Annotated in this window: 47 protein-coding genes and 2 pseudogenes; 27 read left to right on the top strand and 22 right to left on the bottom strand. The window is 62.3% G+C overall.

From position 1 onward, the window contains the following. The first annotated feature begins 240 nt into the window (after window positions 1–240). The 6 genes from J2805_RS20575 (at window position 241) to J2805_RS20600 (ending at window position 6527) form a co-directional block, all read left to right on the top strand. Complete coding sequence (locus J2805_RS20575) at window positions 241–486, top strand: IS1096 element passenger TnpR family protein (protein WP_309979602.1); 246 nt, start codon at window positions 241–243, stop codon at window positions 484–486. Between the two features lie 348 nt (window positions 487–834). Continuing rightward, the gene (locus tag J2805_RS20580; protein WP_307051471.1) at window positions 835–1041 is read left to right on the top strand and encodes a ribbon-helix-helix protein, CopG family; all 207 of its coding nucleotides are present in this window, start codon (window positions 835–837) and stop codon (window positions 1039–1041) included. Beyond that, window positions 1038–1406 carry a type II toxin-antitoxin system death-on-curing family toxin gene (locus J2805_RS20585; RefSeq protein WP_309979605.1) on the top strand — a complete coding sequence of 123 codons (369 nt, stop codon included), beginning with the start codon at window positions 1038–1040 and terminating at the stop codon, window positions 1404–1406. Before J2805_RS20580 ends, J2805_RS20585 begins: the two co-directional genes overlap by 4 nt. Before the next feature lie 1314 nt (window positions 1407–2720). Next, a complete protein-coding gene (locus J2805_RS20590) occupies window positions 2721–3941 on the top strand; it encodes a hydantoinase/oxoprolinase N-terminal domain-containing protein (protein ID WP_309979607.1) in 1221 nt (406 codons plus the stop codon). Further along, window positions 3938–5020, top strand: coding sequence for a DUF917 domain-containing protein (locus J2805_RS20595; protein ID WP_309979609.1), 1083 nt, complete (start codon window positions 3938–3940; stop codon window positions 5018–5020). Before J2805_RS20590 ends, J2805_RS20595 begins: the two co-directional genes overlap by 4 nt. Next, the gene (locus J2805_RS20600) at window positions 5013–6527 is read left to right on the top strand and encodes a helix-turn-helix domain-containing protein (protein ID WP_309979611.1); all 1515 of its coding nucleotides are present in this window, start codon (window positions 5013–5015) and stop codon (window positions 6525–6527) included. Before J2805_RS20595 ends, J2805_RS20600 begins: the two co-directional genes overlap by 8 nt. A 223-nt stretch (window positions 6528–6750) precedes the next feature. Here the strand turns inward: J2805_RS20600 and J2805_RS20605 are convergent, their stop codons facing one another. From J2805_RS20605 to J2805_RS20615, 3 genes are all read right to left on the bottom strand, one after another. Beyond that, window positions 6751–7749: a zinc-dependent alcohol dehydrogenase family protein gene (locus J2805_RS20605; protein WP_309979612.1), complete on the bottom strand. Its 999-nt coding sequence runs from the start codon at window positions 7747–7749 to the stop codon at window positions 6751–6753. A 364-nt stretch (window positions 7750–8113) separates the two neighbouring features. After that, window positions 8114–8938: an aspartate/glutamate racemase family protein gene (locus tag J2805_RS20610; RefSeq protein WP_309979614.1), complete on the bottom strand. Its 825-nt coding sequence runs from the start codon at window positions 8936–8938 to the stop codon at window positions 8114–8116. Continuing rightward, window positions 8935–10224 (bottom strand): MFS transporter, encoded by a 1290-nt coding sequence (locus tag J2805_RS20615; RefSeq protein ID WP_309979691.1) that lies wholly within the window; start codon window positions 10222–10224, stop codon window positions 8935–8937. Before J2805_RS20615 ends, J2805_RS20610 begins: the two co-directional genes overlap by 4 nt. Before the next feature lie 735 nt (window positions 10225–10959). Here J2805_RS20615 and J2805_RS20620 point away from each other — a divergent pair. From J2805_RS20620 to J2805_RS20635, 4 genes are all read left to right on the top strand, one after another. After that, window positions 10960–13011: a hydantoinase/oxoprolinase family protein gene (locus tag J2805_RS20620; RefSeq protein ID WP_309979616.1), complete on the top strand. Its 2052-nt coding sequence runs from the start codon at window positions 10960–10962 to the stop codon at window positions 13009–13011. A 10-nt stretch (window positions 13012–13021) separates the two neighbouring features. Next, window positions 13022–14695, top strand: coding sequence for a hydantoinase B/oxoprolinase family protein (locus J2805_RS20625; RefSeq protein WP_309979618.1), 1674 nt, complete (start codon window positions 13022–13024; stop codon window positions 14693–14695). 43 nt (window positions 14696–14738) lie between these two features. Further along, on the top strand, window positions 14739–15194 hold the full coding sequence (locus J2805_RS20630; RefSeq protein ID WP_309979620.1) for a GAF domain-containing protein: 456 nt from the start codon (window positions 14739–14741) through the stop codon (window positions 15192–15194). A 68-nt stretch (window positions 15195–15262) separates the two neighbouring features. Further along, on the top strand, window positions 15263–16516 hold the full coding sequence (locus J2805_RS20635; protein ID WP_309979622.1) for a metal-dependent hydrolase family protein: 1254 nt from the start codon (window positions 15263–15265) through the stop codon (window positions 16514–16516). 1140 nt (window positions 16517–17656) lie between these two features. On the opposite strand, the gene J2805_RS23995 is transcribed toward J2805_RS20635, so the two are convergent. Next, entirely contained in the window at window positions 17657–18235 is a 579-nt protein-coding gene (locus tag J2805_RS23995) for a DUF4192 family protein (RefSeq protein WP_396134447.1), read from the bottom strand. Between J2805_RS23995 and J2805_RS24000 the strand changes: the two genes are divergently transcribed. Continuing rightward, window positions 18191–18736, top strand: coding sequence for a hypothetical protein (locus J2805_RS24000; protein ID WP_396134448.1), 546 nt, complete (start codon window positions 18191–18193; stop codon window positions 18734–18736). The genes J2805_RS23995 and J2805_RS24000 overlap by 45 nt on opposite strands. Window positions 18737–19063: 327 nt before the next feature. Here the strand turns inward: J2805_RS24000 and J2805_RS20645 are convergent, their stop codons facing one another. Next, on the bottom strand, window positions 19064–20284 hold the full coding sequence (locus tag J2805_RS20645; RefSeq protein WP_309979625.1) for an MFS transporter: 1221 nt from the start codon (window positions 20282–20284) through the stop codon (window positions 19064–19066). A 102-nt stretch (window positions 20285–20386) separates the two neighbouring features. Between J2805_RS20645 and J2805_RS20650 the strand changes: the two genes are divergently transcribed. Further along, entirely contained in the window at window positions 20387–20956 is a 570-nt protein-coding gene (locus J2805_RS20650) for a TetR/AcrR family transcriptional regulator (RefSeq protein ID WP_309979628.1), read from the top strand. 325 nt (window positions 20957–21281) lie between these two features. Here J2805_RS20650 and J2805_RS20655 read toward each other — a convergent pair whose 3' ends face one another. From J2805_RS20655 to J2805_RS20685, 7 genes are read right to left on the bottom strand one after another with little or no spacing between them, the layout of a single operon-like run. Then, window positions 21282–22457 (bottom strand): ROK family transcriptional regulator, encoded by a 1176-nt coding sequence (locus J2805_RS20655; protein ID WP_309979630.1) that lies wholly within the window; start codon window positions 22455–22457, stop codon window positions 21282–21284. A 49-nt stretch (window positions 22458–22506) separates the two neighbouring features. Beyond that, complete coding sequence (locus J2805_RS20660; RefSeq protein ID WP_309979632.1) at window positions 22507–23433, bottom strand: N-acetylglucosamine kinase; 927 nt, start codon at window positions 23431–23433, stop codon at window positions 22507–22509. Next, on the bottom strand, window positions 23430–24794 hold the full coding sequence (gene ggh / locus J2805_RS20665; RefSeq protein WP_309979633.1) for a glucosylglycerate hydrolase: 1365 nt from the start codon (window positions 24792–24794) through the stop codon (window positions 23430–23432). The genes J2805_RS20660 and ggh overlap by 4 nt, the downstream gene beginning before the upstream one ends. Continuing rightward, on the bottom strand, window positions 24791–25873 hold the full coding sequence (locus J2805_RS20670; protein WP_309979635.1) for an ABC transporter ATP-binding protein: 1083 nt from the start codon (window positions 25871–25873) through the stop codon (window positions 24791–24793). Before J2805_RS20670 ends, ggh begins: the two co-directional genes overlap by 4 nt. Window positions 25874–25929: 56 nt before the next feature. Next, the gene (locus tag J2805_RS20675) at window positions 25930–26778 is read right to left on the bottom strand and encodes a carbohydrate ABC transporter permease (protein ID WP_309979636.1); all 849 of its coding nucleotides are present in this window, start codon (window positions 26776–26778) and stop codon (window positions 25930–25932) included. After that, window positions 26775–27668, bottom strand: a complete 894-nt coding sequence (locus tag J2805_RS20680; protein ID WP_309979639.1) for a carbohydrate ABC transporter permease — start codon at window positions 27666–27668, stop codon at window positions 26775–26777. The genes J2805_RS20675 and J2805_RS20680 overlap by 4 nt, the downstream gene beginning before the upstream one ends. After that, a complete protein-coding gene (locus J2805_RS20685) occupies window positions 27668–28738 on the bottom strand; it encodes an ABC transporter substrate-binding protein (RefSeq protein WP_309979641.1) in 1071 nt (356 codons plus the stop codon). Before J2805_RS20685 ends, J2805_RS20680 begins: the two co-directional genes overlap by 1 nt. Window positions 28739–30079: 1341 nt before the next feature. On the opposite strand from J2805_RS20685, the gene J2805_RS20690 reads away from it, so the two are divergent. From J2805_RS20690 to J2805_RS20700, 3 genes are all read left to right on the top strand, one after another. Next, on the top strand, window positions 30080–30208 hold the full coding sequence (locus J2805_RS20690) for a hypothetical protein (RefSeq protein ID WP_309979643.1): 129 nt from the start codon (window positions 30080–30082) through the stop codon (window positions 30206–30208). Between the two features lie 132 nt (window positions 30209–30340). Beyond that, entirely contained in the window at window positions 30341–30619 is a 279-nt protein-coding gene (locus J2805_RS20695) for a hypothetical protein (RefSeq protein ID WP_309979645.1), read from the top strand. A 495-nt stretch (window positions 30620–31114) separates the two neighbouring features. Then, window positions 31115–31369, top strand: a complete 255-nt coding sequence (locus tag J2805_RS20700) for a hypothetical protein (RefSeq protein ID WP_309979646.1) — start codon at window positions 31115–31117, stop codon at window positions 31367–31369. A gap of 543 nt (window positions 31370–31912) precedes the next feature. Here the strand turns inward: J2805_RS20700 and J2805_RS20705 are convergent. The 3 genes and pseudogenes from J2805_RS20705 to J2805_RS20710 form a co-directional block, all read right to left on the bottom strand. Beyond that, window positions 31913–32160 (bottom strand): annotated as a pseudogene (locus J2805_RS20705) (SGNH/GDSL hydrolase family protein); the annotation flags it as partial. Window positions 32161–33117: 957 nt separating this feature from the next. Next, on the bottom strand, window positions 33118–33528 hold the full coding sequence (locus J2805_RS24005) for a DoxX family protein (RefSeq protein WP_396134450.1): 411 nt from the start codon (window positions 33526–33528) through the stop codon (window positions 33118–33120). An 84-nt stretch (window positions 33529–33612) separates the two neighbouring features. Beyond that, the gene (locus J2805_RS20710; protein WP_309979648.1) at window positions 33613–34644 is read right to left on the bottom strand and encodes an Atu2307/SP_0267 family LLM class monooxygenase; all 1032 of its coding nucleotides are present in this window, start codon (window positions 34642–34644) and stop codon (window positions 33613–33615) included. A gap of 112 nt (window positions 34645–34756) precedes the next feature. Here J2805_RS20710 and J2805_RS20715 point away from each other — a divergent pair, with 112 nt between their 5' ends. From J2805_RS20715 to J2805_RS20725, 3 genes are all read left to right on the top strand, one after another. Then, entirely contained in the window at window positions 34757–35470 is a 714-nt protein-coding gene (locus J2805_RS20715) for a TetR/AcrR family transcriptional regulator (protein ID WP_309979650.1), read from the top strand. An 877-nt stretch (window positions 35471–36347) separates the two neighbouring features. Further along, window positions 36348–36545, top strand: a complete 198-nt coding sequence (locus J2805_RS20720) for a hypothetical protein (RefSeq protein ID WP_309979653.1) — start codon at window positions 36348–36350, stop codon at window positions 36543–36545. Between the two features lie 165 nt (window positions 36546–36710). Next, window positions 36711–37223: a DUF805 domain-containing protein gene (locus tag J2805_RS20725; RefSeq protein WP_309979654.1), complete on the top strand. Its 513-nt coding sequence runs from the start codon at window positions 36711–36713 to the stop codon at window positions 37221–37223. A gap of 36 nt (window positions 37224–37259) precedes the next feature. Here J2805_RS20725 and J2805_RS20730 read toward each other — a convergent pair whose 3' ends face one another. After that, window positions 37260–37580 (bottom strand): hypothetical protein, encoded by a 321-nt coding sequence (locus tag J2805_RS20730; protein WP_309979657.1) that lies wholly within the window; start codon window positions 37578–37580, stop codon window positions 37260–37262. An 839-nt stretch (window positions 37581–38419) separates the two neighbouring features. Here J2805_RS20730 and J2805_RS20735 point away from each other — a divergent pair. Next, window positions 38420–39358, top strand: coding sequence for a LysR family transcriptional regulator (locus J2805_RS20735; protein ID WP_309979658.1), 939 nt, complete (start codon window positions 38420–38422; stop codon window positions 39356–39358). 255 nt (window positions 39359–39613) lie between these two features. On the opposite strand, the gene J2805_RS20740 is transcribed toward J2805_RS20735, so the two are convergent. The 5 genes from J2805_RS20740 to J2805_RS20760 all read right to left on the bottom strand — a co-directional run bounded on the left by J2805_RS20740 (window position 39614) and on the right by J2805_RS20760 (window position 44900). After that, on the bottom strand, window positions 39614–39871 hold the full coding sequence (locus J2805_RS20740; RefSeq protein ID WP_309979660.1) for a hypothetical protein: 258 nt from the start codon (window positions 39869–39871) through the stop codon (window positions 39614–39616). A gap of 194 nt (window positions 39872–40065) precedes the next feature. Then, a complete protein-coding gene (locus tag J2805_RS20745; RefSeq protein WP_309979662.1) occupies window positions 40066–40446 on the bottom strand; it encodes a universal stress protein in 381 nt (126 codons plus the stop codon). 43 nt (window positions 40447–40489) lie between these two features. Further along, complete coding sequence (locus J2805_RS20750; RefSeq protein ID WP_309979664.1) at window positions 40490–42520, bottom strand: tripartite tricarboxylate transporter permease; 2031 nt, start codon at window positions 42518–42520, stop codon at window positions 40490–40492. 8 nt (window positions 42521–42528) lie between these two features. Next, window positions 42529–43737, bottom strand: a complete 1209-nt coding sequence (locus J2805_RS20755; protein WP_309979666.1) for a Bug family tripartite tricarboxylate transporter substrate binding protein — start codon at window positions 43735–43737, stop codon at window positions 42529–42531. Between the two features lie 83 nt (window positions 43738–43820). After that, a complete protein-coding gene (locus J2805_RS20760; RefSeq protein WP_309979668.1) occupies window positions 43821–44900 on the bottom strand; it encodes a PrpF domain-containing protein in 1080 nt (359 codons plus the stop codon). 276 nt (window positions 44901–45176) lie between these two features. On the opposite strand from J2805_RS20760, the gene J2805_RS20765 reads away from it, so the two are divergent. The 8 genes and pseudogenes from J2805_RS20765 to J2805_RS20795 all read left to right on the top strand — a co-directional run bounded on the left by J2805_RS20765 (window position 45177) and on the right by J2805_RS20795 (window position 53630). Beyond that, window positions 45177–46091: a LysR family transcriptional regulator gene (locus tag J2805_RS20765; protein WP_309979671.1), complete on the top strand. Its 915-nt coding sequence runs from the start codon at window positions 45177–45179 to the stop codon at window positions 46089–46091. 99 nt (window positions 46092–46190) lie between these two features. Beyond that, window positions 46191–47396: an MFS transporter gene (locus J2805_RS20770; RefSeq protein ID WP_309979674.1), complete on the top strand. Its 1206-nt coding sequence runs from the start codon at window positions 46191–46193 to the stop codon at window positions 47394–47396. A 379-nt stretch (window positions 47397–47775) separates the two neighbouring features. Beyond that, complete coding sequence (locus J2805_RS24010; RefSeq protein ID WP_396134449.1) at window positions 47776–48087, top strand: tetratricopeptide repeat protein; 312 nt, start codon at window positions 47776–47778, stop codon at window positions 48085–48087. Between the two features lie 943 nt (window positions 48088–49030). Then, window positions 49031–49510 carry a hypothetical protein gene (locus J2805_RS20775; RefSeq protein ID WP_309979676.1) on the top strand — a complete coding sequence of 160 codons (480 nt, stop codon included), beginning with the start codon at window positions 49031–49033 and terminating at the stop codon, window positions 49508–49510. A gap of 250 nt (window positions 49511–49760) precedes the next feature. Beyond that, window positions 49761–50830, top strand: a pseudogene (locus J2805_RS20780) (DUF6544 family protein). Window positions 50831–50856: 26 nt separating this feature from the next. Continuing rightward, window positions 50857–51204: a hypothetical protein gene (locus tag J2805_RS20785; RefSeq protein WP_309979678.1), complete on the top strand. Its 348-nt coding sequence runs from the start codon at window positions 50857–50859 to the stop codon at window positions 51202–51204. A 678-nt stretch (window positions 51205–51882) separates the two neighbouring features. Continuing rightward, window positions 51883–52434 (top strand): AMIN-like domain-containing (lipo)protein, encoded by a 552-nt coding sequence (locus J2805_RS20790; RefSeq protein WP_309979680.1) that lies wholly within the window; start codon window positions 51883–51885, stop codon window positions 52432–52434. Window positions 52435–52964: 530 nt separating this feature from the next. After that, entirely contained in the window at window positions 52965–53630 is a 666-nt protein-coding gene (locus J2805_RS20795; protein ID WP_309979682.1) for a PAS and ANTAR domain-containing protein, read from the top strand. Between the two features lie 290 nt (window positions 53631–53920). Here J2805_RS20795 and J2805_RS20800 read toward each other — a convergent pair whose 3' ends face one another. Further along, the gene (locus J2805_RS20800) at window positions 53921–55381 is read right to left on the bottom strand and encodes an aromatic amino acid lyase (RefSeq protein ID WP_309979684.1); all 1461 of its coding nucleotides are present in this window, start codon (window positions 55379–55381) and stop codon (window positions 53921–53923) included. Window positions 55382–55613 lie beyond the last annotated feature (232 nt).

Raw genomic sequence — 55613 nt, forward strand, 5'->3', positions numbered from 1 at the left:
ATCGAGTCTCTCCTTTGAGATCGGTTGCATTCGTTAGAGCAGTGAGATCGGTTGCTGAGATCGGTTGCAATAAACATAGGGCTACGCAAAGGGTCTGTCAAGGATTCCTTTTGCTCGAATCTTGCAGGTCCTGATGTGTGCTCCGATGCGGTCGGGCTCTGCATCAGTTTCTTGATTCGTTAGCGCATTGGCTGCGGCACCTTCCCTGAAATTTGGCGCGGGCTCGAGGTGCGAAACATCATGACTTTGAATCAGTTTCGGCAGGTCCTGCAGGTAGTTTGTGGCTGCGAGGACATACACCTGCACAGGTTTGCCTTGGAGGATCCCTTCGCGCCCCTGAGGCCGGTCGACGGCGAACTTCCGGAAGTCGTGCAAGTGGATTTCCCGGCAGGAGTGAAGAACGGCGGGCAGGCCCGGGAACTGGATCATCTGCTCACGCGTGGTATAGGCAAGGCGCTTTATGAATACGACTTCAACGACAGCTGACTTCACCGGCTGGAGCTGGTTTCCAACCGGCCCGCTGACGGAGACAGCCCGCCGCCCAGTTGATTGACGGCGCCAGGCGGGGCCCGCTGGAAAACTCCGGAGGATTGCCCGGATACGAGGAGTTCCTGGACGTCGCCGCCGTGAACCGGTCCTGGCGGAACGGTCCTGACTTATGGAATCGGGGAGGAAACGCCACGGGGCGATGGATCAGCCCCTTTTGAGGCCGCTCCCCGACCATTTTGAAACGCCGATAATGGACCTTTCGTCCTCTCCGTCAACCAGGGCAACCCATTGGCTCCTCCGCCGGGCCGTATGGATGCCTGGTACTGGTTTGGTACCATGTGTTTCATGGCTATGAATTTGCGTGTCCCCGAGGATTTGGATCGTCGTTTGGACCAGCTCGCGGCCGAGGAACACACTTCGAAGTCGGCGTTGCTGCTCCAGGGCGCGGAGCTGGTGTTGCAGCGACACCGGCGAAGTCGCGAGATCGGCGAGGGTCTGGATTTCGTGATGAGCCATGATGCTGAGCTTTTGACGCGCCTTGAGGATGCGTGACCGCATACCTTGAGATTGAAGACGCGTTGCAGGTCGTTGACCGGTACGGGTTCCATATTCGCGATATCGGCCTCCTGGCCTCGGCCTTGGCCCGTCCGGCAACGACAGTCATGGGTGTGGAAGCCTATCCGCAGTTAGCTACGAAGGCTGCGGCTCTGATGGAGTCGGTGGCGCGGTTCCATCCGCTGACCGACGGGAACAAGCGGACTGCATGGACGCTGATGGTGTTGATGCTCTGGATCAACGGCTGCAGGCATGACTTCAGCACCGACGGGGCGTTCGATCTCGTCGTGGGAGTGGCCGCCGGCGACATCTCGTTGGAGGACAGCGCAGCGATGATTGCCTCGCACCTCGTGAAGCGATAACCATAGGAATCCTGTCGGCAGGTGCTTGGTGATCCTGGGATCACGTACCGGCATTCCGCGCCCCGCCGCTACAGCCGACACCGGTCCTGGTGCGAAGCAGGATGCCCGCATAGCCGTTCTTGACTAGTTCCTCAGCGGGGGGCGGCTGGCGTTTGGAGTGCTCGGACGGGCGAATTTGGGGTGTGGACAATGTCCACACTTTTGCCGTCGGACTGGGCCGTACATCGGTCGGATCGGGCCGCATTCCGCACGTTTGCGCGGGATTTCCCAGTGTTCCCAAGGCCGGGAATGCGGTTCGAGTCCCACCTCGGGCACGCATAACCCCTCGTCAGAGGGGTTTTTGCTTTAATGTGTGGACATTCTGGGTGGTCAGGTCCCTCTGACAGTGCCGCAGGGTGTGCCTGGCGCCGCTGGTCGCCTGTGAAGGTGTGGAGGCGCGGGTTCAGGGTCCTGGCCTGTTGGCCGTCCGCCTGCTATATGTGTCGTCCGTTCTTGCTGTTCCGGTAGCCAGTTGTTGGCCGTCACTCATTCATGGCCCAAGAGTTGTGAGGACGACATGACGAAGACGAATTTTCTTGGGGGATCTTCCCCGGATTGCTGCTTTCTGCGGCCAGGTAGAGTGCGCTGATCGCGTGTTTGTCCGGCCAAAGCGGGTGTGGACATTGTCCACACCCTGTCCACGGCGGCTTCTTGGCCCGCATTTTAATCCCCTCCTCCTGGTTCTGCCTTCCCTACGTCATGAAGTTCTCTGTTTCAGGCGATATGACTTTGCGGCTTAGATCGTCGATGGCCTTGGACGCCGCTGTCAGCGGGAAACGTCCTTGGGGGATTGGCGTACGCGCCGTCGACCGAGCGGAGGTGTGTGGTCTGTCGGCCCCGTGGCCGGCGAGCACTGTAGATGAATTCGTTGCCGAGGTGCTTAAACAGCGGGACGACGTCCGACGCCTCAGTCACAGCGTCACAAGCATTGGCTCCAGGGCGTCGGTGCGCCCTTTGAGGGTCTCCTGCACCCGGTATCCGTGCCCGTGCTGTGGTTGCTAGCGGGCCGCGCTGGGTATCTTTGTCAACGTCTCGATAGGCCGAGGAACACGCACCGATACTCTTTCAGCGACTTGGGGAGCACTATGGGAACTAGCGGTGCACTCTATACACATGGAAGATATTCACTACTCGGCAGATACTCATCCTTGGTAGACGCCAGGCAGGAACTGAACAATGAGAGTGGGACTGCGGCTGCAGCGAACCAGCTGCCGGGCCGTTGTACTGGACGGGCGGACTGTAATTTCCGCCGCTCGGGAGGTGAACGCGGGCAGCTTGTCGGACGCATTGGAGTCGGCCCTGTCCGGGCTCCGTCGGGAGTTCGGGTCAGGCATCACGGAGATCACTGCCGACGTCGGACAGGTCTTGATGGAGCGGAAACCGGCCGACGTCGTCGCCATCCGTATTTCGCCCCGTCCCCCAGCGGACGACTTCCACATGACCGTGCTGCCCGCCCTTGTTGAGTCGGCAGTGACCCGAACCGTGCATGTCCGCGGGGGTCACGACCTGCGGGGACGGCCTCTGGCCCGGTTGGACCTGGAGGCGTTCCTGGCCGATCTCCCAGGCATCCTCGCCGGTGACGTGCGGAACGTGGCGATCACTTCCGTCGGTTCTACGGCGTCAAAGGACCATGAGACGCGCATTGCCGATGCCATCCTAAGCAACGACAGAGATATGCGGATCAGTATTTCCAGTGACTTCTATTCCAGCGTTTTCCGGGACCGCGACTACACGGCCATCCTTAACAGCGCCCTGATGGAGACGGGGGAAGAACTGGCCGCCATGCTTGAGGAAGCAGGCGGGCACCACTTCCCTGCAACCCTCTTGTCGTTTGCTAAGAACGACGGCGGCCGCGCACCTCTGTCACGGCTGGCCTTGGCGCCTGTGCACGGGTTGCGCGCTGAACCCGCGATGGGAATCCTTGGCGCGGCAACGTTGGCGGGAATCCCCGAGGGAGAAGTCATTCTCTGCACGGAGGCCGGGGTCACCGAGGGCCACACCCGTGGAGGCCTGCCTGTCGCCAGAAGCCTCATTCGCCAAGGATTTGACGCAAGCCTCGCCAGCAACGCCGCCATTCTGGAGCCGTATACCGTCCACCATCCGGTTCGCACCGACATCCCCACCGTGATTGCCGACCTCCGCGAGTGGCAGGAGAGTGCGCTGCCTTTCGGGCTGGTGCCCACTCTGCCGGCGGTGCAGGACGCCGCACTGGTAGGTTCTGCCGTGGCCCCGCTGACGGCGTGGATCGACAGGCTCGAGACTGTCAGCGGCCGGGTTGACCTGAAACGCGTGCAGAACCTCGCCGAAGAGGACGCCCACTCAGCGGCGGTCCAGTTGGGCGCCAGCCCCGGGCAGACCCGCATCATTGAATCGAACGTCTTTGCCATGCCCTACGGCAACCCCGGAATCGTTCGAATCCGGGTCCAGGCGGCGGGAGAAACGTCCGCTGACGAGGAACGCGCGCTGACCGCAGCCGCGCGGAGAACCAACCCATGAGCACCCTACTAACCACCGAGGACGTCCGGAACCTCAGAACAGGTGCCCACTTCCTGGCTTGCACCATCGACCCGACGGCCATCTACGTCTACGCAGAGATGATCCAGCGGGCGATGGAGGACCGGTCATTGGAACTCATCACCGTCGACGAGCTTGCTCCCGACGATCTGGTGGTGGCGGTCGGAATGGTCACGCAGGGCCTTTTCATCGCCGACATGCCTCCCGTGGGCGATGAGTTCCTCGGCTGTATCAGTGCCATCGAGGCCAGTCTCGGCCGGAGGGTGAGGGCGATCTATTCGCTCGCCGCCGCCAACATCAACGGAATCGTCCCCCTCATGGTTGGGCTGCAGTCCGCGCTGCCCGTCGTCGATTCCGACCCCATGGGCCGCGTTTTCCCCTTGATCAGCCAGACAACTCTGAACATTGGAAACGTGGCGATCGGCCCTATCGCGCTCATGGGGGTCACCGGGGAACGGGCGGTGGTTGAGGTCGAAAGCCCGTCGCGGGCCGAGACGCTGGTGCGTGCACTGGTGACCGAACTCGGCGGCTGGGCAGCCACCGCCATGTATCCGTGTTCCGCGCAACAGCTGAGGGAGCATGGCGTTCATGGCTCCATCAGCCGGATGATCCGGATCGGGCAAATCCTCGGCGGGGACACCTCGGTTGAGAGCAAGCTGTTGTTGCTCACCGATCTCCTCGGCACTACGCGCATCGCGCGGGCCCGCGTGAGCCACATCGAAAGCCTCTCCCGGCCCACCGACCTCGGCCTTCCGGCGCAGCCGTCCAGTGTAACGCTCGAAGACGAAACCACTGGACGCATCGTCCGTCTTGAAATCCAGAATGAGATCCTGCTGGTCCTCGTGGATGGTGCGGTAACAGCAGCGGTCCCGGACATGGTGACCCTACTCAATTCCGAGCAGGGCACAGTGGTCAACCTCGACGACGTCCAGGTGGGCGACGTGATCGACATCTTGAAGTTCACGGCAGCGGCGCAGTGGTACTCGGAGGCGGGCCTTGATCTCACCGAGCCCAAGGCCTTCGGCATTCCGATCGTGCACCCAAGGCGGCGACATGCGTAGATCGAAAAATGAAACCCGGCTCGATGTCGCCGGGCTATTGGCGCACGGTTCCCTCCGTGGCACCACGCCGCTATATCTCACTCCATCCAGCGGGTTGATAGAAAGTGTTGTTCTCGTCTCCCAGCTTGAGGCAATCCGGCAGGTGCGGCCCAATACTGTGGTGGTCCTCTCCCCAGAGATGGGATCAGGGGGGTGGCTGGTGTCCGCGGCGCTGCGCCATGCGTGGGAGCGGCGGGCCAGTGCCGTCGTCGTTGCCGGCAGCGCCTATGCAAGCGCTGCGGTCGGACTGGCGGAGCGGTTGGGCATCACGCTGCTGGCCACTGACGGGGAACCTGCAGCGCTTGCCCTGGCACTCGCGGCCGAGATCGGCGCGGCCCTGTCGGTGGTCGATGCGGAACTGGCCCGGGTCGCGCGGACAGTCGCAAAGGACACCACACTCGGTGATGTCCTCAAGACCATTTCCAGGGAACTGGACGGGGTCGGAGTTTCGCTGGAGTACGACGGCGTGGTTCTGGTCTCCGCCGGAATGCCTCCACGGGAGACTGACGAAGTCATCACCGTGGAAGTCGGCGGGGCTAATAGCGCCGTCCGCTGCACCTTCACGGCCCGCGTGCCCACTTCCGGCGTCCACAACCTGCGGCTGGTGCGCTCAATCCTTGAGGTGGCCACCCCCGCGGTGAAGGCCGCCTGGCTGTTGGAGGAGCTGCTTAGCACTGCCCGGGCCGTTCCCACAGCGGCGATCGCCGGGTTGGATCAGGACCCTGCCGCGTCGGGCGCGGAGTTCGAGGAAAAACACCGATATCTTCTGAACCAGTTGGGCTGGCGCGAAGGGGAGCCGTACGTGGCCGTTTGGTTCCGCAGCGGGCAGGTGCAAGACCATAGGCCCGAGCTGACGGCCGTGTTGCGCCTGCTCTGGCGCAAGGTCACAGTACGCAGCCCCTTGGCTGAGGTTCAAGGCGGTTGGCTGACGCTCGTACCGGCCGGGGACCAGGACGCCTCGACCCAACTCGAAACCCGAATCAGGACACGTCTGGGGCCAGCTCTTGCCGAGCTTGGCCTGGTGGCGGGACTGTCGCGGTGGCAGGAGGATGCCCCGGCGCTGGCGTTGATCGTGCGTGAGGCGCGGCTGGCTGCTGAATCTGCCCGGTCAACGGGGTCCGGCACGGTTCTGGGCTTCGCCGGCCTCGGTGTGGTCGCGGCCACGACCTTCGTCGACATGGACGCCGTCGCGCTCGTGGCAGAACTATCACTGCCGCGACTGGTGAGCTCCCCTGACCGCGACGTGATCATTACTGCAGTGGCCTCCTTCCTCGATCACCGGGGCTCAGTCAGCCTCGCTGCGAAATCCCTCAACCTGCACCGGAACACCCTGCAGGCGCGGCTTAACCGGGCACGGGAGCTCGGTGTCCCGCTGGATATCCCCTCTGAGATGCTGTCCGTCCACCTCATCGCCAAAGTGCTGCGGCGTTCTATGCCAGACAAAACGACTTCGGAAGATCCCCTCTAGAACCAGAAAGGACTCCCTGAGTTGCCAGTCTGATTCCTTCAATTATTGCGGCGAGAATTTCCGGCTTCGGCAAGCGCCTAAAACTGCCCCATCGGACGCCGGGCACGAGCACGGCGCGTCTCCATCCGTCAGCAGTCCGTAACGGTGCGGTCCATGCCTGAGCCCGACCCCGGTCCGTGCCCGCCGGACTGCTCCACGGACACGGACCCAGGCTTAGGCAGGGCTAACCCATTTCGACGACAATCTTCCCTGACTGTTCGTTTGACTCCATATAGCGGTAGGCGCCAACCACTTGGTCGAAAGGAAAGACGCGGTCGACTCTGGGCCTCAGGGCGCCGGAGCTAATCCCCTCGAGGACGAATTCGACACCTCGCCGCCGCTCATCGGCCCGTCCGACGTGGTTGAACATTGAGTACGGGTGGAAAACCGATTGAGTCCTGCACATTGCGGCCATAGGGATGACGGGTTGCAGATCGCTCAACGTTCCGTAGCCGAAAATGATGGCGCCCGGGGCGAGGTGATGGACGTAGGTGTCGAGGGACTCTCCTCCGACAGGATCGAACGCGACCCGCACGCCTTTGCCATCGGTGGCGCGGTCGATGACCTCGCCGAGATCTTCGGCTCCCACGAGGGCTACTTCGTTTGCGCCTGCCTCGAGGAGCAGCGATCGCTTTTTCTCCGAGCGCGTCGTCGCGACCACTTTCGCCCCCAGTGCGCGTGCGATCTCGATGGCGCCAAGCCCGGCTGAACTTGCGGCGGCAGTGACGAGCACTGTGTCTTCAGATCCGAGGTTGGCTACTTCTGCGAAGGCGAAGTAGGAAGTGAGATATTGCATCCACACAGAGCATGCCTGGGCATCCGAAAGTTCCGGCGGAGCAAGGGTCAGGTAGTCTGCCGGGAGGACGGCTGTTGTTGCCTGCACGCCGTCGGTTGTCGTGAAGAAAGGAATGCTCGTAACGCGGTCGCCGATGCTGAAAGCGGTGACGTTCTCGCCAATCTCGGTGACGGTTCCCACTGCCTCGGAACCAATGCGCGAGGGGAACACCGGGATCGTGTAGTGCTCTCCGTGGATGAACATTAGATCTGCCCGGTTGAGTGCAAATGCTGCGACGTTGATGCGTACGTCGTTTTCGCCGACTTGACGTGGAGAAGCAGCTTCGACGGCCAGCACTTCGGGGCCGCCCAATTTGCGAAAGACAACCGCGGATTCCGGCCTGCTCATCGCTGGACCAGGGAGAGGCTGGGCTTGAGGGGGGACAGGCGTCCGATAGGGACATGGTATGCGTGGGTCATCATGGGGTTGATACATAGGATCCGTCTTGACATTGCCGTACCTCCGTTTATGCGTGGTGCTAAATGCCACGTTTGATTTTGATTGGGTGGGCCGGCGCTGGTGCCGCCGCGATTATGGGCAGATGCGGTTAGCGGTCGCCGCATTGCTGGTGACCCGCGAGGGTTCCCTCGCCTGCCTCGATCGCGGTATGTCAGGGCAAGCGAGGGTATCGGGGTAACCTCTGGCCAAAGAGGCCCTAGGGGTGGAGGGCTCCGCGGCGCGCAAGCAGTCGGCCTGACGAGCGGGAAATGTATTACGCGGACACCGCGGTCATGGACACCAAGTGCTTTGGCTCGAGAGCCGGGAAGAACTGCTGGCGTTCCTGGGCCGTGGGCCCGTCGTAGCCCAGGCGCTTGCTGTGCGTCCAACCGAACCGACGGACCGAGTCGACGAGCTGCTCGGCGTGTTTGAGTGGGGCCACGGTCGCGTCGATCACGGGTACGCCAATTTCCTCTTGAACCGTTCGGAAGAACCCGAATTCGGCCGTGCAGCCGAGGATGATGACGTCTGCGCCGTCCTGCTCCACGGCCTTGCGGGCCTCGGTCATGATCCGCTCTTCGGTGAGTGCCGGGTCCTGCTGGAAGTCATCGACGCCCATCTCGAGCACGCGCCATGAGGCAAGGCGGTCCGACGCGCCGCAACGATGGACGTTCTCGGCCATCTCGGGAATCCACTTTTTCCGTCCGACGAGGATGGAGAACCGCTCACCCAGACTGCCTGCGATACTCAGCGCCGAATGCGCCGGGCCTACGACCACCATGCGATCGGTGATTTCGCGTGCCGCCCGCAGCGCAGGGTCGTAAAAACAACCGATGACGGCGGCGTCATAGCCTTCTTCTTCCGCCCACCGCACCGTGCGCAACAGCTGTGGAAGCATGAGTGCCTCGAAAGCGTTGTATTCAACGTGGGAGGGGCCCTCTCCGTCAAGGGAAACGACGTCAACTTCGGTGCCTGGACGGACTATCTGGCGGAAGGAGTCCGCCATCGCTCGGTTGTACACATCGGTGTAGAGCGGGTTGATCCACAGGATTCGGGCGTTCTCCGAGAGATCGTAGAGATTGTCGGTGGGGGTGATCATTCCAATTCACTTCCTTCAGTTTCGGGCAAGAACAGGCCGAGGATGACCGTGACAAACAAGAACATGTTGATAAACAGAATTGTCGAGGTGGCTCCGGTGGCGGAGGCGAGGAGGAAGCCGACGAGGCTCGGCGCAATAGTGTTCGCAACCCGCTGGCCGAAGATCCCGAGGCCGAAGCCCGAGCCACGCATGGCGGAGGGGTACAGCTCGCCCATCCACGTGTCCCAGACGCCCCAGGCTCCCATAGCAAAGAAGGCCAAGGAGAACATGCCGCCATACATCTCGGTTTCAGTTGAGGCCGTCGCGAAGAAGAAGCCGCCGCCGGCTGCCGCGAGAACGTAGCCGGTAAAGATCCACTTGCGGCCGAAACGTCCGGTCAGGTAGGAGGCTGTCATATAGCCGGGGATCATGAGGATCGCGCTCAGGGCGATGAAGGAAAGGCTTGATGAGGCGCTCAATCCTCGCCCTTCAAGCAACGTTGGCATCCACGACTGAAGTCCCCAGTAGCCCCAGGAGAAGGTGAAGTTGATGAGGACTTGAATGACAGTGATCCGACCCATCTTGCCCCTGAAGAGGCTCCAGATGGTCTGCCTCTTGTCCACCGAGACCGTGAGAATGGTGCTACGGGAAATGTCTTGTGCGCCCAGACGTTCGAGGACATCGTGCGCGTCTTCGTTCCGGCCCCGCCTCGCAAGCCAGTACGGGGATTCCGGAACGACCTTGTACACAACGATGCCCCATAGGCTGGCGAGTGCGCTGACAGCAACGACCCAACGCCAACCGTGCCCTCCAATCAGGGCGGTAGTTCCGAGGGCGGCAAGGATGCCAATCGGCCACCCCGCAGCGAGATAGACCGCGGCCTTTCCGCGGACCTTGACCGGGAGGAGTTCTTCAAAGTACGGGAAGGTCACAGTGAAGACGCCGGAGAACAAAAGCCCGGAGAGGAAGCGGGCTATCGCGAGCGTCTCGAAGTTCGGCGCGAAGCAACTCAGGAGTGTGATGACGCCGTAGCCGGCGAAACTCCACGCGCACGTCGCTTTCCGGCCAATCCGGTCGGAGATGGGGCCCCATATAAGAGATCCGGGGATCATGCCGAGGAAGAGTGCCGAGATGGCGATCCCCACCTGGGTCGCACCGACCTGCAGGCTGGTCGCCAGATCACTGGCGACGTAGGTGAGGATGAGCATTTCCCACGCTTCGATTGCGAAAGCGAAGAAGAGGACGGCACCGATTTTGAAGTGGACGGACCCGAATGGCATGTCGCGGAACGCGTGCCCGACGGCCATGGAGCGAGGTGGGCTCGCCGTCCCGGGCGCTTGCCCTGAAATGAGTGGGTCGATAGTGGACATGTCTTGACCTCCGATATTTTGGACAGGATAAGAAGTTCACGCAGGGTTTCTGCACGGAGAACAGTCCCGATATCAGGGAATTCACCTCGGAGCAGCTCACCAAGCCTCCACTCGGAGCAGCTCGTTCTAGCCTCCCGCCGAGTGATTGCACTCACACTACAAACGAGGAGTGCTCAGGCAGTGTTCACTTTGCACTTTCCGGATTCTCCCATTTGGGCGTAAAGCACTGCTCGTCGAAACGCGCACTCTCTGCGCAGGTCAAAAGGACTTTGTTTTTTGGGGCCATTGGGCAGGCTCTATCCGCCGTTGTTTGCCGGGCCTTTCGGACTGGGCCAGGCGTCCAGGAGGGATCGCCAAAGGGGCACAGCCACGGTTCGTTTCGTTTCCAGCACTTGTGCCTGCCCAGGCCGGAATGGCTCGTGCCACTACATCCCACCCGGAAGCGTCTTCGTTGTCGCCCTAAGGAGTGGCAAGCGCCAATTCAGTAAACCTCACGCCGATGGCGCCGAGCCCGCCGGCCTCAACAGTTCTGGTGCCCGCACGCCACTGTTATGCACTCTGCCCGTCCAGCTGTAGCCGAATCATGCAGTATGCCCACCATCTTGCTCGGCCCCGAATGTACCGTGATCTCTCACACACAAAGTTCCATTCCAAGACCATGAGGAGATACACATGCCGAACTACAGGGTGTCGATGGATATCGGCGGAACCTTTACTGACATTGTGGCGTACGACCAGGACGCCGGAACCTACGCGGCTACGAAAGCGTCCACCACGCCGGGGAACCTGAGTGCCGGAGTCATTGCAGGCCTCGAATCGATAGTTGATGATCTATCGGACATCGATTTCCTGGTCCACGGCACCACCCAGGGCCTGAATGCGTTCCTGGAACGTCGTGGGGTTCCCGTGCTACTGCTGGCAACGGCCGGCATCGAAGATACCTATCACATCGCCCGCGGCCCGCGTCTTGAGCTCTACAATGCTCAGTACCGCAAGCCTGCCCCGCTGGTCGAGCGCAAGGACGTCATCGGCGTCGGTGGCAGGCTGGACAGTCAAGGCCAGGAACTCGTGCCCTTGGACGAACTGGCAGTCCGCCAAGCAGCGCGCCGGGCAGTGGAGGAGGGCTACGGCGCCGTCGCCGTTGCGTTCCTGTTCAGCTACAAGAACCCCTCGCACGAACTCAGGGCCCGCGAAATCCTGCTCGAGGAACTCGGGGAAGAGTTCACAGTCTCCCTTTCGCACGAAGCAGCCAAGGAATGGCGCGAATACGAACGCACGTCCTCCGCCGTCGTCGAAGCCTACACGGGGCCGGTAGTACGCAACTACCTCCTGGACTTGGAAGAGAAACTCGCTGACCGGGGAGTGGAAGCCCCGCTGCACATTATGCAGTCCTCCGGCGGAGTGCTTACCGCCGAGTCCGCCCGTAAGCGCCCGCTGCAGACACTGCTTTCCGGCCCCGTCGGCGGTGCCATGGGCGATGTCGAACTGGCCGGAGTCTCGGGAAACCGCAACCTCATCGGTGTGGACATGGGCGGCACATCCTTTGATGTTTCCTTGGTGGTCGACGGCAAGCCGGATGTCTCCACGGAGGCCCATCTTGAAGGTCTGCCGATGCTCATGAGCGTCGTGAACATCCACACCGTCGGCGCTGGCGGCGGCTCCGTCGCTTGGCTCGAAGCCGGCGGCCTGCGGGTGGGACCGCGTTCCGCAGGAGCCAACCCCGGACCGGCCTGCTACGGCCGCGGCGGGACGGAACCCACCGTTACCGACGCCAACCTGGTGCTCGGACGAGTCGACCCCGACTGGTTCGCCGGCGGACAGGTCGCCTTGAACCGTGAAACCGCGATAACAGCCCTGAAAACAGTAGGTGACCAGCTCGGCCTGGACCCCATCGCCATGGCCGAAGGCATCTGCGACGTCGCCAACTCGCAGATGGCCCAGGCCATCCGGACCATCACCATCTCCCGCGGCATCGAACCCCGCGACTTCGCCCTCGTGGCCTTCGGCGGAGCCGGACCCATGCACGCCGTCTTCCTCGCCAAGGAACTTGGCATCCCGGAAACGGTCGTACCCCGATTCCCCGGCGCTTTCTCGGCCTGGGGCATGCTGCAGACCAACATCCGTAAGGACTTTTCCGAACCCTACTTCTACCTCGACGAAGACATCGATGTGGCAGATATGGCCGGCATCCTGCGCTCGATGGAAGTCGAAGGCCTGTCGTCACTGGTGTCGGAAGGGGTCCCGGAGGAAAGCCGCGCCACGACGGCGTCCGTGGACGTCCGTTATCAATCGCAGGAGTTCTCCCTGAACGTTCCCCTGACCTCCGCTGACGAACCCGAGTCTCCCGACTTCGTCGCCAACCTAGCTGTCCGCTTCTCCGCGATGTACCACGAGCGCTACGGCCACTCCAACCTCGGCGCCCCGATCGAAATCGTCACGCTGCGCACGCAGGCCGTCGGCGACCTGGGACGGCTGGAAGCTCCCAGTTACGTAACCGCAAGGGGCCCGGAGTTCAAGCACGAAATCCGCCGGGTGGTCTTTGACCACGTCGAGCAGGACACCATCGTGGTCCGCCGGGACGACCTCGGTGCCGGCCACACATTCGAAGGACCCGCCATCATCGTGGAGCAGACCGCCACCACCGTGGTTCCCCCCGGGTTCAACGTCAAGGTCGACGAGTTCGGCTCACTGGTCATCCGCTCTGAAGACATCGAAGGAAACTGAGGTACCAAAAATGACAATTGCAGCAGTCAAAACCCTGGATCCCGTCACCGTGGAAATCATCCGCAACGCGCTCACCAGCGCCGCGGACGACATGAACGCCACTCTGATCCGTTCCGCTTACTCACCCATCCTCTACGAGGGCGGGGACTGCGTCGTGGCCCTGCTGGACACCGAACACCGCGTGCTCGGACAGTCCGCCGGCCTGCCGCTCTTTCTAGGCAACCTGGAAACCTGTTCCATCGCCGTGGAGGAGATGTACGGCCGCTCGGTCTGGCAGGAAGGGGACATCTGGATTCTCAACGACTCATACCTGGGCGGCACCCACCTGAACGATGTGACCATTTTTGCTCCGATCTTCGACGATGGCGCGGTGGTCGGATTCGCGGCCACCCGTGCTCACTGGATGGACATGGGGTCCAAGGATGTCGGCGGTTCGATGGACTCGACGGACATTTTTCAAGAGGGCTTCAGGATGGGGCCGGTCAAGCTGGTCGAGGCCGGAGTTGAGACTTCTGTTGTGGACCTGATCCGGACCAACGTGCGCTTCCCTTACCAGACCATTGGTGACATGCACGCGATGATCGCCGCCCTCCGGATGGGGACTACCCGTATGAAGGAGCTCGTGGGCCGGTACGGGATGGAGCAGCTGGATGCCGCCCGGGATGAGATCTTCCGCCAAACGGAGGAAATCGAGCGTGCGACCGTACGCAACATCCCGGACGGGGTCTACGAAGCCGAGGGCTTCCTGGACAACGATGGCATCAATCTGGACACTCCCATTCCGATCAAGCTGAGGATCACCGTAGCCGGCGACACCGTTGACTTCGACGTCACCGGCTCGGCGGACCAGACCATGGGTCCGGTCAACTGCGGCGCCGCCCAGGCCGTCTCGGCACTGCGCGTGGGCTACAAACTCCTTGTCAGCCCGGAGTCCAACTCCAACGGCGGATCCTTCCGGCCAATGACCACTCAGGTACGGTCCGGCTCAGTGCTCGGGGCCGTAACGCCAGCCCCGTGCCAGTGGTACTTCTCCCACCTTGGGCTGCTGATCGACCTCGTCTCCAAGGCAATGGCCCCGGCCATGCCCGAACGCGTCGCCAGCGCCAGCCACGGTGACTCAATGATCATCACCGCCGCCGGTTTCGACACCCGCTTCGGCCGGAACTTCGTCACCATGGAAGCCACTCTGGGCGGCTGGGGTGCCTGGCAGGGCACGGATGGTGAATCCGCCATGATCAACAACGTCAACGGCTCACTCAAGGACCTGCCCATCGAGATGCTGGAGACCCGCTACCCGTTCCGGATCAACGAGTACTCCATCCGCCCCAACTCCGGCGGCCCCGGGCAGTACCGCGGCGGCAACGGCGTGGTGCGCGAATACGAATTCCTGGCCGACTGCGTGGTCGGGCTCTGGTTCGAACGGTCAAAGACCCCCGCCTGGGGGCTCTTCGGCGGCTCGGACGCCCAGGGCCCCGAAGTTGTGATCAACCCCGGGCGGCGTGATGAGGTCCGCACCCTGAAGGCGAACGCCCGCAAGGTCAAGGCCGGCGACGTCGTCCGCCTCGCCGTGGGAGGCGGCGGCGGCTTCGGAGAGGTCTCCAAGCGCTCCCGCGAGGACATCACATACGACATAGTCAACGGTTTCATCACCGAGGACTTCGCCAAGACGCACTACGGCTACTAGCAACGCCAGCGGATGGGCTCCCATCAAGAAAAGAAAGGACTCTATGAGTTCCCAATTTGAATGCTTTGACGACGTGTACGCTCACGCCCAGGAAGCAGTCGGTGTCACGCTCTTTACCGCCTCCGTCATTGCCGATAATGGCGCCAGTATGGCCCGCGTCTACACTACCCATCCCGATGTCTATCCGGTGGGCGGGAAGAAGACCCTCGCCGGGGACACGAACCGGGTGTGGCTGGAGCAGGTGCTCATTGGACAGCAGCCGTTCCTGGGGGCGGATAAGGAAGCGGTCCGCGCGTTCTTCTTTGATTCGGCAACCATCGAGTCACTGGGCTGCGGGGCTATTGTCAACGTTCCGGTCGTGAGCAACGGCCAGACCATCGGATCCATGAACTTCCTCGCACCTGAGGGCAGCTACGACCAGAGTTCGGTGGACACGGCCGTGGACGTCGCACGGCGGTCCGTCCATCTGCTCGAAGAAGCCCTTACCACCGCCAACTAGTTCCTTCGCGGGCGGGCACCAATTGGGGGGCCCGCCCGCGGGGGACAACAAACAGGAAGGAACCGCACGTGACCACTCCGGAAAGCCTGACAATACGGAACGCCCTAATCTTCGACGGTGAATCACCCGAACTGATTGAGGGCTCCATCAGCATCCGCGATGGCCGGATCACCGCCGTAGGGCGGGAGGTGGAAGAGACCGGCGACGTCCTTGACGCCGGCGGCCGAACCGTGATTCCAGGTCTTATCGATGCGCACTTCCACGCCTATGCGCTCAGCCTGACCTCGGCCCTGAACGAAACCGGACCCTTGAGCTACTCCGCCCTGGCCGGGGCCCGCAGACTCGAGGCTGCACTCGGCCGGGGCTTCACCTCTGTCCGGGACGTGGCCGGGGGTGACGTAGGCCTTGCAACTGCCATCGAGGAAGGACTGCACCCCGGTCCCCGCTACTTCTTTACCGGTCCCGCGCTGAGCCAGACCGGCGGCCACGGCGATATCCGCGCTGCAAACGATGGCAGTTGCTTCCATGGCGGCCACATGTGCGAGGTAGTGGATGGCGCAGAGGACTTGCTGCGGGCGGTGCGCCACAGGTTCCGGACCGGTGCCACCGCCATCAAGATCATGACCTCGGGAGGTGTGATTTCCCCGGTCGATCCGATCCGTGTCCCGCAGTACAGTGCCGCAGAGATACGCGTGGTCACAGAGGAGGCAGCCCGGCGGGGCAGTTACGCCACCGCGCACGCTTACTCACCCGAAGCCATCAGCCATTCGGTGCTCAACGGGGTTCGCTGCATCGAACACGGCAACCTGCTGGATGCTGAAACCGCCCGCCTCATGGCGGAGTACGAAGTCTATCTCGTGCCCACCTTGGTGACGTACGATGCGATGGGCCGCCGCGGAGCGGAAATCGGGCTTACCGAAGTGGGTGCGGCCAAGAACCAGGAAGTACTGACCGCGGGCAAGAACGCCGTGACACTGGCCCGGGAAGCAGGGGTTCGGATTGGCTTCGGCACCGACCTCATGGGTGAACTGGAGGATGAGCAACTGGCCGGACTCCGCCTGCAGTGTGAGGTGCTTGGCGTGTACGGCGCCCTCCGGTCGGCAACATCAACCAACGCGGCACTCCTCCGGCGCGAAGACCTGGGACGCATCGCGAGGGGGGCCTGCGCGGACTTGGTGGTGCTAGACGGGAATCCCTTCCATGAACCCTCGATCCTCTGGGACGAAAGCAAGACGCGTACCGTCATCAAGGACGGGCAGATCATCTCCACCGGTGCCCTTCAGGGCGCGGCGGACTTCGCGTTAAACGTTCCGGTTGCCTAAGGAAGCCGGAAGGTGGACTTGCGCGCGCCCGGGCCCCGACACGGACAAGCTGGAAGTAGTCGCTTAGTGCTAACAGCGCTTTGTGTGCGGTCAGATCCGTTCTAAACCTTTGGCCGACGGCGTTGTCTCACTTGAAGCCAGCGCCGGGCTGATTGCTACGAATCTCGTCAGGCGCTAGTCGACAGTGTCGTGGGCTTGCCGGTTGCGTGGTTCGTGACCGTCTCACGCGAGTCTGTGCCGGCCGGGTCATGAGATGGAAAGTGCGGTGTGCACATTGTGCACACTTTGGACCTCGGACTGGGGCGTAAATGGATCGGATCGGGCCGGATTGCGGAGGTTTTCGGGCGGAGTGGCGGAAATTCCGGGGCCGGAACCCGGTTCGAGTCCCACCTCGGGCACGCATAACCCCTCGTCAGAGGGGTTTTTGCTTTAATGTGTGGACATTGACCCTCCGCGGGTCCCTCTGACACCGGCCGCGGACTGTGCCTGGCGCCGCGGTGACCTGTGAAGTTGTGGGGGTGGCGGGGTCAGGGTCCTGGCCTGTAGGCCTTCCGCCTGCTGGGATCTAGGATTTGTGTCGTCCTATCTGGCTGTTCCGGTGGCCAGTTGTTGGCCCTCACTCCTTCAGAAGCCGACTCTTCTTTGAGGATCTTCCTCGGATGGCTGCTTCTCCGCATCAGCCAGAGTGCGATCATCGTGTGTTTGTCCGGCCAAAGGGGGTGTCGACAATGTCCACACTTTGTCCACGGCTGGCTTTTCGACCCGCTGTTGGTCCCTTCCTCATGGTTCTGCCTTCGCCACTTCATGCAGGTCTCTGTTGCAGGCGACATGACTTTGCGGCCCTGATCGTAGGTTTCCTAGGACGTTCGTATCAGCGGGAACGTTTCCGGGGGCGTCTGCGCTGGGGCATCCGATCCGTCGGCAGAGTGCAGGTGTGTGGGATCCGGACCCTTCTTCCGGGCAGCCTTGGTTTGGTTGATCTGCCTGACGCCGGCGCCCCGGGCTGACAGCCGTGCTCACTTTCGGCTCCGTGGAGCATACGCAGGAGTGGAATTCTGATCCGGACGGGTGGGACGCGGCGGTGGAGGACTGGCTCCGGGACGGCCCGCCGTCGTCGTCCGTGTTCCTATGACTGAGCGGTTACGAGGCTTCGAGGCCCGAGGGTCGGAAGGCGCGGTCTTTGTCCATGTTCCAGCCGGCGACCATTCCGGAGCCGATCATTGGGTCACTGAGTCTGGCCAAATGGTAGGCGGGGTCTGCTTCGAGGGCGAGTTGGAGGAACTGGTGGGCTTTGCTGCCTCGGCCTTCCCACCAATTAACGAAGGCGATGGCGGTGAGGATGGGGGCAGAGTGTTTGGTGCTGCTGTGCGTGTATGCGTGGAGCAGCAGCTGCTGTGCCCATTCGACCCGGGACCACTGGGGCCCGCCGTGCGTTTGGGCCAGGAGAACCTGGCGATTCCCGGGATATCGGCCAAGAGCTGGTCGCGGATGGCGGGGGCCTGGAAGTTCGCAGTCAGGCGCATGAGGCCGGAGCACGAGAGCTATGTTGAGTACCTGATCCACATCGGGGAGGAGCTGACTGGCTTCAGCCTTGCGGAGTTGGGGTACGAGCCGCGTCCTGAAGACCTCAGCGCCGACGAAAGAGACGCTCTGGAGTCCTGGGACCTGGGATGGATGGACTCGGTCACCCCGGAGCAGCGGGACAAAAGCCTTGTCCACGCAAAGCTCCTTTCCGGTGCGCTCTGGGAAGCGTCGGCCGTCCTGATTGACCAGCTGTTCGAGGACATCTCAGAGCTGCGAACCCTCGTCCATATCACCCGGCAGGACATTGCCAGCAGCTTGGTGCTGTCCGGGCTGCCGCCCAGGCACGCTGAGAAATACGATGTCCGGTTTGCCCAGCGGTTTCTGGTCATTGCCACCGACATGACCGGTGCGCTGGTCCGCGGCTGGACCCATCCGTCCTGCGTGGCCCAGGAACTGGCGGTCCGGTGCCTTCTGGAGCAAGTCGAAGTCATCCAAGACCTGTACGGGCTCGACCTGGCGGAAGGCTGGCGCGGCCGGCTCGAAGAGCGCATGCTCGAAGACACTGACAGCGAAATGCTCTACCAGAACGCCATGGATGGCTTCGAAGGCGACGTCGAACTCAACATGCAACTCGGTCTTGCCCCTATGGGACTCAAGGACTGGTTCGAGCCCTTCAACGACACCTTCGTGCACTAATCCATCGGGCCCGTCGTCCCACTTTTCAGTGCTTCCGGAAGGCCGACATGCGTGAAATCGACGGCGATAGCTGGCTGCACAGGATCGGCAGTATGGGTCTATTGAGCTCAATCGCATATTCCCCGCCGCGCGCGCCGACTGGTAATAATCACGGCTATCGGCGCCTAGGGGCGCCATTTCTTTGCGCTGAGCGTCGTTGCAGACCATTGGCCGTCATTTTGCTTATCGAGGCCACCGGGCAGACGGCCGGGGAAATGGGCGGGTGCTCTGCCCGCTGCGCCAGATGTCGCGGGTGGTGCTTGTTTGCGCGCGCCTGGAACTGCGGTATCAGGCGATCGAATGGGCGGGGCCGGGCGCCGGCGCGGTATCACGACGGAGCCGTGCCACCTGGATAAGGATGGCCGGGACTGCGACGGCAATGACGGCGGCTGCGTACCACTGCAGGGTCGGGACCAGCCCCAACACGGGGACAAGTTGGCCGGCGATGATGACGGGTATCCCGAATGCCAGGTACGCGACCGTGTAGATGCCGGAGAAGACACCGGCGCGTTGGTGAGGCTGAATGTGCGGGGCTAATAGCCGGAGCTGGCCGCCGAATGACGCGCCGAAGCCGATACCTCCGAGCGCTGCACCGATCCAGACGGCGGGCAGCCACGGTGCGCTGATTCCGAGTAGGACCACGATCGTTCCGAGAAGGGTAAGTGATGTTCCAACGAGGGTGCTGCGCCGGGCAGGGTGTCGGTTGAAAACGAAGCTTGAAATAGCGGCCGCGAACGGGCCGAGGAACGCCGTGAAGCCAGCTGCCAGGCCGCCGTCCAAAGTGAAGTGAAGACGAAGCATCACGGGTGAGAGCCCGAGGAAGAAGGCAGGGAACATCCAGCCTGCGATGTGCACGGGGATGCCTGCGGCAAACTCCCCACGGACATTGCCGGGGAGTCCAAGGCGGGGAGTCAGCGACCGAAGCGCGCCGGGCTGCTTTGCTGCAGTTTCGGCTGTGAAGCTGACGAAGACGATGGCGAGAACCATGACTCCGGCGAGAATGGTGAAAATGAGCGTGTTGGCGTCAGGAGTGAACTGAACCGCGGCGCCGGTCAGCAGAGCGCCGATGCCGAGACCTCCTGCGACCGAGGCGCCGGCCAGGCCTCCGGCGAGTTTCTTGAGGTGGGCGGGTGCCTGCTCGGCGATGGCGGCGCTGAAGGCGCTGGTCGCAAACCCCGTGGCGAGACCTTGGAGGGCGCGGGCGACGATCACCCAGGTGATTGTCGGGGCGATGAGGAAGACAATCATGGAAGCGAGCTCACCGTAAAGGGCGGCAAGCATGACCGGCCGGCGGCCGACATAGTCGGAGAGTGAACCGCCGATCAGGAGCGCCACTAACAGGCCGAGGGCGTAGATGGAGAAGGCAATGCTGAGCGCGCCCGCTGAGAACTGCCACTCCTGCTGGCGAAGTGAGAGCAGAGGCGTCGGCGCTCCGGCGGCGAAGAAGAACGCTGCAAAAACTGTGGCGAGGCCGGCAAAAGAGACGGTTGGGGAAATTTGGGGGGACAACACAGGCTCCTTAGACAGAGTGGTCTAAACCTTCTCAGTTAGACAGACCTGTCTAATTAAGTCAATGCGAATTTAGACAGATCTGTCTGATAAAATGAAGGCATGACCGCGACCCGGGTTCCCGCACGGCAACGCCTCCTCGATGCGGCGGACAGGCTGTTCTACGCTGAGGGAGTCCATACTGTCGGTATCGACAGGGTCATCGAGGAAGCCGGCGTCGCCAAAGGCTCGCTCTTCTACAACTTTTCGGGCAAGGACGAACTTGTAGCCGCATATCTTGCGGGCTGGGACCAGCGGCGGCGGGATCGGATTGCCCGACACCAGCAGGGGCTGGATGACCCGATCGACAAATTGCTGGCAATCTTTGATGCCTTGCAGGAAGCGGTCCTGACCCCGGGCTACAGGGGTTGCGCCTTCGCTAATGCCAATGCCGAGGCCCTCCCGGGCAGCGTGGAAGCCAGTGCGCTGCGCGCGTTCCGCGCCTGGCTCGCCGACGTCATCCTGGCGCAGACCGAAGAAGCCGGCTTTCTTAACGCCGCCGATGTGGCGGCCCGTCTCCGCTTGCTCTACGACGGAGCAGTCGCCAACTCACAGCTCGACAAGCACCCGGACGCGGTCCGGTTGGCCAGGGAACTCGCACAAATGGTCCTGGAAACCTCACCCCGGGCCTGAGGGAAAGGGCTTTTCGAACGAACCATGATGCGGTCGGCCTGGTCATTAGCCTCTCGCGGGGCTAGCGGGGGAGTCCACGTCCTTGCTGCGGCACCCCCCATACTCTAGCCTGTATACCCAGGTGAAGATGAGCCTGCACAACAAGGGCTGGCCGCGGAAGAACTCAAGGAGATCAAGGCACTTGGGCCGAAGGGGCATCTCGGGCGGCATCTGATGATCTGGCTCCACGACACTGTTAGACGTGAGGACGTCCAGCTTCGCTGAGGGGTGGTTGCCGGATGAGCATGAATAATGGGCCGCCAGGACTTTCCCCGAGTGCCGCTGATTAGGGCACTGCGAAATCTGTGACCACGCTGTCGATGGCTTCAGCGGCGAAGACTTTGCGCATGACCAGACTTGTGAGCCCCTGTATGGCGGATTGGTCTCCGGGGTCGCCAGCCTCAACAGTCAACCCTTCTGCTATGCGGTCGACGACGTCCGTCACGACTCTGCCTCTGACTTGGTCGACGAAGGCCGGGATGGAGCCGATTATGCCTCCGACGACGAGCCTGTCCGGGTTGAGGGTGGCGATGGTTGCGGCGAGGGCTCGCCCAAGCACATCGGCGGCTGCATCCAAAAGTACTGTGACCTGTCGGTCGCCGGATCTGCCGGCACGGCTGATAGCGTCCAAGTCGTTGAGTCCGTGGTCGGCGAGCCGTTCTATGAGCGCCCGGCCGGAGCTGTAGGCGGCAAGGCATCCGTGGCGCCCGCAGCGGCACAGCGGGCCGTTTTCGCCCATGCGGATATGTCCGATGTCCCCCGCGGCTCCATGGGCGCCCCGGAGGATTGAGCCTTCCACCACGATGCCACAGCCGATGCCGGTGGCGACTTTGACGTAGACGACCGTTTCGGCGTCCGTGGTCCGCTCTCCCAGTGCAGCTGCCCGGGCATCGTTTTCAACGACGAACGGAACGGGCCACGTGTTTGAAATCGCGTCTGCCACGGCTTCGGGGTGCCAGCCGGGGATGGTGGTGGGGTGAGTGACAAATCCTGTTTCGGCTTCAACAGGAGCGGGCAGGCTGACTCCGACGCCGACGAGGACTTCTCCTTTTCCCTGAGCAAGCAGGGATTTACCGGCATCAAGCAGCGGCGCGAGCACTGACGCTGACGGATCGGCGATGTCATGCTTTAGGGTGACCGATCGAAGCTGTGATCCCCCTGTGTCTGTGACGCTGACCGTCGCGTGTGTCTGGCCGAGGGCTAATGCCAAAACAACGCGGCCCCTGTCGTCAAAGCGGATTTTGCGGGAACGGCGCCCTCCTGTTGCCTCCAGTGACTCGGCCTCGTAGATGAATCCACGTCGCAGAAGGGTTTCGAGGCGTTCGTAGAGGGTCGCGCGGGACATTCCGGTGGCGGAGAGAAGCTGCTGACGTGACAGACCGCCGGTGGAACGGATCAGCTCCAGAAGGTGCCCGTGCGAAGTAGCCCCGCCAAGGCTGGCCGGGATTCTTTCAGCCGTCATATCATCCTCCCGTTCCGGTCACTCAACATACTTCATCCGCAGGTCTGGCTCAGGGCGCTGGGACTGTTGCACCCTCCGCCAGGTACCTCACACCGTACACAGGCTCGGCGGAAAGCATGCGCACATCCGTGATCCCCTGCCCGGCCAGATGCGTGGTGAAGGCTTCCTGGAGCGCGGGCTGGTTCCGGCCGAGCCCACCGCCGAGGACCACCGGTCCCTGGATCATGAGCCGCTTCGCGACCTGGAGGGTCTGCTCAGCCAAGCTCTTTCCTGCCTGCTGAATTATGTCACGGCTTGCTGCGTGGCCCCGATCCGCGCATTCGAAGACGAGCCTCGATTTGTCCGCCCAGTAGGTCCGATCGGTGCCGTTGTGGAAGAGCCGGATCAGTTCCTCGGGGTAGCGCAGGCCGCACGCATCCAGCAGGGCGGTGGTGAGGTCATCGGCCGGCAGCCCGAGATTGGCACGGTGGAGGCTCTGCCGGACAGCTACCCGGCCCAGCCAGTATCCGCTACCTTCATCGCCGAGGAGGTATCCCCACCCTCCCGCCCGTTCTTCGGCACCGTCGGCAGTGACGCCCCAGACGGCGGAGCCGGTTCCGGCGATGACGGCGATTCCCGTTCGCACCCCGGCCGCGGCCAGAATCAGTCGTGTGTCGTGAACGATGGTCACCGTTGACTTGGGCGCGTGGGGTGCGATGAGGCGCCGTAGTTCGTCCATGTCTTCGGCCGTGTCGACTCCGCCTGCTCCGACGTACACGTGATCGGTATCATTCGCGCCGAGCGCATTGAGCAGGTTTGCCAGGTTGACAGCAGCGGTCTGAGTGCTGACATTTTGCACATTGGCGCTGCCGGTGGTCCGGTCATCGACGATCCTGCCGTCAATGATTCTGATGCCATGGGTCTTGGAACCACCGATATCCAACCCGATCAGTGAGCGGGGACCGCGGAGATGTCCCTGACTAGAAGCCGGGCTCATGTGTGCATCCGACCGGCGGAGATCTGGCCGGTGCCGAGCCATTCGAGCGCGGCGGCTGCTGTCCAGGCTTGCGCGAGGCTTCCGAGGGGTTCTCCTGTGAACGGCTCGTAGTATTCACCGAATTTCAGGTCGGAGAGCTGTCGCAGCGATTCTGAGCGCAGCGTTTCGTAGAGGCCGAGCTGGCTGTCGCGAGTGCAGGCCCAGCCGAGCAGCAGATTCAGGAACGGCCATACGGGTCCGCGCCAGTAGGTGCGGGCCCTGAAGGCGGGGCTGGACGGAGAGGTGGACGGGGGCAGGGCGAACATCAGCTGGGCGTTCCCCATCCAGTGCGGGCCCTGCAGGATGTCCCGCTGGCGGGCGAGGACCTCGGGCCGGCCGCCTGCGACCAGCGGTGCGAAGCCGGAAACGGTCTCCGTAGAGATCCATTGCCCAGCCAGCACGTCATAGTCACGGGCCAAACCCGTCTCCGGGTCCAGCGTAGAGTCGACGCCGCGGCGGAATCGGGCCGCCATGTTACGGAGTTCGGCAGCGTCTGCGGAGCGGCCGATTTCGTCGGCGAGGCCAGCGAGGACGTCGCTGGACGCGGCCATGATGGCAGAGAAGAAGACGTCCCGGACGCGGAAGTCTACGATGTCCTGCACAGCGGCGTCGTTGAATCCGACAGAGGCCATCTGATGGACGAGCCAGAGGTATTTGGTGTATTCGGCGTCGTCCGGTCGCTCACTGGCATCAGCAACGTGCGTGGTGTCGCGGCGGGTGAACGGTTCTATGTGCCCGGACCGGATACGCCCGTAGGGCCCGTCCCATCGTGGGGAATTGTCGAAGCCGGATTCCCAGCCGTGGTGGATTTCGATCAGTCCGACGCCGTCGGGGTCGCGCACGGTGGCCAGCCAGCGGTGCCAGGCCAGCCATCCGTCGAAAGAGGTCTGAAGGAACTCTTCGGCTGCCGCCTGGTCCCCACCGCCGTTCTCGCGCCCGCGGTCCACGATGTGACGCAGTGCGATGGCGTGGACGGGAGGCTGGCAAATCCCGCTGCTCTTGACTTCGGCGGGGCGCGCCGCCGCTCCTGCTGTGCCCCAACGATCGAATCCGGGGAAGTATCCGGTGTCGTTATCGCTGAAAACGATGTGCGGGATCATGCCGGTTGACCACTGGGCGTCCAGGAGGGTGCGTAGCTCGGTGATGGCGCGGTGTACGTCGACGCGGGCAAGGCCAATCGCGACGAATGCGGCGTCCCAGCTCCACATGTGCGGGTAGAGGTTGGGCGCGGCGCTGGTCATCGTCCCGAGGTCGTTCATTCGGAGCACCTCAATGGCGGAGGTGCGGAGCTGTTCGGCGCTTACGGCTAGGTTGTTGATCATTTGGCCTCCAGTGCCATCGAAGTTTCGCGGTCGTAGAAGCGCATGGTGTTCGGCGAGAGCCCGAGCCAGATGGTTTGGTGTGGCGTGGCGCGGAAAGTCGGTGGAGCCTGCACTTTGACGGTTTGTCCCTCGACATCGACGGTGAGCAGGATCGTGGATCCCATGGGTTCGACGACAAGCACTTTGGCTGCGATGTCGCCCGTGGAACGTTGTGTTGCAACGGCGAAGTTTTCGGCGCGGACACCGAGCACCACGCCGGAGTTCCGGAAGGATTTCAGCAGGGACGGCGCCATCATCTTCTGGTCTCCGACGACGAGGGTGTCCCCGTCGGATGTGACGGCAGCGTCGATGAAGTTCATCGGAGGTGAGCCGATGAACCCGCCGACAAACCGGTCGCTGGGGGCATCGTAGACATCCAAGGGGTCGCCAAGCTGGGCGATGCGTCCCTTGCGCATCACCGCGACCTGGTCCCCGAGGGACAGTGCTTCGCTTTGGTCGTGGGTGACGTAGACCGTGGTGGTGCCCAGGTCCTGGACGATTTTCTTCAGTTCGGAGCGGAAAGTCAGGCGCAGCAGTGCGTCCAGGTTCGACAATGGCTCGTCCATGAGGAGGACGTCGGCATCCATCACGATCGCACGGGCGACGGCGACGCGCTGGCGTTGACCGCCGGACAGTTGGGCGGGAAGCCGATCAAGGTAGGGGCGGAGCTGAAGCAGGTCGGCGGCCCAGTGAACCTTCTTTTCAATAACGTCCCGCGGCACCTTGGCCATCTGCAGCCCGAAGCCGATGTTGTAGCGGACGCTGCGGTGCGGGAAGACGGCATAGGACTGGAACACCATCGAGAGGTTGCGTTTGTTCGGGGGCAGGTAGGTTACGTCCCGGCCGCCAATGGCGATCGAGCCGGAGTCGGGCAGTTCGAGTCCGGCGAGCATGCGAAGCAAGGTGGTTTTTCCGCAGCCCGAGGGGCCAAGGAGAACGGTGAAGTCACCGTCACGTATTTCGAGGGACACATCATCAGTGGCACGCTCGGTGCCTCCGGGATAGGTCTTGACCAGATGGGAGATGGAGATGTCAGCCATGGGGATCGGCTCCTTGAATGATTCGGGAAGAAGAAAAGGGAAGGGGAGGAGGTGGACTAGCGGATCGTGGAGCCCCACATGTTGGTGAGGTACCTGCGCATCAGGGCAATGAAAATGATTGAAGGAATCACCAGGGCGAATCCGCCGGCGAACCGGTAGGCCAGGGGTGAGTCCGCCAAAGAGGTGAGTACCTGCGCCGGCAGTGTGCGGTGGTCAAGAGTCAGGATCGAGGCACCGAGCACTTCATTCCAGGACATGACGAACGTGAAGATTGAGGCGGCGGCGATGCCGGGCAGGGCCATCGGCATCACGACCCGCATGAACGCCCCGAGGGGAGTACAGCCGAACACACGGGCAGCCTCTTCAACATCGATCGGGACACCCAGAAACACGCTGGCGGAGATGAGAATCGTGGTGGGTAGCGCCAGTGCGGTGTGCAGCAGGATGACACCGTAGGTGGTGTCGTAGATGTCCACGGTCAGGAATAGCCGGGCCAGGGGAACGGAGAGCACGACGATGGGCAAGGCACGGGTGAAAAGCAGGAACAGCTGATACGGTTCTTTGCCCGGAAAGGCAAAGCGTGCCAGTGCGTAGCCGGCCGGGACGCCAATCAGGGCGGAAAGAAGTAGGGTCCCGACTCCGACGATCAGGGAGTTGCCCAGGGCTCCGTAGATGCCCGTTGATCCGAGGAAGGCGTTGAGGGTTTCGAACGAGATGCTGGTGGGCAGCAGGCTTAAAGGGAACTCATTGAGCGATTCCCGGGTCGAGAGGGCTGCCAGTGAAATCAGGTAGATCGGGATCAGCATGAAAAGCGAGATGGCGATGCAGCCTGCCTGGAGCAGGATCCTGTTACGTTGTTGGCGTTTCAGCGGGGCGGTATCAACAGTAGCGATCGTAGGGGTCATCGTTTGCCTCCCTGGCTTTTGTCGCGGAGGGCCCGCAGGTAGAAGATCGAGGTCAACATCGACACGACGAGGATGACCAGGGCCAGTGCCGCGGCGACGTTCGGGTTTTGAAGACCGGTGTACCAGCGGTAGGTTTCCCCGACGACCAGAGGAAAGTTCTGCCCCGTCAGGGCCTGAGCGACGGCGAACGTTTGGAAGGCCAGGATCGTTCGCAGAATCAAGGCAACCTGCAGGCTGGGTTTTAGCAGCGGCAGGGTGACGTGGCGCAGGCGCTGCCAGAAGGTTGCCCCGAATACCTGTGCCGCTTCGTCATAGTCCTTGGGGATGCCTTGAAGACCGGCGACGACGATGACCAGGACCAGCGAGGTTGCCCGCCAAAGTTCGGCGATGAGAACGCACATGAACATGGTGGTCTGGTTGTCGTAGGCCAGCCAGGAGCTCCCCTGCAGGCCGAGCCAGGACAGTGCTGAATTCAGGTAGCCGCGGTCGTTGAAGATGGCGAGCCACACCAGACCCGCGGCCAGGTCGCTGAGCGCCAACGGTATGGCCCACACGAAGAAATGGACTTTGTGCAGCCGAGGATTCGAACGCAACAGCAGTGCCATGCCTATGGCGAAGGCGAACTGCAGCGGGATCATGATGACGATCAGCAGCAGCGTGTTGCGCACGGCTGGCCAGAAGTACGGGTCCTGAACCATGCGGGCGACGAAGTCTAGCGTGAACCCCTTTTCGTTCTGGAACGCCTGGAGCACTCCCTCGATGACGGGCCAGCCGAGCAGGAGCACCATGAAGATCACGGAGGGGCCGATGAGCCACACTGCCGGCGGAACGCGGCGCTGCGGCGGCCTGAGCACGGTTCTGGCCGGGGCGGTGGGGGTTTGAACTGTCATTACGCTACCTCGCACTTGGTGGAGATTGGGTCAGGTGCCCAGCACGGCACATTGAGTGCTTTCAGAATCGTGTTGAGTTCGGCGGCCTGCCGGTCGAGAACGGGCTGGACCGAGGCGTTGTTAAGGCAGATCTCCTGGAAGCAGTTTTTGAAAATCTGGGAGACTTCACCTTCTTTTGTTCCAAGACCAACGGGCGGCAGAGCCAGCAGTGCCCCGGCGGAACGTTGTTGGCGACGGACTGCGACTGCTTCCAGCGCGATGGCGCCGGTCAGGTCCGTGGGCAGCTCGGTCTGAACCACCGGGAAGAACGCGTTCCGGCGAAGGGTTTCGACCTGAGTCAGCGGTTCCGCTAGCCCTCGGATTGCCTGTTCGGCCAGATCGCGGTCCTTGCCGCCCTTGGGGATAGCCAGACCGGCGACGATGAGCATATATCCGCGTCCTTTTGGTCCACGGGGCGCCGGGACCATCAGCCAGTCGTCGGGCTTGCTTGCGGGGGCGTTCACGAGTCTGGCGACGTGGTCCCAGGCGACGAGCACTTCACCCCGGGCGAGCGGTTCCTGCATGGCGTCGTAATTGGTCGAGGCAGGTGCCATATTCGTCCATAGTTCCTGCATGTAGGTCCAGGCAGTCACGGCGTCGGGGTTGCGGAACGTGGTGATCTGCCCGCCGGTGAAGCTTGGGAGCAGAAACCCCTGATAGAAGCGGTGGTGGAGTCCCTTGGGCCCGGCAGGCATCCCAAAGACCGGGCGTCCGGCGGCTTGTTTGGCGGCCTTAGCCCATGCCAGAAAACCTTCGTAGGTCAGGTCGTTGACGTCGACACCGGAGGGGAGCCACTCCAACGCCTTTTTGTTGACCGCGACAACGTATGTGGCCTGCATCCATGGGATGTATTTGGAGTTCGATCCGCCGACCTTGGTCAGTTCAAGCATTTCTTTGGTGAACCCGCGTCCGGAGAGGTCCCTGAGGATGCCGTCCACCTCCTCCAGGGATTCTGAAAGCGGCGCCAGTTCCCCGTGCAGGCCGCCTAGCAAGGAGGTGCGGACGTTTTTCGCACTGGTCTGGGACTTCACTGTGGAGGCGAAGACCCCAGGGTCAACGGCGTTGTAGGCCGTGGGAACCCTCACGAACTTCTTCAGCACCGTTTCATAGCGCTGCTTTTCCTCCACAGGAGTGAACTGTGTTGAAAGGAACCCGACCGTCCCCTGACCCGCAGCGGCCCCGCTGGTATCGAAACCGGCACAGGCAGAGAGAAACGGGGCTGACATGGCGGTCCCCAAGCCCGCAAGCAGCAGACTCCGCCGCGATGGGCGAAGAGCTGGGGGTGAGAATGTGTCGTTCATTGACTACTCCAATCGGATGTGCGCCTCTGCACAAACTTTCGTTTAATCATGAGACGAAAGTTTGGAGGTGTCAAGGGTGTGCTACCGCCCGGGCTTCCCTCCCGTGTTGGTTCTGCCGTGGCGGCTACTCTCCAGGCGCCCCTCAGGTAAAGGAAGGGGAGCGGGATTGACGCTCGGGAGCTTTTGTCTCATGATTAAACGAAAGTTGCGGATGCTCCGGCGCGGAAAGAAGCACTTAGCGGTTCCCGTGGGCATTCGCATCGAATCAGCCGCCCCAACACATCGGAGGATGACGTGATCGAGGCCAGATCCGAACACACCCTTGCCGTGACCGCCCAGGACAAGGCCGCAATGCAGCGGCTGCTCACAATTGCCGAGAGGCTTTTGCGGCTTCGGGCAACGACTTTGCCCAAACGCGGGATTCTGATCACCCGTCACAGCCCGGAACTATTCACCGTGGCCCTGAGCGGGGACGTTCCCTACGGCTTAACGCGGGAGTGCCGCTTCCGACAGCCCGGCCTCCGCGACTCCCGTGCATAACCACGACGGCGCCTGCAGTATGGAAGGAAGGTAAAAGATGCCAGCCGGTACTTTAGGGGCAGAGGCGTAGTGCCTGGCCCCGTCCCGTTCGGACCCTTGTGGCCGCCGGGTGACAAGATCCAATCCGGCGCCACCGCTCAGCGCAAGCTATTCGCGGAGTGGATAACTTCGCTGAGGCTGACGCCTCAGGAGGAAAGGCTCATGCATACGTTGGTTGCAATGGCCGATGAGCGTGAGCTCTGGTCTGGTCGCTGCGCCCTTGTTTCCTATCCTGACGAAGTGGCGCGCAGATCAGTGGTGCGCGAGAATTTTAACGAAGTGCTCGGCGCCTTGGTACGTGCGGGGCACGTGACGACCCACAGCGCTGCACTGTTCGCCCGCGAATCAGCGCTTGGGATCATATATCGGGTGCGGCGACCCGGCGTGATTCTCAGTTCCGAGTTAGCAGGCCCTCTGTGGCCGGAGGATGCCAGACCCGGCAGCTTTAGGTGAAACAGGACAATAGGTCTGGTTCATCGTAACGCCGCCGATGTGGCGGCGCGTCTCCGGTTGCTCTACGACGGAGCAGTCGCCAACTCACAGCTCGACAAGCACCCGGACGCCGTCCGGTTGGCCAGGGAACTCGCACAAATGGTCCTGGACACTTCACCCCGGGCCTGAGGGAAAGGGCTTTTACCTGCCGAACGAAACATGATGCGGTCGGCCTGGTCATTAGCCTCTCGCGGGGCAAGCGGAGGAGCCGCGTCCTTGTTGCGGCAGCCACCATACTCTAGCCTATGTACCAAGGCGAACATGAGCCTGCACAACTGGGGAGGGTGCGTCATGGCGGAAATCAATGCGGTGCTGGCAGGGCTGACCGCGGAAGAACTCACGGAGATCAAGGCACTTGGGCCGAAGGGGCATCTCGGTCGTCACCTGATCGACGCCCTCGACCGTGCCGCCGGGGGTCCGGGTGCCGGGCGGGGCTTGTACGTCCTGGACGGCACGGTGAACGGCAACGGCGGGCAGTTCCGCGTACTCCGTGATGACCTGAGTGACCGGATCTTCCAAAACGACATGGTCCAGGATTAGAGCTTAGCGTGTCAGATTTGGTGGTAAGAGTTTGACCATTCAGCGTCAGGGAATGGTGCCCGGACTCGATTCTGATGCTGTTTGTGCTCAATACTGACGTCAGGTTGGGGTGTGCCCCAACTGGACGAACATTCCTTGAGCCACGTTCTTCTTTGTTCTGGAGGCCAGCAAAACATAAGGGGCGGTGTTCGGCGACAGTTTGTGCAGGCCCGTGCCTGCCGGGTTGTTCAGCAGGCAGAGCCAGTTTCAAAACGAATATGCACGCGTCCAGTCAGTGTGGCTGTGGACTCTGTCAACCGTTGATGACCTGCGGGAAGTCGGCGGCTTGGATGCCTTCAACACCGAATTCCGGACCGTAGCCGGATTGCTTGACTGGCAGGACGCCTTCACGCGTGAAACTTCTGTGTCTCGTGCTGAGGGGACAGACTCGCTGCAATTAGCGCCCGGGCTCGGGTCCCGTCGTCGTTTCTCATTAAGACTGAGTAGGGGGCGGAGTTGCCAGACTTCGTTGCCCTCGCCACGCATGAAGAGCCGGCGTCCGGCGCCGTCTTCAAGGTGCAGCCAAAGGATTGCACCGTCTTCGGTTACTGCATCAACGGAACCAGAAAAGGCGAATGCATTATTTCCGGCAAGGAAGACCTCGTCGCCTGGGGCCAGGACTGTCCAATCACTGATGCGATCAGCTCCGTTGGGCAGCATGCAACTCATGCGCTTTTCCTCCTTTCTCGACCGGGCGGTGGACTGCAGTAAGGGCCGTCCTCTTGCCATTTTGTACTCCTTGATATCGTGGCCGCGGAGATACGGCGGCGGGCTTTGAAGCCGGTTAGATGCCTAATAGGTCGTCAGTTTTTGGGTTTTCCGATGTGCGTCGCTATGTCTCGCAACCTGGGCTCGATCTCGGTGTCCTCGCCAGGTCTTACGAGACACTTCAGTCCGGCTGGGATCAGAGACCTTCTGGAACCATTGTCAGAAATGCCGAATCGGACCCTATTGTGACAGTCCTTTGGCTGACCTGCCTGACGTCAGGTTGGGGTTTTCCCTAACTGGAGGACTATTCATGAACGTGAAGACGGCGTCGCGCATCCGCTCCTGCTCTGGTAGCCGGATCGCAGACGACCGTAGCAAAGCTGTCATAAGTCGTCGGTTCCATTGTCCAAGTGCAGCGTCGAAGCCTGTAATGCGGCGCAGCGGTTGGGGTTGTGTCGGGGTAGGCGGGCCTCGCTTACTGTCTATTGGCGCCCGGCTACCTTCTGGCCGGCTTAGGAATGCAGCGATGCCTTTGTGGGGAGTTGCCCCGGCGTTAAGCGTGATCAGATCCGGCTGCAGGGCCAGCGCTGGGCCCACCTGCTCATCCAGGATCTGCCGGACCAGCAGTCCACGGACAGCCAGGTTCGCGTACGCGAAATCCTCGTGCCCGATGCTCAGCTCTTCGGCGACCCGGTCCGCCCAGCCCCGCAGGCCCCCGGGCTGCCCGGCTCCGGATCTCCGACACCTTCCGTGAACGAATCACCCAGGGCCACATAACGGCTCCACGGATGCAGGCGGGCACGGGGATCAACGGAACCACCCTGCGGACTGTCGGCGCTGGGAGCGTTCGTTCCCTCATACTGCTCCCACCTACTCGGCGGGCGCCATGCCCGCCCGGCTCGATGTCAGGAACGGCGCCACGTCGAAAAGGAGCATGGCTTTCGGTCGTGGTCGACCCTGCTTATGCGCCGAGTTCCATGGCAGTCCGAACCCATTCGGCAGACGAATACGACCTTGATTTGACCCGGGCTCGGCCCAAAGACGGCTGAACGCCGTCCGGCTGTTACTGATCACCCCCGGGCCGACTTTCAATCCGGACTTCCCTTAGCTACATGCCATCAGCGTTCAGAGCGCTCCAGTGTTCCATTCCGTCTGCTTGCAGACGGATCCGGGACGCGGCCGCAAGTTCGCCATGGAAGAAGGCCAGGTCCGTGTGCCCGAGCTGAACCAGGTGGCGGATTGCGGTGGTTGCAGCTCGTACCTCACCGTCCTCCTGCTTCGCTGTGCATACCGATCACAAAGTGCGGATTCCACTCCGCTGCAGTTGCTCGATCTGGTCCTTTTCCAGTGTGCCGGCCCCGAGAACCAGCAGCGCGTCCACGCGTCGGCAGAGGATGTTCAGGCCCGTAGGGAATCCTGGAGTGGCAGGGGGATGCGGGAGATGGAGCAAAACCACAGAGTAGTCCTGGCAGCGGAGTGCCCGCTCGGATCCTTCAACGGTCGCGTTGTATGCAGGGGACGAAGGGAGGAAGTCACAACGCCAACGGCTTCGTGTCCTGCCTGTGGAAGCCCTGCGGCGGAGGCTGACGCGGCGTAGCCCACCCGCCGTCAGGATCGGGTATCCGGTGCGCGCTGCTGGGGTTGACGGTGAGTCCACAGAGCAGGAACCAGTTGCGAACTTTAGGTACGTCGACGAACCCCTCTCCTTCCCGGCTGTCCGGGATGAGGAGGGGTCGTCGCGCGCAGCGAGGTTAGAGTGTCAGGGCCCTGAGAACGACCGCGGTGACGCTGATTCCGAGCAGAACGGCAGAACTGGTCACGGCGCGGTCCCCGACCCGCAGGTGCGCGACGATCGCCCCGGCGAAGTAGAGAACTGCGCCGATGCCGGCTGCGATTCCGATGGGCCAGAAGGCGAGACCGGCGAGCAGACCGGCCGCGGCGGCGAGTTCGAGTGTGTGGCGAGCAGTGGTGCCGCTTTGGTCGCTTTCACAAGCTCCAGGACGGCTATCTGGTGTGGGTCTTTGCGGATCTTGCCGATTGCGGAGAAGACGAGCACGGCCGAGAAGAGGACACTGAGGATGGATGCTGCAATGAACATTGGTGTTACCCCGTTTGGACGATGGTGGGTGATTGGTTGTCCGTGGTGATGCAGGCGCACGGATTCGCTTTTGTTCGGTGAGGCTCCCTGAAGGAGCCCGGTTCCACTTCGACGGCCGTGTCGGCGTCCGCGAAGCGGATGGTTGTCATCAGGTTGCAGAGACGAGGGATTCGACGCGAACGATCGGGGCTACGCGGGTGCCCAGCAGTTCGATGGCCCGCATGACCTCGTGGTGTGGCATCGTGCCGACGCTGATTTGCATGAGGAAGCGCCCGTTGCCGAAGATGCTCTGCTGGAACAGGATTTTCTCGGCCACTTCCTCGGGGGAACCGGCGACGAGGGCTCCCTGCAGGGCGGTGTCTGCGCCGTAGTGCTGCTTCGTCGGCAGTGCCGAGAAGGGCGTGTTCAGGAAGGCGCTCATCGCGGACTGGAAGTATGGGTAGCTCAGCTCGATGGCCTGCTTCTTACTGTCGGCGACATAGCCGTGAGCGTTGATGCTGACCTTCACCGCGTTTTCCGGGTGGCCGGCTTCGAGTGCGGTCGCACGGTAAAGCTCCACCAGTGGAGCGAAGCGGCGGACGTCTCCGGCGATGATGCCAAGAGACAACGGCAGCCCTAGCTTCCCGGCGCGTACGGCCGAGGAAGGCGACCCGCCGACTCCCACCCAGACGGGCAGCTGATCCTGTTCCGGGCGCGGGTATACACCCTGATCCGAGAGTGGCGGACGGTGGCGACCGGACCAGGTCACTTTCTCATCAGCGCGGATCTTGAGAAGAAGATCCAGCTTCTCTTCGAAAAGGGTGTCGTAATCGGACAGATCGAATCCGAACAGCGGGAACGACTCGACGAATGCACCGCGGCCCGCCATGATCTCCGCCCGGCCTGCCGACAGCAGATCGAGAGTCGCGAAATCCTGATGTACACGCACCGGATCGGAGGAACTGAGGACGGTCACGGCACTGGTGAGGCGAATCTTCTCGGTTCGTGCAGCGGCTGCCGCAAGGACAACAGCTGGACTCGCAGCAGCAAAATCCTCTCGGTGGTGCTCTCCGAGCCCGTAGACGTCGAGGCCAACCTGATCGGCGAGCTCAATTTCCTCGACGAGATCTTTCAGGCGTTCCTGAGGACTGATTCGGCGCCCGGTGTTCGGGTCCGCAACGGCTTCTGCAAAGGAATACACACCCAACTCCATGGTAATCTCCCATTCTTAGTGTTGTGGAGAGCTGTCTCCGGTAGGTGTAATGCGTAGATCCATCTCCGTATTCCCGATGACGAAAATGAGGTGTTGCATCATGCCGAGCAAGGATCCGGAAGACAGGCAGCTACGCCCTCGTGCCCCTCGTAGCGACAGCCTTCGCAATCGCGAAGCGCTCATTGAGGCAGCACGGGTTGCGTTCGCGGCGGAGGGACTCAACGCGTCACTGGATGCCATTGCGACGTCGGCCGGAGTTGGCGCTGGCACTCTCTACCGACACTTCCCCAGCCGGTCGGATTTGTGGGGCGTTGTCCTGGTCGACCCCTTGAACGAGCAGTTGCGCCTTGTCGAAGAGGCCCTGCGGGACGAAGACAGGTGGGCGGGCCTCTCCGGCTACATCATGGCCAGTTGCGCGCTCGAGGCTGACAGCCGCGGCTATCTCAACCTCATGACCACCCGACTTGATGGATCCGACACACTGGTGGCGCTCCGCAGGCGGATTCAGGCACTCATCGAAGAACTCGTTCGCCAGGCGCGTGAGTCGGGCGCGGTTCGTTCAGATTTCACGGCCGAAGATCTCGTCTTCATCATGCTCGCCAACAGTCGCATCGCAGAGGCCACCAGGGATGTGGCACCCGGCGCGTGGCGGCGCAACGTCGAGCTCTTCCTCGACGGCCTCCGGCCAGACAGGGCGACACCCCTCACCGAACCGCCGATGAAGCCCAGCCAAGTCGCACGCACGATGATGCGCCCGCGACTCCGGGATCCGCGCCGTCCGGCAGGAGCGATGAAGAAGGGCGCCGAATCCTAAGACGCTGCTAGCGTTAGGAGCGGCAGCGTCTTAGACATCATGGGTTCTTGCGGTGGTCGGCGTGGATTTGGGTATTTATCAGAATCCCCGGCATGCAGGTGAGACCGGAGGTTCGGTTAAGTGCATAAGGCCCGTCAGCGTTCCGGGCGTCCGCAGCCTCTTCTGCGCCCCCTCAAGGAACCACAAGAGCGGGCCGACAACAGGGCTCCGGTGCTGGGTACCTCATTGCACGACTCGGCGGTGGGATGACTGCATTCGAGTTTTCGGCTGTGGGAAGAAGCTGCGGATGCTCGACAACTCCCCGGCTGGCCCGGATCGCACGATTGCCGGGCATCGGAAACTATCCGATGACAGAAAATCCCGCTAATTCAACGAAGTCATTCGCGCTTTCCTCCGGAGCGTAGACGGGAGGTGATGCCGCGACAGCGATGCTGGAGGCCCGGACGGACCAGGTGGTAGCGGTCAGAGCCGGCGAGCGGCACCGGTTCACGCGATCCGCGAACCGCTACGTGCCCAGCTCACCCGAGTGTTACGGCCGAGAAGGCGTGCATACCTCCTGAACGCTCGGTGCTTGATCTTCGGAGCACGCGAGTTCGAAATGGCGTTCTAAGACGTCGACGAGGATGGCAGGGTTGACGTTGATCCGACCGGCCCGGTCAGGCCAAACTGGATCCACGTCCATCAGACAGTCCCCCACAGCATTTTGGGAGGAGGGGCAGAGCGGTCCTCTGCGTGTATGCGAGGAGGCGCTCCATCGTCAGTTGTCTTCGGCGAGGTGGGTCAGCACACGCAACGCCCAGCTCCGCGCAGCCCTCCGTCACGAGTACAGCTGATGGCCACCGCCCTGCCGGTGACCGGAGTGTGAAGGACCGCACACATGGAAGACATGAGAACCCGAAAAGTACTCCAGATTCTGATCCTCGCCGCCGCACTCGACATCGGAATCAGCCAGCCGATCTTCAACGGACTGTCGTTGCTGGCGCTCCTGGCGCTTCTGGCGCTCCCAACCGTGTTCCTCCTCCAGCCAGGCGCGTTGCTCACGTTCCGCAGACCGGTCCTTCGACTCGTCAAGTAGCCTCCAGAAAAAGGGGGCGGCACGTTTTGTGCCACCCCTTTTGTGTGACCTGACTGCCGCCGTCCAGGGAAACTCGGCGTAAATTTCCGTGAGTATTGAACTTTTCGTCGGCAAGGAGCCGTACGATGAGCGCGTCTCATCACATCGAATTCAATGGGGGAAACCGTGAGCAACCCGCAATACCCGTCGCAACAGCCTTATCCTTCGCAGCAGCCGTATCCGCAGCAACCGCAATCTTGGCAGGGCGAACCGCCGCTCTGGGCGCCCTACTACGGAGCACCGTTCCAGGCAGCCGTGAAGCGCTTCTACAAGAAGTACGCCACGTTCACTGGCCGGGCCAGCCGGAGTGAATACTGGTGGTGGACCTTGGTCTCCGTCGTCGTCAGCATCATCCTGAACATCATCATCAGCGTCGGCACCACGTCGACGTCGTCAATCAGCAGCACACCCCAGTACGGCCCAGGCGCCATCTTCGGGCTGATACTGCTAGTCATCTGGGGTTTGGCTACTATCGTGCCGTCCCTGGCGCTGTCGGTCCGTCGTCTGCACGACAGCAATAAAAGCGGATGGTTGCTTCTGCTCGGGCTGATTCCTTTCCTGGGTGGAATCATCCTGCTCGTGTTCATGGTCTTGGGACCGGACCCGGCCGGTCAGCGGTTCGACCAGCCCAGCAGCTAGTAACCAGCTTCATCTGAAGCCGTGAAAGCCCCGCCGTCACTGACTGCGGGGCTTTCTGCTTGTCCGACCTGCCCCAGGAACGGGCTCCCACATGGCGCGCATCGTCTCGGCGCGTCCGGCCAGCCAGGCCCAGATGGCCGGCTCTTCATCCTCGGTGACTGTGACCTTGACGGACTGGTTGTACGGCTTGCCCTGCATGACGGCGAACAGAGACAACCGATGGTGTTCTGAGTCCTTTCCGGTTTCCATCCAACCGCCACCGGAAGGTTCGATGGATCTCGCGTCTTTCGGAACGCTCATTAGCGTGATCGCCTCCGCCGAGGTTAAAGGAAGTGATACCGGATACTTCGCATGCATGGCTGGTCTGCCCGCAGGAATTGATCCCGAAGACCCGTATCATCTCTGGAAGGGCGCCGTTGAAATGCTTCCCAACCTCTTGAGGAGGGAAGACCACGAATACAGATTCACCCCTACAAATTGGTGGTCCGCCGATCGGTTATGGTTCGTCCTGAGGGATTACGTGCTCCAAGCCACTAAAGTAAGCGGCTCACACCGTCTCATACGCCGGATTCGAAACGATGCCTTCCTCGAAACCACAGACTGGACCGAACCAGAGCCCAAGAACCATACTCCGCGTCCGGTGAGGATCCCTCAAAGGGCGTTCTCAGGGGGCGACCGGTCGTTTCTCCATGCAGAGAAGTCGTGGCCGATCTTCCCAGGATGGAGCAGGAAGAAACCTACGTTGTACGGCAGCCGGCAGCGGCGACTGCGCTGCCTGAGGCCTCCGGGAACTGGATGATAGTGCGGGCGTGGGGCCAGCGCTGATGAGCAGTGTTCTGTTCTGCTCCTGCATTAAGTCCCGATTACCCACGTTTCGGGTGGGCAGCGGGGCTCTGGTCTTAAGGTGTGTCAGCCACCTTGAGCATCCAGCACTTGCAGGTGCCTGCGGGCATCCATGCCGCTTGGCTTTCCACCTGGTGCCTGCACCGCATGCCGAGTTTGCTTGGGGTCTTACAAAGACTTTGAGCCAAATCACAGATTTAGACAATGTGGGATTTCCAAAAGGGGATGTAGCATTGCTTAATTCGTGCCGGTTGAGAGTACGACTACGGGTCGCGACTCCTAGACAGGAGAGGCGTGGACCCGCATGGTTATCCGTCCTTGTCGGTACTCGAGCCTCTCGGAAGGGTGGAACGTTGGTAGACGAAGAGGGCCAGGATCTGTTTGACGTCAGGCGGCTGGCGCTGCTGCTCGAGGTGGTCGAGCAGGGATCCATCACGGCCGCGGCTGAGGTGATGATGTACACTCCCTCCGCCGTCTCCCAGCAGTTGCGAAAGCTCGAACAAGAGGTTGGGCAGCCCCTGTTAAACCGGCGGTCCCGCGGGGTGGTGCCCACCGAGGCCGGTCAGGTACTTGCGGGGCACGCCCGGAGAATAGTCCAGCAGATGCGCGCAGCCCGGTCCGACCTAGGCGAGATTGCCGGCCTTAAGCGCGGATCTCTGACCGTGGGGACCTTTCCCACCCTGGCCGGGTCCTTCTTGCCCCTCGTCATCCGGACCTTCAAGAAGCGTTACCCGGCGATCAGTCTTTCCCTGCGCAGCGCCCGCTTCAATGAACTCGTAGCCGACCTCCAGTCCGGGGCCACGGGCCTGTGCCTGCTCTGGGACTACCCTTGGGATCGGTTTCTTGACGAGTCCATTGTGGTGACAGAAGTCTTCCAGGAAAGCACTGTGATCCTGGTGTCCCGCAGCCATCCGCTAGCAGACCGCGAGCAGGTGAGCATGAAGGATCTGCGCAAGGAATCGTGGATAGTGCGCGCAGAAGCACATCCGGTCGTTGAGGTGCTGCAACGCTCCGCCCAGGATGCGGGATTTGAACCGACAATCGGCTTCTTGGCCAACGACTACCAGGAGGTTCAGGCCATGGTCAGCGTCGGAATGGGCGTGGCCATGGTGCCCAAGACCGCAATGGCTTTACAGCACCCGGACGTGAAGGTCCTAAGCCTCGGTTCTGCCGCTCCGCTAAGGCGTGTGTTGCTGGCCCAGCGCCAGGATAAGGTCTACGCCCCGGCCGAGGTCGCTTTCCATTCCACCCTCCTGGAGATCGCACGGGAACGAGCTGGGGACTATATCTAACCCTGCCTGATCCCATTCTCGATGATTCAGGGAGTGCGCGGACAGCTTGTCGGTTGTGGGTCTATTGGGCTCCTGCGAACGTCAGGCCCCCACCACCCGGCCATTTAGGACACGCATACGCCCAGGCCACTGCCGGACGTTCAGACCCGGCAGCCCAGAAGGCAGCAGTAGCCCTGGGGCGGCCACGCCGTCGGCGATCTGTGCCAGGACTTCTGCGGCGGTTGGCAAGTCGTATCTGCCTTGGGACCCGTCAGCTCAACTTTGGTTGACTGGTCGCCGGTACACACGCATCCCGTCGCTGTGCAGGAACAGCGCCCGGCCCTGTCCGTCGTCCTGCTGCAGCCAGAGCATGCTGCCGTCCAGGGCGAGCATATCGATGCGCCCTGACGCTATGACTCGTCCGTGATTGTGGATTTCCACTTCATCGGTGCGCGAAAGTGTGGACCAGTTGGGGATGGGTTCGGGCCTCAGGGATCCAGTGTGGGGCTTGGCCATGCGAGAGCGGGTGTTCATCTCGGTTGTCCTTGATCTGGGGGGCATATAGTTCTGGATAGTAAAGGAGGGGCAGGGCAACCGTCTGGTCACCCTGCCTCGCCGTTGCATGCTGCGCTGTCCTCGCGCCCGTCCGTCGGGCTACCTGTTGCGATGGAGTGCGGGAACGGCAGCATGCTCGCCGGACAGTGTGTCCGGCAGTCAATAGCGCCGGGTCAGAGCTTGTCGGCCCGGACTGCGAGTACGGGGCAGGTCGCGTCGAGCAGAATGCGCTGGACGGTGCTTCCCAGGATGAGCTTGCCCACCATGGACCGGTGCCTCAGTCCAATGACAATCACTTCGACGTTGCGGTCCTGGGCGATCTGGATGACCGCGTCCCCCGGATCGGCCAGTATCGAGGATTCGATGGTCAGGGCAAGGCCGGCCTCGGTCAGTTGGCCTTCGAGCTCCTGTAGTTCCTGCGCGTCCAGGTCGTGGTGGCCACGGCCGATATTCACGATGAGCAGGTCTGACTTCCGCCGATGGGCTTCCTTGATCCCCTCAGTTAGCGCCTCCCTGCCTTCGGGGGCGGATGCGTAGGCTACGAGTACCGTCATTTTTGATTCTCCAATGGCTTTGGGTGTGCAGGGTGTTCCGGTGCTAGACGAGGGTGTTGAGCCAGCCCTGCGGCAGGTCAATCGGCAGCAGCGATGGCAGTGCCAGGAGCACGATGTACAGGACGCCGGTGTAGATGATGGCCACCTTGAGACGTGCCCTTGCGACTATCAGGAGGAAGGCCGGGATGAAGATCGTGACTGCTATCAGGTATCCGAAGGCGGCCGTGAGAGCCAGGAAGCCTGTCATCCATAGGAAGGTCTTCAACGCGAACTTCGCGTCAAGGGTCCAACCTGCCCTCGCGGGCTGTTGTGTGCTCAGGATGCCCCCCGCCTCCTCAGAGATGGTCTGATCTGCCTTCGGGGTTCTGCCGCGAAGCCTTCTCCGGATCTCAATGAAGAGCAGGATGCCGGAGAAGATCAGGCCTCCGGTGCTCACCAGCTGGGGGACCAGCCTGGCTTCCGGCGAGAATGAAGCGGACGAGATTAAGGCGGCGGCGAAGGCGACGAAGAAGACGCCTGATGCTGCGAGGGACCAGGTTGAATTCTTTAGCGGAGCTTCGTCGTCCTCGGGCTGTTCGTCCCGGTGACCATCGTCTAGGTTGGTGTGCCGGCGGGCGCGGATGAACTTAATGAACGCCCAGATCATCGGCAGGATCAGGATTGCCAGGAAGACCATGACGCCGGGGCGGGCCATCCAGTCGAAGCCTTCGTAGAGGCTGTCAGTGAGGAAGTAGTAGCGTTCCAGCGGGATAGCCAGGACGAAACCGATCAGGAACGGTGCCCGGGGGAACCCTGTCGATTTCAGCAGCCAGCCGAAGACTCCGAGGATGATCATGATCCAGAGGTCGCCGAGCTGGCCGCCTTCCTGAAATGAGCCCAGGAGCATGATGGCGACAAGGCCTGCTGCCAGGACGGCGAAGGGGACCTTGGTCAGTTTTGCGAGCTGTTTGACGCTGAGGAAGCAGAGCAGCGCGCCGAGGATCGAGGCAATCGCGAAGGACCAGACGATCAGGTACATCAGGTCGAGGTGTTCGGTGATGATGGAGGGGCCGGGCTGGATGCCGTAAGTGAGGAGCATTCCCAGGAGCATCGCGGAGGGCACGCCGCCGGGGATGCCGAAGAGGAGGGTGGGGATCAGGTCGCCGGCTTCAACGGAGTTGTTGGCACTTTCGGGGCCGACAATGCCGCGTGGGTCGCCCTTGCCGAACTGTCGCTTGTCTTTGGCGGTTGCGACGGCCTGGCCGTAGGCCATCCAGGTTCCGGCGGTGGCGCCGACGCCGGGCAGGACGCCTGCCCAGATACCGATGAGCGCTCCCCGGATGACCTGGGTCCAATGGGTAAGCCATTCCCGGATGCCCTGGCCCCATCCGCCACCAAGGCTGATGGTTTGCTTTTCTCCGCGGCGCTGGCTGGCGCGGGATGCGATTTCGGCCAGACCGAAGATGCCCAGGGCAACGGCGACGAGTGACAGGCCGTCGCCGAGGAAGAGGCTGCCGAAGGTGAAGCGTTCCTCCGCTGTGGTCGGTGAGGTGCCAACCATTCCCAGGATCAGGCCAAGGAGGCCTGCCGAGACGCCCTTGATGATGTTTCCCCGTGACAGGACTGCCGCCAAAGATACACCGAGGACGGTCAACATGAAGAGCTCGGGACTCGCGAAGGACAGGACGAGCGGCCGGGCCAGTGGGATCGCCAGGGTCAGGCCGACCGCGCCGATGATGCCGCCGGCCATGGAGGAAAGGAATGCCAGGGTTAGGGCTCGGGCCGCCTGTCCTTTCTTTGCCATGGCGTATCCGTCGAGCATGGTGACGCTGGCTGACGCGGAGCCCGGGGCGCCGAGCAAAACCGCCGAGACGGTGTCCGAAGTATGAACTACTGCGAGGGCGCCAATGAGGAGGGCCAGAGCCTGGGGCGGTTCCATTCCGAACGTGATGGGCAGGAGGATCGCGACGGCGCCCGTGCCGCCGAGTCCGGGGATGAGGCCCATGATCAGGCCGGCGACGGTGCCGATCAGGAGCATGATGAGGAGGGAGGGGTCAGCGAGGGATGCCAGCGCTGCCATTGCTGAATCAAGCATGATGGTCCTTATTCAACGTGGATGTTGTATTTGCTCGCGAGCAGCCCTGTGACGTAGGTCCGGACCGAGGCGCTGACTTTATAGGCGTCCCTGACGCGGTCGGCTACGCCGGGGTCCGCAACAAGGGGGTAGCCGCCGAGCACTTTGGCGGCCTTCTCTTGGAATCCAGCGTCCGCGCCAAGCTTTTCGCTGGACTCGCGCAGCAATACGTACGCGTTCTCCGGCGTCTCTTGTGGCACCCAGAGTCCTTTTTGGTAGGTGTAGGTCAGTCCAAGCAGGGTCTTGTAGGCCTCGTATTTTTCGCCCGAGGGCTTCTTCCCATGGAGCGTTTCGTATGCTTCTGCCACAGTCGGGACGTCGGGGAAGTTGGGGTCACGGATGACATCCCCGGCTTCGTTGAGCTGGCCGAAGGACATCAGGACGACGGCTTTGCCCTCTTTGACGATGCCTGCGACGGCGGAGCCGTAGGCGGAGGTCGTCTGGTAGTCCAGGTCGATCTCCCCGCGCTGGAGGGCCAGGTTGACCGGGCCCCGGCCTTCGAACCCGAACGTGCTTGTCACGTCGGCTTCGAGCAGGTCGAAGGCTACCAGGGTGGTGATGTCCAGGCCGGTGGCACTGATCCCGCCGAACTCGAGCGGCTGGTCCCTATTGATGAGGTCCTGCACACCGGCCACCCCGGCTTCGGCCCGGGCGTAGATGACTCCGCCGGTGCCGTTCACTACGACAGGCTTGAGATCTTCGAAAGAGTACTTCACGGCCGAACGTCCCAGCACCCACGGGACGACCGTTGATGCCGTTCCGACCAGGATCTCGGTGCCGTCGGTCTTGGCTGAGCGGGCGAACCTGTTGGTGCCTAGAATGCCTTCGCCGCCGGCCTCGTTCACGGGTGCAAAGCCGGGTCGACCGGGAACGTAGTTTGTCAGCTCCGTCCCGATGAACCGCGCCCAGGTATCCGTTCCGCCGCCTGAGGCCAGGGGGATCAGGAATTCAAGGGTTTCGCCACTGAAGTCGCCGTCTTCGGTGCTTGAGGGTGGGTTCAGCAAGCTTCCGCCCAGGACAGTGGTGGCCGTGCCCAGCAGTGCGAACGCACCGACAGCCGTGAGGATGGTCCGCCGGGAGTGCTTGGGAGGTTCAGGCTGTTCGCTTGGCTCGGTCTGCGCGTCGATGCCTTCCGGGGAGAGTCCGGGCGGCTCCAAGGATGACTTGTTGCTCGTCATTGAGGAATCCTTTGGTTGGGCCTACCTCAATGCAACACCACTCCGGCGTCAATAAGAGGACAGGCTGTTTTTTGGTGTTCCGCTTACCAGGACTCTGGAAGCAGCAGTTCGGCGTCCGCGATGAGGCGGGCACTCCGAATAGTTCCGACGACGGGCACGCCGTCGCGAATTTCCGCCCAAGTCTGGACGATGCCGGCGGGGGTCCGCATGATCATGCCGGAGGAAGGATCAGTAGTGAGGAGGTCCCTGACTACGGTGCCTTCATGCTGCGCGGCCATGGTCAGCGCCACGCTTCCCGTGATGGCCAAGGCCGGATGGAGCTTGCCCATGGACAGCATTCTCACGTTGAGGTCAGCTTCATCGTCCTGGCCCGCCCTGCCGACCAGTGCCAGCTTCGGTATCGCCCGCGCGGCTTCGGCCCGTGTGGACGCAAGGCCCATGCGCACGGCGGCGTCTCTGCGGACGTCGTCCAAATGCACCAGGAGTGAAGCCTGGCCGTCGATGTCCGCGGCCGTCTCGTTGCCCGTGAGTCCGATCGATTCAGCGTCCAGGATGATCAGGGGAGCGCCGGCATCAATGAGCGTGGCCGAAACTTCACGCCCATCGAATGTCACCTTCTCGACCGGTTCGCCGGTGGGGAACAGCTTCCCGGTGGTTCTCCCGGCGGGGTCCAGGAATCCCATACCGACCGACAGCCCCGGGAAGGGAACACCGGGAATCATCTGGGTGCCCGGATCCTGAAGCTTGCCCCCCGGCGTCGGAACCTTCTGCAGAATCAGTTGGTCGGTGTTGGTGTTCAGGGTTCGGACCGATGTGGTCTCCTGACCGGGTGCCACCCAGCCTCGCTCGATCGCGTACGGGGCGACCACGGCCGAGCAGTTGCCGCAGTTACTGCCCCAGTCAACCTTCTGTTCGTCGATGGCCACCTGTGCAAACGTGTAGTCGACGTCGGCCTCGTCAGTGAGGGATCGGGACAGGATGACGGCCTTGCTGGTCGTGGATGTACCGCCTCCGACGCCGTCGATTTGACGGTTATCGGGGCTGCCGAAGAGACGCAGGAGAACTTCGTCCACGCTCTTTCCGGGGACCTGTAGGTTGTCCCATTCGAACACCCAGCATTTGCTGGTTCCGCCCCGCATCCACGTCGCTGGGATCTTAAACATGATTGCTTCCACACCTTTCTGGGCCCTTCCTTGGGCCTGCAAGCCTCGCCGGCTGGTCTAAGTGTGATCCGAACCTCATATGAATTACAAACGGCAAATAGTGCATATCCATGCACTTCTACTTCACTCACACAGGCAAAAAATGCCCTCAGAAAGGGCTGGGCCGAGCACTTGTGGGAACAGAGCGTGACTGGGACAGCGAAAATACGCTTTACATGAAGCACTGGCATAAGATTGTGAGGGGGGCATAATAAATACTTCAAAGGAGGGGCGGCTGTGCTGAACGTTCGGAGGCTTGAATTGCTGTTGGACGTGGTCGAGCTTGGATCGATTACCGCTGCTGCAGAAAAGCATGTGTACTCCCCGTCGGGGGTTTCGCAGCAGCTGCGGCGCCTGGAAACCGAAATCGGGCAGCCACTTCTTCAGCGGCAGACCCGTGGCATGGTCCCCACGGATGCCGGGCATGTTCTCGCAGCGCACACGCGTCGTATTTTGCGTCAGATGGCTGCCGCTGAGGCAGATTTGGCAGAAATCGCAGGACTCCACCGGGGCAGCCTGACTATGGGGACCTTCCCCACTCTGGGCGGATCCTTTCTCCCGCTCGTGATCAGCCGGTTTAAGAAGGAGTACCCGGCGATTGAGCTGCACGTCCGCAGCAGCCGTTTCGAGCACCTGGTTGAAATGCTGGAAAACGGCCAGGTAGGAATGTCCCTCCTCTGGGACTACGAATGGAACCGGATCAATCCGGCGGACTTTGCCCTGACTACTGTCTTCGAGGACGCAACGGCTCTCATAGTCGGTAAGGACCACCGACTGGCGCGCCGGAAGCAGGTGGACATGGCAGACCTGGCAACCGAAGAATGGATCGTTCGAGGTGATGCGCATCCTGTGGTTGAAGTACTGCAAAGAAGCGCAAGTGCGGCAGGCTTCACGCCACGGATCGCGTTCCAGGCAAACGACTACCAGGAGGCTCAGGCCATGGTCAGTGTTGGTCTGGGTATAGCGCTTGCTCCGCGGACCGCCGTCGTGAACAAGCATCCCGGGGTCAGCATCGTTTCTCTGGGTTCGAGTGCCCCGTCCCGCAGGGTGCTCCTCGCGCACCGCCACGACAGGGTACGCGCCGCCGCGGAAATGGCGTTTCAGGCAACGCTCCTGGAGGTCGCCAAAGATACGACCGCGGACTTCCGGTGAAGGGCTACGGCCGAGAAGTCCCCTGCCGATTGTGAGGCACCTCGTATCCGGGTCGCTTCGCTTGGCTTCGACTGACCTGACAGCACTAAAGGGGGAGTGGTGAGCAAGGAAAGGTCCACACGGTGGTTGTGGATGCTGATCGCGTCCGCGGTGCTCTGCCAGATCGCGCTGAATCTCGCAAGACCACTCATCTCTTATAAAGTGTTGGCTCTGGGCGGCGACTCGGTTGCAGTCGGCCTGACCTCTGCCGCCTTCGCCCTCCTTCCCGTGGCGATCGCCCTCTCGCTCGGTCGAATGTCAGACCGCCGAACGTCGATGAAGGGCATCACCCTGGCAGGGACGCTTTTGCTCGCGACCGGTCCGGTTCTGCTCTCGGCTGCCCCGTCCCTTCTGCTCGTTGGTGTCTCCAGCGCGGTACTGGGTATTGGCCACCTGTGCTTCACGATTGCTGGACAGTCCGCCATAGCAAGATTTGTTCCGCTCAGCCGCATGGACGCAGCCTTCGGCTGGTTCACGGCGGCATTCTCCCTGGGCCAACTCATTGGTCCCCTTGTTGCAGGTCTGGCCATGGGATCTGCAGGAAACGCCCCCGCCGCCGCCCGGCTTATGGACGCCAACGCGGCATTGATACTCGCGGGGGCAATAGCGGTGCTGGCCATTCCGGTCGCGCTCGGTGCGTCGGCGAAGGAACGCGCAGATGCTCGGGAAACCTCAGAGGCAGCTCCAACGAAGGCCCCGACGTCGAAGTCTGTGGCCCATCTTCTGGGTATCCCCACCGTGAAGACCAATATGCTCGCCAGCCTCGCACTGCTGGCCACGACCGACATCATCGTTGCGTTCCTCCCGCTACTGGGAGAAGAAAACGGAATCGCCCCCATCGGAATCGGCGTCCTTCTGGCCATCCGGGCGGCCGCCTCGATTACGTCCCGTCTGCTCCTGCCCGTCATGCTGTCCCGATGGAGCAGAACCGGGCTCATCACCGCCAGCCTCGCAGGGGCAGGTATCACCTTATCGATCCTGCCATGGCTGTTCGGAAATCCCGTCCTGGCGGCGATCCTCCTAGCCATCGTTGGATTCTTCCTCGGACTCGGACAACCGATCACGATGACACTCATCACCCAGGCAGTTCCCCCGGACGCGCGAGGGGCCGCACTGGCGCTGAGGCTGCTCGGCAACCGCCTAGGACAAGTTGCCCTGCCAGTCGGCGCAGGATTGCTGGCAGCTCCAGCCGGACCGGGGGGAGCTTTATGGATGTCCTCAGCAGTCCTCTGCGCCGCCTCCATACGATGGCCAAGAAGGTCCTGAGCCTCGTGCCCGCCGCTGGAACGAAATGCCATGAACAGCCTGGTTGCTTGGGGGCCGGCGACATCGAAAAAGTTGCACTGCTGGCGGTAATTAGCGACATATGAAGGTTCATCCATCACAATGAAACTTTGGACACGAAAGATGCCGTAGCCGTGAGCGGAGCCGCAGATTAATCACAACGAGCGACTCGCAGCAACGCTCCAAAATACGGTTTGATCACGGCGACCCCGATCACGCCCCAAGGGCCGCAGTCACCCTAGGGACACTGCGGCTGGAACTCGGTGACCCCGCCGGAGCTCAAAGGGCGTTCCAGGTTGCGAAGGACAGCGGCCACCCCGAGTACGCACCAAGAGGTGCGGTCCTTGACGGGATAAGACTTATGGAGGCCGGCGACTGGCAAGGAGCCCGCCGTGCGTATGAGCAGGCTAGCGACAGCCACCATCAAGATCATGCACCTTCCGCTTGGCTCATGATGGGGAGGCTCCTGGAAAAACAAGGAGACCCAGATGCGGCGGACGGAGCATACCGGGCGGCCGTTGACAGTGGTAATCCAGAATATGCACCCTTGGCCGCGGTCGGACTGGGGTTACTCCTCCAACGACAACGTGACGCTACAAGCGCCCAGGCGGCCTCCCAAATAGCGATCGACAGTCGACATCCGACCACGCACCCTTCGCGATGCTGCTCATAGGCGAGCACTTCACAGCGGATTTACAGCGCGTTCCTACTTCCGCGATCAGGCCGCGCGATACGGAAAAGTTAGTGAGCACCGGCGCCTATGCGGGCGCGCGCGAGCTGGTTGGATCGGGCATCGAGTGGGAAAAGAGCGTGTGCACATTGTGCACACTTTGGGCTTCGGACCGCGTCGTACATGGGTCGGATCGGGCCGGATTCCGCATCTTTCCGTGGGAGCCCAGTGTTTGAGGGCCTGGAATGCAGTTCGAGTCCCACCTCGGGCACGCATAACCCCTCGTCAGAGGGGTTTTTGCTTTAATGTGTGGACATTTTGCCAGGAGTTGTGGTGACGACATGACTAAGGCGAATTGTCTTCGAGGATCTCCCGCGGATAGTTGCTTGATCCCAATCAGGCAGAGTGTCCTCATCGCGTGTTTGTCCGGCCTAAAGGGGCGTGGACATTGTCCACACCCTGTCCGTGGGCAGCTCTTCGGCCTGCATTGTGCTGCCCTCCTCCTGGCTCTGCCTTCACTACTTCATGAAGTTCTCTGTTTCAGGCGACATGACTTTGCGGCCTAGTTCGTCGGTGTCGATGGACGTTCCGGGTTCAGTGTGAACGTTTCTGGGGTATCAGAGGCTGTGGCGTCCCACCCGGTGGCAGAGTGCAGATGTGTGGGATCCGGCCTCGCTTCCGGGAAGCCCTGATTTGGTTGATCCGTCCTACGTGTCCAGACTCGGCCGCGCGGTCATGGACGGCCATGAGCAGGCTGGCGTGGATGACCGTAAACGGGAGATGGTGCGGACACGGTGGACTGCTATGGCTTCGGCCAGGGTGATCTCGGCGGGGAGTTCGGGGATCTCGCCCGCAAATCATTCCAGGCAACACCGGCACAGGCGACGGCGAAGGGTCTAGTGTGGAAAGCGTCGGCAGTCGCCGCGAATACCCTCAGGGAGGGTGCATGGACTCCAACCACTCCAGCTCCGAGCAGTTCGGCCAGCATCTGAGCAGCGTCCGGGGCTCAGAATCCGACATCAGCGGTTCCGGTTACCTGGTCACCGATGAAGACACGGTGGAGAGTGTGGTGTCAGGCTTGCGGATCAAACAGCAGCAGCAAGGTAGCCTCGCGAGCAAGCCATCCGTCCTTCATGCCTCCGCCCAGGTCCTTATCAGCAGACGAGATGAACACGGCCCCGGCGACCATGCCGGAACGTCCCAGCCGGGGGAGTACCAGTTGGACATCCATTTCAGCGCTGACCACAGAACCCGGGAGTCGATCCCGGAAAAGGATCTTGAGGTCGCTCAGATCTGGGCGCGGGGACGGATTGAAGCCGAGGGTGCCGACTTCGGAGCTATCTACTCCGCAACCGGCGGAGATGTTGCAAGTGGCACTGGAGCGCTCGAATGCAGCTACGACCGCGCGGTGGGCTGGTACCGGTAGTTCCTCGTCCGCGAATCCTGCAGCCGTGAATAGATGTACCGGCTGGCTGCTCCCCGGCCGGATTCGCGGCCCGAACTGCCAGCCAATCCCATCCAACGTCTCTCACCCGCCGCGAATGTCCAACCTGAAGGAGGGACCGCCCGTGCCCACATCGTCACGTGTTCACGATGCCCCGGTGTGGGCGGCAGGGAACTTCTTCGTGAGCGTCATGTTCGCTGCCGTATTGAGTGTCCACGGGCTCATTCACCTGATGGGCGCGGCCAAGGGGTTAGGGGTCGCGGCGATTCCGCTGCTGACGCAGCCGATAAATAGGCCGCTGGGCTTCGTTTGGCTGTTGGCTGCGGCTCTGCTCGTCGGGACCGCAGTTTCCCTCTTCGCCTGGCCGGGTAGGTGGTGGGTGGTTGGTGCCGGCGCAGTCGTCGTGTCGCAGGTCCTGATCGTTACGTCGTGGGCCGATGCCTTGTACGGGACGTTCGCGAACGTCATCGTCCTGGTAGGTGTGGCGCTTGGCTTTGTGGCGCGGGGACCCTGGAGCTTGCGCGCGGAGTACGATCGCGAGAGCTCAAGGGGCCGGGCTCGTGCTGTCGCGACGCCGCTGCTCACCGAGGCAGATCTCGCGCCGCTTCCGGTGGTGGTGCAACGGTATGTCCGTCTCAGCGGAGCCGTGGGGCTGCCCCGCGTGCAGAATTTCCGTGCGCGGTTTCACGGCCAGATCCGCAGTGGGCCCAATGCTCACTGGATGACCTTCACCGGCGAGCAGAACAACGTCTACGACCAGCCATCGCGCCTGTTCCTCATGGATGCCTCGCGGTTTGGTATGCCGGTCCAGGCGTTCCACCGGTTTGTCGGATCTACTGCGACGATGCGGGTGAAAGTTGCATCGGCCGCGACGGTGGTCTCCGCGAAAGGGCCGGAGATGGATGAGGCCGAGACGGTGACGTTGTTCAACGACCTGTGTGTCTTCGCTCCAGGCGTGCTGATCACTCCCGACGTCAGGTGGCACGAGATCGACCAGCACAACGTCGGCGCTTCGTTTACGAATACAGGCCGCCCGTCAGCGCTGTCCTTTCGTTCAACGACCGCGGCCAGCTCACAAATTTCACTGCGGATGGCCGCGGCGCGGCGACTGTGGACGGAAAATCATTCACCAGGATGCGATGGTCGACTCCCTTGACCCACTACCGCACGTTCGGGACGCACCGGCTCATGGGGCGCGGAGAGGGAATCTGGCACGCACCGGCCGGCGACTACTCCTACCTGCGCTTCGTTCTGGACTCGATCGAGTACAACGCAGCAGCACTGGGCAGTCAACGGCCATGAAGGAGCGCCCCCTAACGCTTACCTTGGTGAAGGCATTCCACACGTTGGCCTGGTTCACGATCGAGGCCTGCATGGTCTACGTGCTGTACTCCGGAATCCGGGGACGGTCGGACCGGCGGGCAGGGCTGGCGGCCGCAGTGGTGGCGACCGAGACGCTCATCTTTGCCGCCAATGGTTTTCACTGCCCCCTTACGGGGCTGGCCAAGAGCCTCGGAGATGACACCGGGTCCGTCACCGACATCTTCCTACCGAAATGGTTTGCCAAGAACCTTCCGGCTATCCATGCGCCGCTCATAGTCTTCGCCGCGGGCGTTCACTGGCGGAACCACCGGTCTGCGGAACGAACTCAGCAAAGCAACAGTACGTCACCGTAACAATCTCAATAGGCCTCGAACCTGCGTAATTTCGACTATCGGTACCCGAGGTTTCGCGAGAGTTGCTGGTCGTGCCAGCCATTCAGCAATTCATCGAACATCTGCTGTTCGGGATGGAACAGCTGGAGTCCAACTTGAAGGGTGGCCAGGATTGTCGGCGGGAAGACTAGTGAGTTGGAACAGCTCGATCACCACACAGATCGTAACTGCTGCGGCTGCAATCAGTGCCTTGGACTTCGACGGGATCAGGGGCCGCGGGAATAGACCAGAACCGCGAAGAGGCCATTACTGGCAGGGCCGGTCGACGCCGCATGGCCGAGCGTGCGAATGCTCGACCGAGCATATCGTTCATCAGCCCGGCCGTGCTCAGCAAGCTGCAGAGTACGCACGTTCCCGGTTGCCCGAGAGGACAAGGTCGGATCGGCTACGGCGAAGGCCCTGCTGTCCGGACAGGAACCCCGAGAGCCGCGTTCCGGCGTCGTTATGACGGATAACAGTAGCGTGCAGGAACGGTGTCAAAAGTGCTTCTTTAGTCCCGAAAACCGTCCTGGAATTACGACCGCGTGACCGTAAAAAGGCTCCTCTAACGGTTCCGCGCCGAACCGGCCACAACCCTGTTCTGGTGGACTTTGTGGCTCCTACGCTTGAGCTATCCAACCACTCGAAGGGCGGCACACCTTGAAAAAGTTTCATACCTGGCTGGCAGTCATCGTGTTGGCTGTCGGGTTGGGTTTCCTAGCTCCGGGGCCCGCCTCGGCAACCACGTCCTATTGCGGCCTCGAATGGGGATCGCTGGCAGATTCAAATCCAGCGATGAGTACCGCATCGGTCACCGACGTAAGGACGGGGCAGCACCTCTGCTTCGACCGGATGGTGGTTAATCTCAACGGCCCAGTGGCCGGCTACACCGCCCAGTATGTTCCCCGCGTTGTGCAGGACGGTTCAGGGTTCACGGTCCCGCTGCAGGGCAGGGCCTTCCTCCAGGTGACTGTGAACGCGCCCTCCTACGACAGCGAGTCCGGCAACCTCACGTACAGCCCGGCGGCTAACGCCGAATTGTCCAACGTGACGGGGTACCAGACCTTCCGGCAGGTAGCCTACGCAGGCAGCTTTGAAGGTTATACAAGCATCGGCCTCGGCGTCCGTGCACGGCTACCGTTCCGGGTGTTCACCCTGGACGGACCGGGCTCCGGATCGCGGCTGGTAATCGACGTAGCGCACTTCTGGTGACCTTGGTTCAATGCAACCGGCGTTGAGATAAGCATAGAAAACCAATGAGCGGCGCCCCGCTCCGGAGACATTCCGGGCAGGGCGCCATTCTGTGCCCGCGCTGCAAAGGGAATCCTTCTGGAACTGTCGCGGCTCCTGATGGCCTTTGCACTTCGGCAGCAATCAGGTTCGAAGGCCTGCGTGACCAACTTATCGAAGCCCTCCGGATTTGCCGGCCACGCTGCGGGGGACTCTAACCTCGGATCGTGGTTCCGGGACGGCCAATCATAGAGGTGACCGGAGGGCACGGACGTCCACATACCGCTGATCTACCCGTAGGGTCATTGGACCGGCCACGATTCAGCCGTCCCTGCTGGGCACATACACATAACCCGCTCCATGGGCAGGAAGGATGAGGGCCCCTCCGCCTTTCCCTTGTGGATGGTTTTGCTCTGCTGGTCGGACCAGTCCCGGGCTGGTCGGTCCTCGGTTGGAGTGCGCTTCTGCGTTGTGGGTATCGCCGTGGACTGCTCTGGCGGATAATTTCGGTCATGGCCGTCAGCCCTATATCTTATTCCAGTGCTCTCGGAGCCGGTGATTGTCTTGTCGGTTCCTTCCACCTTGACACCGGTACCGGGAAGTTCGAATGGTCCGAGGCGTTGTTCCGGTTGCATGGCTACAAGAGGGGAGAAATCGCTCCGAGTGTGGAGCTTTTGCTTGCGCATAAACACCCTGACGACCGGGCCCGCGCCGCCGAACTGATCAGCCAGGTAACCCGTGAAGGTGGTTACTTTTGCCTGTACCACCGCATGGTGGATTCCCGCCGACGCGTCCGGCGCGTCCTCACCTGCGGCGAAGGAGTCCTGGACGAGGCTAATCGGGTGACAGCCCTGGACGGTGTGATGATCGATCTCACCGCTACTGTCCGCGTCGAAACTGAACTGGCAGCCCGAGACGCCATCGCGGGTGCGACGGCCAGCCGGACGGTGATCGGTCAGGCGCAGGGAATTTTGATGGGCCGGCTCCTGATCAGCTCTGCTGAGGCATTCAATATCCTTGCCGGGCACAGCAGTCGCACCAACGTGAAGTTGGCTTTTGTTGCGGCCGACCTGGTGCGTGTGGCCGACAGCACGCATGGCTCTGGCGTGCTGGATTCGATTGTCCGCGCCATGCAAGGCACTAACGTCAGATCCGTCCGGGATGTTCCAATCGCGTAGTGAGGGGGAGAGGCTCCCAACCGGCGGGCTGATTCTGAGCAGGGCGCCCGCTGGCCTATGCCCATCCGGCCGGCGGACACCAGACCGGGTCACGGCGGAAGCGCCGGTAGAATACGAAGCAACTGCTCGGCGCGAACGTGAAGACCCCCGGCGGCCGCCGGCCACAATGGCTGGGCCGTAGCCAGCAAGCTCAGCAGTGCGTCCGAGGTGGGCCGCACGCTGCAGCAGCAGATCGACCTCATGCTGGCAGGGGAGCCGCCGATGAACGTGGTGCTCGGCGGCTGACCCGCTTAACCGAATTCCGGGAGCATCACGAGCCGGACCGCGGCATCGACGTCTCCCCTGAGGTCACGGTCCTGGACGTCGGCGGGCAATGACAGTGCGGCATCGAACGCTTTCCGGAACCGGGCGCTGGTGAAGTCGCCTGGCGTTCCGCCCTGGAGCCTCAGGGTCCTTCCCGCGCACACGAGTTCGACGCCGACGACGGTAGCCAGCGCCTGCACGGTCGAATCCAGGCGGGCCGCTCCCACGCTGGCGAAGCTGGCATCTTCTTCCGCCCCCAAGGAGAGGACCACGGTCTGCAGGCTGGCCGGCTGCGCGTTTGCCCGAATGTGTCCCACGGCGGCGGCCGCCACGTACTCCAGCATCATGACGCCGGACTGGCCTGCATTGTCGGCCGCCAGGAACCGGTTGAGCCCGGTGTAGGCAGGGTCGCAGAGCAGGCTGATCCGGCGCAGGTTGGTGGCGCACGCTGCACCGATCGCCAGCTGAGCCGCGTCCAATCGCCGTGCCAGCGTGGTCATCTGGAAAAGTCCGTGATGGGCGACGCCGTTGCTGCCGTCCGCCACCGAACCGAACACCAGAGGGTTCTCGTTACCGGCCACCACCAGTCGTTCCAGCATGGCTTTGAGGGCATCCAATTCCTCGCCCACGGCGCCGAGGGCCTGAGGGAGCGTGCGCAGGCAGTACGGGTCCTGGATCCTGGCCGGGTTGCCACTGCCCTCCACCAGCCTGTGCAGTTCGGCGGCCATGGCGGTGACGGCTGCCGAGTCGGCTGCCCGGCCTACCTCCGGGCCGAACGCCTCCGGGTTGCCGGACATCGCCGTGAAGGACAGCGCGCTGACGGACACCAGGTTATGCAGGAGGGTGGCCAGTTTTTGCTGGGCCAGGACTGCCAGCGCAATGGTCAGGGCGCTGGAACTGATGAACGGCAGGGCGTCCTCGGTGGCCCAGCCGGAAAGCGGTGAAGTGATCTGCCGGCCGTCCATAGTTTTGCGTTCGCCCAGAAGGGTTAGTGCCGTGCCGGACAGGGCCGGGAGGTCGGCGGTGCCGATGCCGCCGTACTCCCGCACCTCCGGCAGGGAATCCGAGTTGAGCATTTCCTGCAGGGCTTCCGCCACAGAGGGGTTGATCCCGGAGGACCCCGCGGCGAGCTGGGAGAGCCTGATGACGAGCATGGCCCGGACGGTTTCCCTGTCGAGGACGTTCCCGGCGTCCACCGCATGGCTCCGCAAGAGGTTGAGCCCGTGCGCATCCGCTGCCCCGGCCGCCTGGTCCAGCGCGACCGAGCGGTTGGCGCCAACGCCGGTAGACCGCCCGTAGACCGGACGGACCAGTGCGGTTGCCCGCGCTGACCGCTGGGATGCCGCCATCCGCTCAACGGCCGACGGCGTCAGAGTCACCCGGGTGCCCCCGGCAGCCACCGCAGCGATGTCTGCCAATGCCAGCTCGCGGCCGTCGATTTCGATCACGGACGATCCTTTCTGTGTTGCTTGAGTCTGACGAAACCCGCCCTCCCCAACCAGGTCGCAGCAGATGTCGTTTTCGCGTCCCATAACGACACTTACTGCTACCTGGTTGGGGGCGGGCGGGGGTTAGTTTGTCTCTTGCATGGGGATGCGGACGCCGCGTTCTTTGGCGACCTCGAGGGCGCGGTCGTAGCCGGCGTCGACGTGGCGGATGACGCCCATGCCGGGGTCGTTG

The organism is Arthrobacter oryzae (assembly GCF_031454875.1).
In the GTDB taxonomy this organism is placed as follows: Bacteria; Actinomycetota; Actinomycetes; order Actinomycetales; family Micrococcaceae; genus Arthrobacter; species Arthrobacter oryzae_D.

Excerpts from the sequence above, each read along its gene's own strand:
- J2805_RS20575 (WP_309979602.1), top strand. The coding sequence starts at position 241 with ATGACTTTGAATCAGTTTCGGCAGGTCCTGCAGGTAGTTTGTGGCTGC.
- J2805_RS20580 (WP_307051471.1), top strand. The coding sequence starts at position 835 with ATGGCTATGAATTTGCGTGTCCCCGAGGATTTGGATCGTCGTTTGGAC.
- J2805_RS20595 (WP_309979609.1), top strand. The coding sequence starts at position 3,938 with ATGAGCACCCTACTAACCACCGAGGACGTCCGGAACCTCAGAACAGGT.
- J2805_RS20600 (WP_309979611.1), top strand. The coding sequence starts at position 5,013 with ATGCGTAGATCGAAAAATGAAACCCGGCTCGATGTCGCCGGGCTATTG.
- J2805_RS20605 (WP_309979612.1), bottom strand. The coding sequence starts at position 7,749 with ATGAGCAGGCCGGAATCCGCGGTTGTCTTTCGCAAATTGGGCGGCCCC.
- J2805_RS20610 (WP_309979614.1), bottom strand. The coding sequence starts at position 8,938 with ATGATCACCCCCACCGACAATCTCTACGATCTCTCGGAGAACGCCCGA.
- J2805_RS20615 (WP_309979691.1), bottom strand. The coding sequence starts at position 10,224 with ATGGCCGTCGGGCACGCGTTCCGCGACATGCCATTCGGGTCCGTCCAC.
- J2805_RS20620 (WP_309979616.1), top strand. The coding sequence starts at position 10,960 with ATGCCGAACTACAGGGTGTCGATGGATATCGGCGGAACCTTTACTGAC.
- J2805_RS20625 (WP_309979618.1), top strand. The coding sequence starts at position 13,022 with ATGACAATTGCAGCAGTCAAAACCCTGGATCCCGTCACCGTGGAAATC.
- J2805_RS20630 (WP_309979620.1), top strand. The coding sequence starts at position 14,739 with ATGAGTTCCCAATTTGAATGCTTTGACGACGTGTACGCTCACGCCCAG.
- J2805_RS24000 (WP_396134448.1), top strand. The coding sequence starts at position 18,191 with ATGGACTCGGTCACCCCGGAGCAGCGGGACAAAAGCCTTGTCCACGCA.
- J2805_RS20650 (WP_309979628.1), top strand. The coding sequence starts at position 20,387 with ATGACCGCGACCCGGGTTCCCGCACGGCAACGCCTCCTCGATGCGGCG.
- J2805_RS20655 (WP_309979630.1), bottom strand. The coding sequence starts at position 22,457 with ATGACGGCTGAAAGAATCCCGGCCAGCCTTGGCGGGGCTACTTCGCAC.
- J2805_RS20660 (WP_309979632.1), bottom strand. The coding sequence starts at position 23,433 with ATGAGCCCGGCTTCTAGTCAGGGACATCTCCGCGGTCCCCGCTCACTG.
- ggh (WP_309979633.1), bottom strand. The coding sequence starts at position 24,794 with ATGATCAACAACCTAGCCGTAAGCGCCGAACAGCTCCGCACCTCCGCC.
- J2805_RS20670 (WP_309979635.1), bottom strand. The coding sequence starts at position 25,873 with ATGGCTGACATCTCCATCTCCCATCTGGTCAAGACCTATCCCGGAGGC.
- J2805_RS20675 (WP_309979636.1), bottom strand. The coding sequence starts at position 26,778 with ATGACCCCTACGATCGCTACTGTTGATACCGCCCCGCTGAAACGCCAA.
- J2805_RS20680 (WP_309979639.1), bottom strand. The coding sequence starts at position 27,668 with ATGACAGTTCAAACCCCCACCGCCCCGGCCAGAACCGTGCTCAGGCCG.
- J2805_RS20695 (WP_309979645.1), top strand. The coding sequence starts at position 30,341 with ATGAGCCTGCACAACTGGGGAGGGTGCGTCATGGCGGAAATCAATGCG.
- J2805_RS20715 (WP_309979650.1), top strand. The coding sequence starts at position 34,757 with ATGCCGAGCAAGGATCCGGAAGACAGGCAGCTACGCCCTCGTGCCCCT.
- J2805_RS20720 (WP_309979653.1), top strand. The coding sequence starts at position 36,348 with ATGGAAGACATGAGAACCCGAAAAGTACTCCAGATTCTGATCCTCGCC.
- J2805_RS20730 (WP_309979657.1), bottom strand. The coding sequence starts at position 37,580 with ATGCATGCGAAGTATCCGGTATCACTTCCTTTAACCTCGGCGGAGGCG.
- J2805_RS20740 (WP_309979660.1), bottom strand. The coding sequence starts at position 39,871 with ATGAACACCCGCTCTCGCATGGCCAAGCCCCACACTGGATCCCTGAGG.
- J2805_RS20745 (WP_309979662.1), bottom strand. The coding sequence starts at position 40,446 with ATGACGGTACTCGTAGCCTACGCATCCGCCCCCGAAGGCAGGGAGGCG.
- J2805_RS20750 (WP_309979664.1), bottom strand. The coding sequence starts at position 42,520 with ATGCTTGATTCAGCAATGGCAGCGCTGGCATCCCTCGCTGACCCCTCC.
- J2805_RS20755 (WP_309979666.1), bottom strand. The coding sequence starts at position 43,737 with ATGACGAGCAACAAGTCATCCTTGGAGCCGCCCGGACTCTCCCCGGAA.
- J2805_RS20760 (WP_309979668.1), bottom strand. The coding sequence starts at position 44,900 with ATGTTTAAGATCCCAGCGACGTGGATGCGGGGCGGAACCAGCAAATGC.
- J2805_RS24010 (WP_396134449.1), top strand. The coding sequence starts at position 47,776 with ATGGAGGCCGGCGACTGGCAAGGAGCCCGCCGTGCGTATGAGCAGGCT.
- J2805_RS20775 (WP_309979676.1), top strand. The coding sequence starts at position 49,031 with ATGGACTCCAACCACTCCAGCTCCGAGCAGTTCGGCCAGCATCTGAGC.
- J2805_RS20795 (WP_309979682.1), top strand. The coding sequence starts at position 52,965 with ATGGCCGTCAGCCCTATATCTTATTCCAGTGCTCTCGGAGCCGGTGAT.